The sequence below is a fragment of the Shewanella sp. SM20 genome (assembly GCF_025654545.1).
GTDB lineage: Bacteria > Pseudomonadota > Gammaproteobacteria > Enterobacterales > Shewanellaceae > Shewanella > Shewanella oncorhynchi.
Genome location: NZ_JAKKRK010000039.1, coordinates 1 through 50,394 on the forward strand (window position 1 = coordinate 1; position 50,394 = coordinate 50,394).

Here is a 50,394-nt window from a genome sequence, read left to right on the forward strand (position 1 = left end):
GTTCAATGCCTGTTGTGGCTAGTTGGTTTACACGCACAGCAACAGGGCTGGGATAAGCATTTTCAGGCCAATACCATTGGGCATCGAACGGTACTCTCAACGATTCGCTTGGGATTGGAGGTACTCAGGCGGCCTGATTATCAAATCACGGAGAAAGAATTGCTGGCGGCCTGGGTATTATTCGCCAATCAGTTGCTCAAATATGGCTATGCTATGGCTGATTTATGAGGGGATCCTTCAGCACTAAGCTCGAATGTTTAGACATGGGCGCCGATGATTATCTCGGTAAACCTTTTGATGTGCGTGAATTAGCCGCGCGTATTCGTGCTATCGTCAGACGTCAGTATGGGCTCGATCACAACATTTTGATTATTGGTGCTTTGTGTATCGATTTTAATACCCGTGAAGTGACCTTTCGCGATCAAAATGTGCTGCTTTCACGGCGTGAATTTCAATTACTGCTCGAGCTCGCTCAGTCGGCAGGGCGTGTATTGACCCGCAGTCAGTTAGAACAGTTAACCTATGGCTGGGATGAAGTCGGCAGTAATTCAATAGAAGTGCATATCCACCATCTGCGCAAAAAACTTGCCAATGAATTAATCAAAACCGTGCGTGGAATAGGCTATACCTTGATTGAAATAAATTAATTTGAAGAGTTAAATGACAAGCTCCACGTTTGTGGGTCCTGATAACGCAGTGATGACTTGAAGCATAGTCGTTAGGAAAAAGAAGTGATTCGATTAAAGGGGCTAGATGTGTATTCACTGCGTTTGGTACTGACATTATTAATTTTGTCAGGTATTTCAGTATCCGTCGCTGTGTCTAGCTGGTTGAGTACTCGGGATTCTAAGCATCAAATCGAAGAACTCTTCGATGCGCAAATGCTCCAAACCGCTAAAATGTTGGAGTTGTTCTATCATACTGAGCCCAATACAACAGCTCAGGATCTCGTCATACCCCAAGTGCTCCACGTTCCCGATAGCCAAATCAGTTCCTTTGCCGAAAAGGCCGATGCGCTGAAACTGGCCTATGAGCATAAATTGGCGTTTCAAATCTGGAGTGAGGCGGGTGAAGCCTTAGTTTTATCGGATAATATTGGTCATCAACCTATCAGTCGATTCGTACAGGGTTATCATAAGAAAGTGTTCGAAGGAGAACTCTGGCATGTGTTCAGTTTTTTTTCGGTTAAAAATCATGTTTGGATTGTCACTGCTCAACAGGATGAAGTACGCCAAGAGCTCGTATCGCAAATCATGCATAACGCCGTGATCGTGCCTTTAATGGTAGTGCCTTTAACATTAATTATTGTTAGCTTCTTGTTTTATCTCTTGTTTCGGCCATTAAAAACCTTTGAAAGAGAATTAATTGGACGTGCGCCCAACGATTTGACCCCGTTGACTATGTCATTGCCTAAAGAATTAGTCCCTGTTCGGCGCGCATTGAACTTATATATCAATAGTATCGCGCGATTTATCGCCCGTGAGCGTCGTTTTAGCGCCGATGCGGCCCATGAGCTTAAAACGCCATTATCTGTGATTAAATTACATCAACATGGCTTAGAAAGTCTGATTGATGATGATCCGCAGCAGAAATTCCATTTAGCTGCGATAGATGCTGGCGTAGTGCACATGAGTCATACCGTTGAACAATTACTCGTATTAGCAAGGGTGGACTCGATTAATGAGCTTAATGTGTCATCCCACGCCATTTTGCCTATGGTCGAAGATGCGCTTAATCAATTAATGCCACAAATCACAGATTATGAATGGAATATCGATATCGCATCCAATCTAACGGTGACCTGTGATCGTTTTTATTTGCTACTTGTACTGAAGAATATTATCGAAAATGCCTGTAAATACAGTCCACAGGAATCGGAGATTTCAGTGTTGGCCCATGCTTTGGATGATGAAATCTGTATTTGTGTCGCGGATCGAGGCCAAGGCATGACAGAGCCGCAGATTGCCAATGCGACAGAACGTTTTTATCGTGTGAATGAAAATGAAGGCATAGGCGCGGGATTAGGTTTGTCTATCTGTTATCACATCATAGAATTGCACCAAGGTCGTTTAGTGATTGCGCCTAGGGATCAAGGTGGATTATCTGTGACACTTTTTCTGCCAAAATAGTTCAGGCAATGAAATGTTAAAATAGATCCGCAGTTTCAGTGACATCAGCTCAGTTGTTTTGATACATTTAAGCGGGTAAAATTTTGAATTTTCCTGCTGTCTTAGTGTTAATCCTTAGGCTTACCAACAGATTGATTCGCTTATTGTGATATTTCATCTAAGATCATCAACACTTAGTTGAGGCGTAAAAAGACTCATTTTACTTTCAATAATGTAGCATTTGGATCACTTAATTTGTTTTTGTAACTTTGAAAACAGAAATAAGCATGATAATGTTATTTTAATATTCATTTTTGGTATAAGCTTATTCTCAAATAGTATTGTGTAGAAGGGGTTAACTGCATCTTTATTTATGAGTTTTTTTCTCCTTCTGATATCTTTCGCGATATGTAAGCAACTGTTTTTTTTCATCCCTAAATCAGAGTGAAAAAAATTCACTGTATACATAAAAAACATTGATTTCTTAGTTTATTTTTTAGGTTACCTATCTATGGTTAGCTTGTTGCGTTGCCCATCGTCCAAACCTTATTCGTCACTCATATGTTCACTGACGCTAGGCGCTGTAGTCGCCCTGTCTGGTGTCGCGTACGCTGAAGAGACAAAACCCGCCGAGGCAGTTCCTGTGGTTACTCCACCGAAAGTGATTTCTCAGCCCAGTACAAAAAATCAAATCAGATTCACTAAGACAGGCGCTTTTGATAGCGAAACTGTCGTGAAGATTGCAAAACGTTTGGCAGCGAAACCTTATGTGACCCTCAAAGATCCTTTGCCAGCTGGCCTTGCTAAACTGTCATACGATGAGTACAGAGATATTCGTTTTAACCCGACTGCGTCTATTTGGCGTGATCAGGGCGTGCCATTTCAAATGCAAATGTTCCACCGTGGTTTCTATTTTCAAGATCTGATCGAGATTGCGATTGTAGAAGGTCAGAATGCAACGCACTTAGCCTATGAGCCTAAATATTTCACTGCGGGTGAAGTGATTACTCAAGCGCTACCAAATGATGACATTGGCTACTCAGGATTCCGTATTCATAACCAACTGAATACGAACGGTGTATTTGACGAGCTTATGGTATTCCAAGGTGCGAGTTATTTCCGCGCTTTAGGTAAAGGTAACGCCTATGGCTTATCTTCCCGTGGTTTGGCGTTAAAAACGGCTGATGCTGAAGGGGAAGAATTCCCGATATTTCGCGCCTTCTGGGTTGAGCGTCCACACAATGACAGCAACTTGATTGTCGTGCATGCCTTGTTAGATAGCCCAAGCGTAGCAGGTGCCTATACTTTCTCTGTCCGTCCCGGTGATAACACCTTGATTGACGTTGAAGCGACACTGTTTCCTCGTGTTGAGCTGAGCAAAGTCGGTTTAGCACCCAGCACTAGCATGTTCTTACATTCACTCAATGGTCGTCACGACACCGATGATTTTAGACCTGAAGTACATGATTCTGATGGTTTATTGATGTTAAATGGTCGTGGTGAGCATTTATGGCGCCCATTAGCTAATCCACGTCAGTTACAAGTCAGTGCGTTTTCTGACAACTCGCCTCAGGGATTTGGTCTGATCCAACGTGAGCGTGACTATGCGTCATATCAAGATTTAGAAGCCCATTACGAACGTCGCCCAAGCCTATGGATTGAGCCTGTGGGTAATTGGGGGCAAGGTTCAGTGGTGTTGACTGAAATTCCGACAGAGTCTGAAATTCATGACAACATTGTTAGTTATTGGAAACCACGTCAGCCTATTCCTGCTGGCGGTGAATTTCATTTTGCCTATCGCATGAGTTGGGGTGAAGAACCTGCTGCGAAAGTCGGTGCTGTACATATTTCTCGCTCTGCCAGTGGTCGTGCCGATATTGCTAAGGCGACTCCAAGACGTTTATTTGTGGTCGACTATCAAGTTGAAGGTCCGATGACAGATGAAATGCCAGTCGCTAAAGTTGAAGCTTCTGGTGGTGTGGTCACGAACGTGGTGATTGCCCGTAATGCCGCTAAAAATGGCTATCGCTTAGCTTTTGAATTAGAGCCAGAAGATAAAGATCTTATCGAACTGCGCGCTGAACTTAAGTTCCCAACTCCTCGTCAGGTTGAAACCTGGCTCTATCGCTGGACGCTGTAAGGTTCATGACGGAGCAACATGATATGACTGTATCCGATAACTCGGTACTCGAGACGGAAGTCCTCGTGGGTGGTAGTGCTATGCCAAATGAACGGCCTGGCGCTATGGAACCCCAAAATTTAAGTAAGATGCCAGAGGGATTCCCTCGCCGTAGCACTGTGGCTGATGGGGTACGCTCGCGTACCTACCGTCGTGTGTTTGTAGTGGGTGGGGCTTTATTATTATCTTTGTTTGCTATCTATGAAATGGGGGCGGTATTTAGCATTGGCGGAATTACTCCTCTGGAATATTTAGTGCTAGTGCTGTTTGCGGTTAACTTCTGCTGGATTGCTTTGGCGTTTTGTAGCGGTATTGCAGGTTTTTTAATTTTACTGCGAAAACCGCGGGCAAAAGATTTGCAAGTGACTGAACTGCATACGCGAACCGCGATTTTGATGCCGACCTATAACGAATCTCCTGATAGGGTATTCTCGGCGGTTTCAGTGATGGCTGAAACCTTGTCGCAAACGGGTCATGGTCATGCTTTTGATTGGTTTATCTTAAGTGATACTACCGATCCCGATATTGCTTTGCTCGAAGAGCAGGCGTTTCTGGTGTTACGTCAAGAAACCCATAAGCATTCGCGGGTGTATTACCGTCGCCGTCGTAAAAACGTCGCCCGTAAAGCGGGTAACGTAGCCGATTTTTGCCGTCGTTGGGGGTCGCGTTATGATCACTTGTTAGTGCTTGATGCCGACAGTTTGATGGAGTCTTCAACCATCACTGGCTTAGCTCAGCGCATGCAGGCCGATCCTGATGCGGGCTTGATCCAAACGATTCCGTCGTTGATCAATGGCACCACTTTAATGGCCCGTTTACAGCAATTTGCGGCGCGTATTTATGGTCCCGTAATTGGTACCGGGTTAGGCTGGTGGGTACAAAAAGAAGGTAACTTCTGGGGCCACAACGCCATTATCCGCACCGAAGCATTTATGACCGCGGCGGGATTACCTAACCTTAAGGGTAAGCCACCTTTTGGTGGTCATATCATGAGCCATGACTTTGTTGAAGCTGCGCTGATCCGCCGTGCGGGCTGGAGTGTAGTCATTGCCTATGACTTACCGGGTTCATACGAAGAATGTCCACCGTCGATTATCGACTTAGCCGTGCGTGATCGTCGCTGGTGCCAAGGTAACTTGCAGCATTCGCGTATTTTGCCGACTAAAGGTTTGCACTGGGTAAGCCGTTTACATTTACTGACGGGTATCATGGCTTATTTGTCATCTCCTTTCTGGTTGATGTTGATTTTGACTGGTTTGATGTTAGCCCTGCAGGCACACTTTATTCGACCTGAATATTTCACCGATCAATTTTCACTGTTCCCGACTTGGCCCATCATGGACTCGGATAGGGCATTAAGATTGTTCTACATTACTATGGGGGTTTTGTTTGGCCCTAAAGTATTTGGTGTCTTGTTGCTGCTTAAAGACGGTGAGTTTGCTCGCAGTGTTGGTGGTCGAATTAAAGCGATATTCAGTGTGATCTTTGAGGTCATACTTTCAGCGCTGATTGCACCTATCATGATGTTTATCCATTGTGGTGCTGTGATGTCAATTCTGATGGGACGTGACAGTGGTTGGTCGCCGCAACGTCGTGATGACGGCAGTATGCCTTGGATGACGTTAATCTATCGTCACCGCTGGCATATGCTGGCAGGTGTGATGTTAGGTTATGCGGCTATTTTGGATTCTTTGACTTTGTTAGCTTGGATGAGTCCGGCGTTGATCGGTCTGTGGATTGCGGTGCCAATTTCGGCATGGACAGGTTCAGTCAAAATTGGCGAAGTGTTCAAGCGTGCCGGTATTCTTGCAACACCAGAAGAACGTAACCCTGCGCAAATTTGTCTGCAAGCGCAAGAAGCGCGCGCCGCTTACCAAAGACACATTGCTGAGCCTTGGACGTTAGCACAGGTACTTAAAGACCCTGCGTTGATGGAATTGCATTTAGCCATGGTGGATAAACAGCCTTTGCGTGCTGCGGGTACACCAATTGAAGCGATGGAAGCCATAGTGCATGTGAAGGTGCATGAAGCTCGTTGTCAACAGAGCGCATTAGCTTTACTCAATCGTCAAGAAATGGCGATGGTGTTGGCAAATCCTTTGATGTTACGTAGCCTACAGAAATTACCAGAGCAATTTGTCGAAGAAGATCTCGTGTCTTTTTGCTAACGAGCACTTGCTCAGCATATTTATGCGAGTTTGTTTGATATCAATGCCACTGACGACCTCAGTGGCATTTTTCTTTTCATTATCTGGAGTTAACCCCTAGTAATTAATTGATCTCCATGGAATAGTCATATAACAGTGTTGTTGGCTGATATAACCGCTGGCTCTCAGGTGACCTTAAAAATAGCTAAGGGAGTATTTATGATATTGAAAAAGATCATTCGCTATTTGCCCCCATCCATGTGTGTAACGCTAAACGTGAGAGAACTCAAATTGATAGAGCAGGAGTTCCACATTGCGAACTTGAAAGCATTGCAGATTAACCCGATGCCGACGAGGCGTAATCTAGCGCAACTATTACTCAGCCTTTTTTTCTGTATTCCAATAATTTTAGTGCCAAAGGTAGGTGCAGCTGATGGCGCTCAATCCTTAACATCAAATTCGAGTATTGCTGCGCAGCCAAATCTTGAGGGTAAAGCTGAAGATCTTACTGCTGTGCTGCCGCTTGCGGCCTTAGTGCCACAGGTGTTGCTATTAGATCTCGCGGGCGTTAATCCAGTATTTGGCCAGCATTATCGTGACTTAACACTTTCTCCTAATACCTTATCTACTGCTGATTTAGTACGAATCCAAGCTGATGTTACCGGTTACTGGCATTATGTGATGACATCCGCAGAATGTAACAATGCTGGATCCCCAGAGACGGTTTCATCCGTTATTCCAGAGGATCCCCAATATCAAAAGGTGCTTAAGCAAATCGCCCATTTAGTGCAATTGGACACAATTGAACCATGGGAAACTTTAGTGTTAGATGAAAAGCTAACCTTAGGAATGAGTCATCAGATCGTTGATACCATAGCAAATCGTGTGTGGATATTGGGAGACTTAGCCACTGAGCCTAGAGTGAATCAAGTTTATACCGAAGAACTTATGACTGGCATTAAGCGCTTTCAGCAAAAGCATGGGTTAAAACAGGACGGGGTGATAGGTAAGCAGACCTTATTTTGGGTGAACCAATCGCCAAGGGCGAGGGCGGTACTATTAGCTAAAAACACTATTCGACAAAGAGTGTTTGAACGTAAATTAGAGCCGAGTTATTTGCTGATTAATGTGCCCGCTTTTGAGATGACGTTGGTCGATAATGGTACGCCAGTGTTAAGTTCCAAGGTCATTGTGGGTAAATCTTCTCGGCAAACACCGATTTTGGACAGTCAGATTTCTAGCGTGGTGCTTAACCCTAGCTGGCGAGTGCCTAGCAGCATTTTACGGCGGGACATTCTGCCGCAAATTCAGCGAAATGGTCATTATCTTAATGAACGTCAATTTGATGTATACGATTATAACGGTCAACGGGTGCAACGAATGCCAGAGGAATGGCAGACCTTAGCCAGCGCTTCGTTTCCCTATCAGCTTGTACAACGCCCTGGGGCTAAGAATGCATTAGGTAAATATAAGTTTCACTTTGATAACAGTTTCAGTGTCTATTTACATGGAACTTCTGAGCCAAGTCTCTTTAAAAAGGACGATAGGGCACTATCATCTGGTTGTATTCGTATTGAAAAAGCCACTGAATTAGCCCAGTGGTTTAAAGAACATTTAGTGAAAGACAAACGTTTATGGGACAAGTTAGCCCCTGGTATTACTGAACCTCAGTGGTTTTCACTTTCCGAAAAGCTGCCCGTGCATCTGGTTTACTGGACTGCATGGTTAGACGATAGTGGGCAGGATCAATACCGTCGCGACATTTATGATTTGGAACCTGAGCTGACGAATGCTGTGCCTGCCACGGTTTTGGAACAACATTAACGTTTTTGTGCTGTAAAGTTGAACAAGATAAGCATCTGAACTCGCTTGGCATTTTGAAATCCTACTCAGAATGGGGTTGGCAAAACTTGATCTTAGGGCTTATTCAGTATAATTTGCCTTACTAGTGACCAAAAAGCATACAAAAGGTGATCATGTGACTTTAATATGTCCTGCCCGTAGGCAGTTATTGTTAGGCCTTAGTGGTGTGGCATTATGTTCCTTTATTCCCTCAAAAGCGGTTGCCAGCCGTTCAACCAAAGGGATCCGCGAGTTAAGTTTGTTTAATCGTCATACTGGCGAGCGCGATGACGGTAGTTACTGGGTAGATGGTCATTATCAGAGCAAGGTGTTAGACAATTTTAATCATTTGTTGCGGGATCATCGTCAGAATGTGGCAGCGCCTATGGATAAGCGCTTATTTGATTTACTCCACTCGCTCAAAACAACCTTGAATACCAACGATGAAATCCATGTAATTTCCGGTTACCGTTCACCAAAAACCAATGCCATGCTCGTGAGCCACAGTGGCGGAGTTGCTAAGAAGAGTTATCACATGCGCGGCATGGCGATGGACATAGCGATCCCTAGCGTTAAACTAAAAACCCTCAGAGAAGCGGCTTTATCCCTGAAACTCGGTGGTGTGGGTTATTATCCTAATTCTGGTTTTGTGCACGTCGATTGTGGTCCGGTAAGGCACTGGTAGCAATGATCTGTTGTTGGATCTGCTGATAAAAATCTTGTTCCAAAGCTTGCGATTCGATCAAGTAATGTCTGAGCAGCGGGATAAATTGTTGATTGAGTTTGTTCATTTCTCTATGTTGTTGCCAATCACAGATCAATAGGCTGAGACGTTGTGAAAATTGATATTGTCTTTGCCTCTGCGACTCAATATCGACGGACTCAATAATTTGCATAAGTAAGATCAAGCTGCGGTTTTTTTGTTGGGTGCAGGCAAGCAATTCTAAGAATTTTAATTCGAGGGTATTTTGCTGATAAGGAACGGTTTCGATAAGAGAGACGAGTTCACGGGCCAGTTGGCATGAAAGTCTATTTTCTTGTTGTAACTGGTATAGCGCATGACGCATTTTTTGACACAGCAGTTATCGAAATTTGCCCGAGCTTAACAGGCTTCTCAATTTCCCAGTGTGATCTAGATCTCGTGTTTTTTGTTTGAGATCAAAGCCTTTTCTCTGCGGTAACAGCCAAGATACAAGTTCCTCAATTTGATAAATAGCGGTCTGTTTTGCTAACGCTGACGCCGATAAATAGAGGGCTTGCGGTATTCTTGTGCGCCTTGGGTATCTATGTTAGTATTCGCGCGCTTTATATGAGCCGTCATTGGTCGAAAATGCCGGCAACTTTTTACTCTAAATTTAAGTGAGAAACACATGTCTTACACTATCCAAGCACAAACCCGCACTGAAATAGGGAAAGGTTCGAGCCGCCGCCTACGCCATGCTGGTAAAGTACCTGCTGTTATTTATGGCCAAGGCAAAGAGCCAGTTTCTATTGTTTTTGATCACAAAGATATCATTAACATTCAAGCTAATGCTGACTTCTACACTTCTACTCTGACTATCGTTGTTGATGGTAAAGAAGTGGGTGTTCGTGCACAAGCTATGCAACGCCACGTGTTCAAGCCAATCATTGAACATGTTGACTTCGTTTACGCTTAATTGTCGTAATTGAAGCAAAAAGCGCCTAAGGGCGCTTTTTTTGTGGCTGATTTTTAGTTGTTTGTATTTAATAGGTAGACACTTAGGCTTTACCCAAACAACCTCAACATACTGTAACGTGTATTGTGAGATTGTTTGGCTAGAGTGATTGAATGCTAATTTTTTAGTGTCAATATCTTGGTATTCATATGGTTACTTGATATTGAAGTTGTAATAGATATCAAGTGATTGGCCTAAAGTGCCTGACACGGTTTCTAGATAGAGTTGTGAGAGTAAGTAATACCTGACTGTCATTTCGTAACCAGGGTTAAATACACCTACTCCGTATTTCACCATTAAGTTATCGCCGATAAAGCCACTGATCGCCACACGCCCTTCATCATTAGTGTCGAGTTGCACGTTAGAGAAACCAAATTCTTCAATGAGTCCTGTCGCAGTATTCCCTAGGTTGTTAATTGCGCCACCGCCCACCTGTGAGCCTAAACCGAGTGCCGCGCCCATCATCAGCGAGTTATTTTGCTCATTGTTGGCGCTGTTAAAGCCACTGCCTTTGATAATGTAAGACAAGATTTCGGCCTGCTCTTTGGCGGGATTGGAAAATAAGGTCACCACTGGGCGTGATGGCGTGCCTGTGACGCGTACACCTGCCACTAAGTCCTCAGTCTTAATTTCCCGTATCGCTTCAATATTCAGGTTTGGTAATGACGTTGGCCCCACAAATTGCACTTCACCAGTGCGGATTTTTAGGGTTTGGCCCATAAACTTGTAGCTACCTTGATTGACTTTGATATTACCGAAGAGCAAAGGAGGACGGAAAGCTTGCTGCTGTAGCTTTAAGGTCCCTTGGAGTTTACCTTTGAGACCCATACCATCAATTCTGAGTTCGTTCCCCACACTGATATTCAGATCTGCAACGATGGCGTAGGGGCTAGTTTTAGGCTGAGTGGCGGCAATGGAGTCGTCAAATACCACGTCTTCGGAGGCTGCGACACCGCCTTCCGCTAATGGCACAATTTTAATGTTGCCAGAAGGCACCGCTATTTTTCCTTTTACTGCCAGTTGCTTACTGTTGAAGGTTAAGTTGATCTCGGGGGAGACATCGAGAATAGCCAGTGGCGGTTGGATCACGGCGAGCTTATCGCCTTCGAGGGCTAACTCGCCACTAAATTGACCTTGGGGCCATTGCAGTTGACCATTCACTCTGCCTAAACCATTGCCCATCATCCAACGTCCCTTAAGCTGCGCTTGTTGACCCGCAAATGACATCGACATGTCAATTTTGTCGATTAATGTTGGGTTTGCAGTTAGGGCTAAGGCGCCCTCAGTTAAGGCCATGCTCCCCGATACTTCGGGCGCATCTAGACTACCCGCAAAGTTAAGTTGACTCGTTAGCAAACCTTGCACTGTATTTAATTGAGGGAAAAACTCCCCAAGTGGCTGCAAGTTGATTTGCTTGATATTGGCATAACCTGACAGAGTGCGATCGGGTGTGACATTGACGTTAACCTCACTCTGCCAACTGGCCACGCCTTCTGATTCAAAATCTAAAACCGTCGCCAGCCGTTTTGCATCTAAGGTCGCTTTTAATGACAGGTTTTGGTAATTAATGGTGACTTCACGATTTTTATCCCGTTTGAGCATAATGCTGCCGGGAGCAAAATCAAAGTTTACATCGGCAGTAGGCTTACGGCCAGCAGCCCATGCAACATTGGCTAATAGCGATGCTGGGCCGTTCCAACGCATATTCGTTGGTAATATTGGGACAAGTAATTGCCCTGGATTACCTAAGTAGCTCACCTGTGCGCTGCCTTTTTTACCTATTGGTGTATTACTGTTTAGGCAGATATGGCTATTGGGATTCATGAGGCAAAAGGGCGTAATGCTGCCTTGATTCTTGATTTGGTCCCAAGCCAGATTAATGGTGTTATCGAGCTGCCATAGGCCTACGGGCGTGTTGAGATTTAAACGATCAACATCGAGCTGTAGTCGTGACTTCTTCACATCGTATTGGCTGCTCATCGTTGCATCGAGCCCAAGATCGCCCGTGGCGTTGAGAGTGAGTTTTTGAGCGTTAATGGTACCTTTCGCCCCGAGTGTCACTGTATCTAAATTTTGTTCTGCAATCTGTAAGGTTTTTGATTTTAGCGAGATAGCAAATTCATGTTGATCTAGCGGCTTGTAATAGGCCTTTAAATTAGATTCCTGCAGTTTAATGTTTTGATAGTAAAGTTCTGCCAGCTGCGCTGTAAGCTCGACCTGGGGGTGTTTCTCGTCACCAGTGACATTGATCTGCGCCTGTAGTTGGCCGCTGGCCTTAGGTAACCATAGGCCAAAGTCGGGCACTTGTAATTCACCTTGGAGATCCCAATTGGCATTGGCTTCGCCTTTGAGTGCCAGAGTTGAACCTAGTACTTTGGCGTTCAGCCCTTTAGTACTGACATACAGGGAGTCATTCACACTGATATCCCCTGTAATGTCGAAGGGATAACCTTGCAAAGTGCCAGTGAGCTCAGTATCGCTCAGGGATACTTGCCAACGGGGGTCTGCAAATGAGCCTTTAGTGCGTAATTTTCCTGAAATCAAACTGTCCGGTAAACCCGTTGTACTTTGCGCTGTATCCGTTTGTGGCAGCTGTATTTCTTGTAATTTGATGTCATTGATCCAGAGATTGGCGTTCCAGCTAATGGCTTTTTGATAATCGAGTTCGCCCGTGAGTTTGACCTTACCAATCGCGCCCATTACATCAAGATTATTGATGGTTAACTTAGCATCTTGATGTTGGATGTCAGTGTCTATGTCGAGCACTTTGTGAAATGGTGTGATCAGTTGGCCAGTAAGACTCGCCTCTTGCCGATTAAGGTCGCCTTGGCTATCGAGTGTGGCATCGCTTACCGAGTATTCAGGGTTCTTCAGTGGCCACTGAAGCCGTGTCTGTTCAAGTTTCACCTTGTAGGGCAGGTTAGGGTCTTGCAGTGTTATTTGGCCATCTAGTGTAAAGTCTGCATCGCCCTTGGCGACGGCATTCACCTGAAGTTGCCCTAAACTTTGGCTCAGCTTTAACGTTAATACTTGATGAGTGAGATCTGGCAATTCGACTAGTTGGTTAAGGGTGAGATTTGCCTCTAAATCGAGTGGATAATCTTTATCAAGTGTTAGGCTGCCTGTGATATCGGCGCTGCCATCGGTGTGGCTAATGGCGAGATGGTCTAAGGTCAATTGGTATTCACGGAAACTGCCTTGTAGTTCTGCATGGCTAAAAACATCTTTACGATTGCCGATTTGCAGTGTGGTGTTGTCTAGCGTTAAGGCATTGACCGTCACAGGGAAAGGCATAAATACTTGTGGCAATTGTGCTAAAGCCCATTCAGCCTCTTTTGTTAGCGACGGACTGGCCGATGGTGTAGGTGTAGTATTCGTAGCAGTGCTGGGATTTGCTGCATTCGTTACCGCTGCCGTGCTAGTTTGTGTTGCTACATCGGTTGATGCAGGGATCAGTATGAATAATCCTTCGCTGGATAGCTGTTTAACCGACAAACCTTCGGTAAACCATTGTGCTTCTGCGTTAAGACGATTAGCGGTAAATTGCATATCATCCACTTGGATATTAACGCCATTGAGTTCAGCAGAATCTAAAACAATATCAAAGGGTAATAGGAGCTCGCTGGGTTCTTCATCAAGTGGCGCGACTGGCGCTTCGTTTGAGTCTGCAGAAAGCGCTAGGGTATCAATAGTGACATTGACTTTAGCCGCAGATAAGCTATTCACGCATAAGCGTTTTTGCAGTAAACAGGCGGGCTGCCACAGTAAATGCAGATCCTCAAGTTGCACGTTCATTCCGGCCATAGACCAAGCCGCGTGTGATAGGGCTAAGTCTTTGTTAATGGAACCAGAGGTATAAGTCAGTTCAAGATCGGGTACAAATTGATCGGCTAAACCCACGGTAATGCGCGAGCCAAATTCAGTGCCGAGTAATAGGGCGATTAACACTAAAAGCCCTAATGGCACATAGATAATAATCCGAGTCCAGAGTTTGAACTGCCGCCACAGTCTTTGAATGAATGACACCGATGGGGTGACAGAGGTCACTATGGTTTCAGTGGCTTCGGCTTCATTGGCTTCAATGATGGGATTATCAACGATATCTTGTTCGCTTGGCTTATTATGCTCTGGGGGCTGGCTCATAGATCTGTCCCCATGGTTAGGTGAATTCGCCATGATCTTTCAATGGTCTCAGTTTCTTTCAATCCGACCCCTAAATCTAATTTGATTGGACCAATCGGGGAGATCCAATGGATACCGCCACCGACAGAGACGACAGGTTCAAATTGATTATTATCGAAGGCGTTACCCGCATCGATAAATGTGCCGACCCGCCAAGTGGGGGTCACATAATATTGATATTCCAAACTACCAACCATTAAATAGCGGCCACCGATAACCTCGCGATTGGTTTTTCCATCGTCAGCAACATAGTCTAAATAGGGGCCGAGTTCTTGATAACCATAACCTCGGACACTCTGATCGCCACCGGCAAAATAGCGTAGTGATGGTGGGATAGAGGCAAGATCATTCTCGTTAGCTAAGTTGGCAGCTAAATCAATACGAGCGACGATTCTGTGGTTATCGAAGAAGGTATCAATCCATTTAAATTTAGCTTGCAAGCGGGCTAGGCGGGTTTCTGATCCTAAATAGGGATCGGCATAGTCTAGGCTGTAAATTTGTCTAAACCCGGATTTAGGATCCAGTGAGTTATCTCCCCGGCTAGTCCGAGAAAAGTTAATTCCTGCCAGATAAAACGACGGCATATAATCGACGTCAGACTGGGTATATTCTTCGCGTATGGCCTCCAACGAATAACTCATTAGCCATTGATTTTCTAGTCTTTGCTGACGTAATAGTCCCAGAAGGTACTTAGTCGACTCGAGCTGGCCTGTGTTACTAAAATCACGATTCTCGGCATCATATACTTGAGTCACACCGTATTTGTCCCGCAGCAAACCGAGGCGGATCTTTAATTGATCGTCTAAGGGATGTGTGAGCGGAATCGTATAAGTGGTTAATAACTTTGGTCTATCGGGCGACCATTCGAGACTGGTTTCTTGGGAATGCCCGTATTTATTGATTTGTGGTGTACGCCAAGTCACGCGCACCCTCGGATCAAAGGCTTGATCTGTTTTGCCAATATCACCACCAAAACCGAGTTCAATTGCGTGACTTGCCTTAGGCGTTAATTCGACTCGCATTGGAATATGGTTATCTTCGACGTTATCGATTTGCGGGATCACTTTGATATTGGCGAAATAACCAGTATCTAATAACTGACGATTCAAGGCGCTTACACGGCGAGTTGAGTATGAAGCACCTTCTTTAAAGGGGATAAGATCCTCTAATATATCGGGTTCTAAGTTATGGCCATCGAAACTGACTTGGCCAAATCGGTAACGTTTGCCTGAATCAAAATGCAAACTTACCTGTGCGGTATTAATATCGCGGTTAACTTTAATTTGTGATTCAGTAAATTCGCCATCGAAGTAACCTCGTGCCAAGGCTAAGGTGACGAGTTGCGATTTTACGTCGCTGTAAACACCGTGATTTAACACATCGCCGGGTTTAATGTTGACCTTTGCGAGCCATTGATCGAAAGCTCGGTCATCAAGCATTTCACCACTAAAATTAATATCGACCCACTGAACAATGGTTGGCTCGCCGGGGCTGATTTCAAGTTTTAATTCCCACGGTCCCTTGTCATGCTCAATCAGCTTTTCTTCTACTTCACCGTGATAGTAGCCCATGGATTCTAAGGCGGTGCTGATATTGTCATCGACATTAAACAAAAAGGCACGGCGCTGCACCTCAGATTCAGGTAAAGCGCCTAAGTGAGCAACTATGTTGCTTCGAAGCGCTTCATTCACGCCTGTAACAGATAATTTGATAAAATCATCTGCTGCTGCGACTGATGTGACTGAAATCAGACTCAGAAACAAGCAAAGACGAATGTAATGTGAGGTGATTTGCAAAAATGGCTGCACTTTATAGTCCCTGTGATTTGGCATCATTGTCGCCAGAATAAAACCAACAGGCAAGGAGATGATTGAAATTACACGATGAAATGGTTACAAAGGACGCTACTTTTTAAGGGGATGTAAAGAATGAAAACAAAATTAGCCACCTTTAGTTTAATTATTTCGGGCCTACTTTTTATGTCACATAACACCTTTGCCAATGATAAACCGTTCGCCATTGCGATCCACGGCGGCGCGGGGACGATTTCTAAAGCTAATCTCACCCCTGAACAACGCCAAGCCTACAAAGATAAGTTAAAGGAAGCGGTCGATAAAGGCTCAAAAGTTTTAGAGGAGGGCGGTGACAGCTTAGTGGCAGTACAAACCGCAATTAATATCCTTGAAAATAGTGCTCTGTTTAATGCTGGTATAGGCGCGGTTTACACCTATGACGGCGGACATGAATTAGATGCCGCCATTATGGATGGCAAAACCATGAATGCTGGTGCTGTTGCTGGAGTGCGTCATATTGCCAATCCAATTGACTTAGCCTTGGCCGTGATGAATAAATCTGAGCACGTGATGCTCTCGGGCGCAGGAGCAGAAGAATTTGCACTGACTCAAGGTTTTACTTTAGTGCCAAATCATCATTTTGATACTGACGAGCGTTATCAGCAATTACTCGATGCACGGCAAAAACTGCAAGCTGCGGCTAAATCTGAACAAGTTGCTAATGTTGAGATGAAGGACCTCGATTACAAATTTGGTACCGTTGGTGCTGTCGCCTTAGATAAAAAGGGTAACTTAGCTGCAGGTACATCGACCGGTGGTATGACGGCAAAACGCTTTGGTCGTATCGGTGACTCTCCTGTCATCGGTGCTGGCACTTATGCTGAAAACGGTGTTTGTGCCGTATCGGCAACGGGTCATGGTGAATTCTTTATCCGTTACCTCGTAGCGGGGGATATTTGTGCCAAGGTGAAATATCAGCAAAAATCTATCATTCAGGCTGCAGATGAAGTTATTAATCAATGTCTTATCACTGCTGGCGGTTCAGGTGGTGTGATTGCAGTCGATCAGCGTGGCAATATTGCTACGCCATTTAATACCGAAGGTATGTACCGCGCCACCCGTAGTAATGGTGAGTCAGCCCAAGTGCTAATTTGGCATGATCAATAATGTCATTGGTAGAAGCATCTAGGTTTATAACTGACATGACTTAGAAACGTTAAAACTTCGAAACCTTAAAAAGCGAGTGCCGCAAAAGTGGACTCGCTTTTATTTTTATATCTTAATTGTACTAATATATTGAAAAATAACCAGATAAAGATCATTAAGCAGTATGGCTTATGATGTTTATCTGAGTGGTGCGGTTTGAGTTGGCCTAATAATTACCGCTGTTTTAACCTTTGAAATTCAAATCTAGCAGTATAGAAGCCTAGATGTCTATATATCTAAATGATCTATTATTACTGTTTAATATATCAAATAGTTATTAATTCATTATCCATCGACCCATAAAGGCATAGAATCCGGCTCAGACAATGCATTAAATGGGAGTCATTGATGGAACAATTACCGATATTGAATTTAAGTGATTGGCATGCGGGTGGACAACGTCGTAACGCTTTTATTACTAAGCTTGCCGATGCTGCCAGAAGAATAGGGTTTTTCTATCTCACCGGCCACGGCATTGAGCTTGCTAGACAGCAGCAAGTACTTCAGTTAGCGGCAGATTTCTTTGCGCTGCCCGTCGTAGATAAACTTGCGGTGAAAATGGCTAATACACCGCATTTTCGCGGTTATACCCGTTTGCAAGGTGAATTGACCTTAGGGAAACCGGACTTGCGGGAACAGTTTGATATCATGCAAGAAGAAGTGGCTAATCCTCAGCAGTCTGATGTGCCTATATGGTGGCAGCTACAGGGGCCTAATCAATGGCCGTCACAATTACCACAGATGAAATCGACTTTATTGGCATGGCAACAGGATTTAGCCGATACCAGTGTCACACTATTGAGGGCTTTAGCTGTTGCGCTAGAGCAGCCAGAAAGCGCCTTTGATGCCACGATCGAAGCGGGTCCTTATCAGCATATGAAGCTTATTCGCTATCCCAGCGCGGATGGACAGACTTCAGGCCAAGGTGTAGGGGCACACAAAGATCCTGGCTATTTGACCTTAGTGCTGCAAGATAAGCAATCCGGTTTAGAGGTTCAGACTGACAACGGTTGGTTAAGCATACCGCCATTAGAAGACGCCTTTGTGGTGAATATAGGTGAATTACTTGAGTTGGCTTCTAATGGGTATTTAAAGGCAACCAACCATAGGGTGACGAGCCCGCCTGCTGGGGTCGAGCGCTACTCGTGTGCCTTTTTTATGGCGGCGCAGTTGAATGCGACAGTTCCTTTGTTACCTTTGCCAAAGCATCTGGCGAACAAAGCTCAAGGACCGGCAAGCGATCCATTAAATCCTCTTTTCCACCAAGTGGGCCAGAACGTATTAAAAGGGCGTTTGCGCTCTCATCCCGACGTTGCTCAAGCACATTACGCCTCATTCGCTCATGCCATTTAATGGTTATTAGGATCTATTATGCAATTTAAAACTAAATTACTTCACACCCATTATGCCGCTGATAACTCGACGGGCGCTCTTACAACTCCTATCTATCAAAGTAGCACCTTCGCCTACGGTAGTGCCGAGGATGGTCGAGCCCGTTTTGCAGGTGAGCAACCGGGCTTTATCTACAGTCGCATGGCGAATCCGACAGTGCAGGCGCTTGAATATCAATTAGCACAACTGGAAGGGGCTGATGAAGCACTCGTTGTTGCGAGTGGGATGGCGGCAATCAGCAGTATTTTCTATGCCTTAGCGAGTCAAGGTGATGAAATCGCATTTATCGACCCCGTATACGGTGGCACTGCGGCATTTTTAATCCAAACGTTAACCCGCGCGGGTATTACTGTGCGCCGTTATCAAGATGATGATCATTTATTGGCAGAGATTACCGCCGAAACAAAAATTATTTTATTTGAGCCCATCACCAATCCGACCTTAAAAGTCAGTGACTACCGTAAGGTTAAGCTTGCCGCCGAAAAAGTGGGCGCTATAACCATTTGTGATAATACGTTTTTAACCCCGTATTTATTCAAACCGCTGGAACATGGCATTGATATCGTGATGCACAGTGCCACTAAGTATTTAAGTGGCCATGGCGATTTAATCGCAGGTGTTGTCGCTGGACCTAAGGCATTAATGCAACCTATTCGCACTATAGCGCTTAAACATATCGGCGCTGCGATTGGGCCACAGGAAGCCTATTTATTACAGCGAGGCTTACGTACCTTAGCACTTAGAATGGATGCTCATCTTGCGGGCGCGGCTAAGGTCGCCGCTTTTCTTGCAACCCATCCGAGCGTTGCAAAAGTTTATTACCCAGGGCTAGCAGAGGATCAAGGTCATCAAGTTCTGAGTGAAACCATCAACGCTTTTGGCGGTATGGTGAGTATTGAGCTCGAAGGGGGTTTTAATCGAGCGGCGCAGTTTTTAGATCATTTGAACTTGTTTACTCAAGCGGTCAGTTTAGGCGACTTAGAGAGCCTTGCCTGCCACCCCGCTAGTACCACCCATGCCGCTATGGATGCTGCGAGTCGGCTAGCTTCAGGGGTGAATGACAACCTGATTAGATTGAGCATTGGCGTCGAAGATCCTCAAGATTTGATTGCCGATCTTGAGCAAGCCTTAGCCATTTAAGCATATTGATACTAACCATCCCCAGTTAAATTGATTGGGGATTTCAAAAATATAATGTTATTCATTTTGTCTATCTAAAGTTAATTTCCGTATTTTTTTACGTTTTTTTTACGCGTCAGAATTGTTTTCGTCTGTTAAAGTGAAAATCTGTATGACATAACGACTTACATTTTGATGGACAAACTAAGTGTTTTTAAACTCTCTGTTAGGTTGAGCTTTATTTCTGAGTGCCTACTCGCTATTTGCTTGTATTTACCCTCTTGGAGGGTGTCATCTAAAGCATTATTATTGTACTCCAACTCGTTGTCGTTATGATTACACTTCAATGTTGTTTTCAATATACGTATATGGCTGTATTTGTTGAAGCTATTCGTGTTTATTTTTTATCTAATGTTCCTTGTTATTCTCTCCCAATGATAGATGTGGCTGTTTTTATCAATCTAATCACTTTTATTGTCATAGCCATTGTCGCGACAATAAGTCAACTTGCAATCCACCTTAGACGACAAAGAGTATTAGGGGGCGATCTATTTCCTAACCTAACTCTGTTATCGATTGCATATAATTTTAGAACAGGACGTGAGCGCTTGTATTTTATGATACCTAATAAATTATTCATTAAGTCTTTCACGATAAATATCTAAAGGTGAGTTGGAATGATTGCAGTCAGTGGAATACAGAAATCTAGCTCTCGATTTCATACCATAATTCATCTATGTAGCTTTTTGATTGTCATATATAGCTTCACCATGTTGATGCCTATCGCTGTTGCATTATTTTATAAAGATGGATATATCACTCCATTTTTAATCACATTCCTCCTCTCCCTTTTTATTGGTGTGGTCGGTTGGAAGATGACAAGTGAGGAAAATAAAAATCTGCAAAAACGTGATGGCTTCATGGTCGCTTGTTTATTTTGGCTGATATTTTCCTTAATGAGTGCATTACCTTTTCTTCTTGATAGACGATTGGACTTGAGTTTAACCGATGCCATGTTTGAAGGTGTGTCTGGCATTACGACGACTGGAGCCTCGATTTTTTCAGATATTGATGAACTACCCAAATCGATTTTATTTTATCGAGCACAGCTTAATTTCCTCGGTGGGTTAGGGATAATTGTTTTGGCCGTTGCAATTATGCCATTTCTTGGTATTGGTGGCGCAAAATTATATCAGTCTGAGATGCCAGGTCCCATGAAAGAGGAAAAGATGACGCCCCGCCTTGCGGATACGGCTCGAAATTTATGGGGGCTTTATAGCGTACTTGCCTTAGGTTGTGCAGTTGCTTATAAACTTGCAGGAATGAATTGGTTTAATGCCATATGTCATAGTCTATCTACCGTTTCATTGGGTGGATTTTCCACACATAGTGACAGCTTAGGATATTATAACAGTGCTGCAATTGAGCTTGTGGGTGGTGTGTTTTCAATACTTGCAGCAATCAATTTCGCCTTATACTACATAGTGTTAGTTCGGCGAAGCTTCAAGCCTATTTGGTATAATGCGGAGGTTCGATTTTTTATTCTCATATTATCTATCGTTGTTGGGATCGCTTGTTTAGAGCTGAATCGTACTCAAACTTTTGATATTAAAGATTCATTGGTACATGGATTTTTTCAAACAGTTTCAGTTATGACGGACAATGGATTAGGCTCTGCAGGTTATCCTAATTGGCCCAGTCATATTGTGCTTTTATTATTAGGCGCGAGCTTTTTTGGTGGATGCTTTGGTTCTACTTGTGGCGGTATTAAAGCTGTCAGATTTTTACTTTTGTACCGTCAAGGGATCCGAGAAATTCATCAATTGGTTCATCCTAATGCCATTTTAACGACAAAGATCAGTGGCCAAGTTGTTTCAGACAGAGTCATTCGTTCAGTATGGGGATTATTTTTCCTGTACATATTTTTTACTTGCGTTTTTGTATGGGGATTGGTCGCCATTGGACATGATTTTGCCACCGCCTTTGGAACCGTCGCCGCGTGCATTAATAATATGGGGATTGGTTATGGTGACACTGCATCTGGATTTGGCACGTTAAAAGATGCGGCTAAATGGCTGATGTGTGTCGCTATGCTTTTTGGGCGATTAGAAATATTTCCTGTACTCATTATTTTCTCACGGGCATTCTGGCGATTTTAATTTTAAATGTATTTTATGGTTGATTTGTTGAATTGACTGGGAGGGTCAGTAAATGAAATGGTTATTAACATGTATATTACTCATTATGCTAGTAGGGTGCCAGAAATCGCCAGTTTATACCAAGTTAGAAGGCCTTGCGCAGGGAACGAGTTGGCATGTGACATTTTGGAGTAAAGACAAGTTAAATAGTACAGAGATAAATCGCGAGATTGAACGGCAATTGGCAGAAATAGATCTTCATATGTCTACTTATCGTTCAGATTCGGTGATTTCTCGTTTTAACAGTATGCACTCCGCTATGGCGGTCGGGGATGATATTTTAGGGCTCATAGGGATAGCCAAGGAGGTCACTTCAAAAACGGAGGGTTGTTATGATTTGACCATTAAACCATTATTCGATTTGTGGGGATTTACCCATAATCAATTAACTATTCCTACAGAAAGTGCACTTCAACAGACATTAACCTATGTTGGCTTACATCATTTAAGTATTGATAATCAAATGTTAACTAAAGATTTGCCAGAGATACATCTTGATTTATCTTCGATTGGACAGGGATATAGCGTAGGCAAAGTTGCAGATGTGCTAAAGCGATACAATATCGATAATTATTTGGTAGAGATTGGCGGTGAAATGGTCGTACACGGCAGTAAGCTCGACGGTTCTGCTTGGAAAATCGCGATTGAAAAACCGCTGCCCGAACAGCGAATAATGCAAAAGGTTCTGCTTATTAATTTCCCTCAAGCGATCATGACATCGGGTACATATCGTCATTATTTTGATCATTTAGGGCAGCGCTATTCACATATTATTGATGCGCGAACCGGTAAACCCGTAACCCATAACACAGTATCTGTAACTGTATTGGCAACGGATCCGGCTAGAGCAGATGCTTGGTCTACAGCGCTATTATGTTTAGGAAGTCAAGAAGGATTAGTCGTCGCTAATCAGAATGATATAAAAGCATTATTTATTGATGACAATAAAGGTGTACTTAAAGAGATTAAGACTGATAGCTATAATAAAATGAAAAATATAGAGCTTAATTAATCTACAATATCATCGCTAGGTCATGTGTTAATGCCAGTTAGTATTTCTAGCTGGCATTTTTATTTTACTTTTATAGCTAATGCCATGGTTTATTGTGGCCTTATTTACCACTGATTATGATGACTTTTACGTATTCTTTACGGGATTAGTCATTTGGACTCTAGAGACTTTACGCGGTTAATTCATATATTTGTCCTGTTACTCACTTTCTTAAGGACAAATTATATGGACTGGATATTTCTAATACTTTCCATAGCACTTTTCATCTACTTAGCAGTGGCAATGTTTGCCCCTAATAAGTTTTAGGAGTCGTTATGTTTGAAATTACCCTTATTTTTACTACTGCGCTTGGGCTCGCATGGCTGTTGGGATCCTATATGACAGGGGTTTTCTCTGGTCAGTCCCATTTTTCAGATCGTTTATTTAATCCCATTGAAAAGTGGATTTATCGGGCTATAGGCGTAAATGCCCATTCGGGGATGACATGGAAATCCTATGGTGCAGCGTTTCTTATCAGCAACTTGGTACTTGGCATTTTGGCGTTTCTTATCCTTAAATTCCAACATGTGTTACCGCTTAACCCCGATGGCATAGGACCATTATCTTGGGATCTGGCTTTGCACACTGCGGTGTCATTCCTCACCAATACCAATCAACAGCACTATTCCGGGCAGGCTCAGCTCAGTTATCTATCCCAAGGATTTGTCATTGTCACACTGCAATTTGTCACTCCAGCCATGGCGCTGGCTGTTTGTGTGGCGATTTTGCGGGGAATGTTAGGCGGGTTGAATAATGACAGCGCCAAAGAGGGCGAGGCTCGAAATCTGGGTAACTATTATGTTGACCTAGTGCGCGGTGTACTCAGACTTATGCTGCCATTAGCGGCTATTGTAGCGCTGTTACTGACTTGGCAAGGCGTACCGAGTAGTTTTGACGGTGCGCAAAAAGTAAACACCTTAGATTCTGCATCACCTATCACTGAGCAGGTCGTTCCGATCGGCCCCGTTGCTTCTATGGTGGCCATCAAGCAGTTAGGCACTAATGGCGGGGGCTGGTATGGCCCCAACAGTAGTAACCCTCTTGAAAACCCAACGCCAGTCAGTAATGCAATCGAGACCATTGCCTTAGTGCTGATCCCTATGGCCGTCGTCTTTATGGCGGGCGGAATGCTAAGACGCAAAAAATTTACCTTGATGGCTTTGGTGGCTATGGGTCTATTGAGCGTCAGTTTTCTTGGGGCAACTGTGTACAGCGAGTTGCAACCCAACGCTGCCTTTGCGGGATTAAGCGCCCAAGGGCCGAATATGGAGGGTAAAGAAGTTCGCTTTGGACCTGAGCTTTCGGCGCTATGGGCTTCTTTTACCACACAAACCTCTAACGGTTCGGTCAATGCCATGCACGATTCATTCAATCCAATCGGGGGATTGATGACGCGATCAGGCATGTTACTTAATGCGATATGGGGCGGTATTGGCTGCGGTTTTGTTAACTTTATCGTTTATGTGTGGATTGCTGTTTTCTTATCGGGATTGATGATTGGCCGTACGCCAGAGATATTTGGTCGTAAGCTCGAAACCCGTGAAATCACCCTTTTGGGAAGTCTATTAGTTTTACCTACCTTGTGCGTCTTAGGTTTGACGGCGATCACTGTGGCTATCCCGAGTATTACGGGCAACAGCAACCCCGGCTTTCATGGAATTTCGCAAGTCTTTTACGAATATACCTCCGCTTTTGCTAATAACGGTTCGGGTTTTGAAGGTTTAGGTGATAACACGCCTTGGTGGAATATCAGCTGCGTTATCGCCTTACTGCTTGGTCGATACTTGCCACTGTTTTTACCGCTGGCGATTGCGGGGATGATGTCGAGTAAAAGAGTGAGCCCCGACAGTAACGCGAGCTTGAAGCTCGAGAGTCCCACCTTTTGTTTCACCCTTATTGCTGTGATTTTAATCATTAACTTCCTGTCTTTCTTACCTGCGGCGGTATTAGGGCCTATTGGCGAAGCTTTAGAACTTGCCACTATGAGTCTGGAGAAATAGTCATGCATAAACCTGCTCAAATATTAGATAGCGCCGGCGTGAAGCAAGCTGCCTTCGGTGCTGTAAAGAAAATGTCCTTAGTGAGTATGGCTGGCAACCCTGTGATGTTCGTGGTGATGGTGGGCGCTTTACTCGCCGCTTTGATCACAGGACAAAAGTTCTTCAATGGCGAGACTGTTGGTTTTGAGCTAGCCACGACCCTTATTCTTTTGCTTACCGTGTGGTTTTCTAACTTTGCGGAATCCGTGGCAGAGGCAAGGGGGCGCGGACAAGCGGCTAGCTTAAAGTCAGCGAAAGAGGCCTTGCAGGCTCGGCGCATACGCCACGGTGAGTTGGAATCCGTATCCGCAACTTTGCTTGTCAAAGGCGATAAGGTGAAGGTTTTACAGGGTGATTATATTCCTGCCGATGGTGAAATCATCGAAGGGATAGCCACTATTAATGAATCGGCGATTACCGGTGAATCTGCGGCAGTGCTGCGTGAAGCGGGTACCGATCATTCCGGTGTGATTGGCGGCACTAAGGTACTTACGGGTGAAATTACCGTGCTGGTTGCCAACGATCCTGGGAATAGCTTTTTAGATCGTATGATAGGGCTGGTCGAAGGGGCGAAGCGTCAGAAAACACCGAACGAAACGGCGTTGACTGTGCTACTTGCATCATTGACTGCGGTTTTCCTCATCGTGGTGGTGACTTTGCCACCCATGGCGGGTTTCGTCGGTGCAAGCCTTGATTACACAATGTTAATTGCGCTGTTAGTGTGTTTGATCCCAACGACGATTGGTGGCTTGTTACCCGCTATTGGCATTGCAGGCATGAACCGCGCCTTAGCCGCCAATGTGGTCGCTAAATCGGGTAAAGCCGTGGAAGTTGCGGGGGATATCGATACGTTACTGCTAGATAAAACTGGCACTATCACTTTCGGTGATCGTCAAGCGACCGCATTTTTACCGGTGAAAGGCATTGCTGCTGAGATGTTGCGTGATGCGGCGGTGCTGTCTTCCCTCGATGACCCCACCCCTGAAGGGAAATCTGTACTCAAATTGGCCATAGATTTGGGCGCGGTGTTGCCCGTCAAACCTACGGATGCGACTTTTATCCCATTTACGCCGGAGACTCGGGTTTCTGGGGTGATTTTAACCGATGGTATTCAAGGCATTAAAGGCGCTGGCGATGCGATGCAGTTTTGGGCGCAGCAGCATCAAATTCACTGGCCTGAATCAGTTAACGCGCTTATCCGCAAAGTGGCTTTGCAGGGGGGGACTCCTTTAGTCGTCGCCTGTGGCACGCACATTTTAGGGGTTATAGCCTTAAGTGACGTGATTAAGCCAGGCGTTGCGGAGCGGTTTGCCCGTTTAAGAGCACTCGGTGTGCGGACCATCATGGTGACAGGGGATAATCCGTTAACGGCTGGCGTGATTGCCGCCGAAGCTGGGGTCGATGATTTTGTCGCTGAAGCTAAACCTGAGGATAAACTTGCCCTTATTCGCGCAGAGCAGGCCAAAGGTCGATTAGTGGCTATGGTGGGGGATGGCACTAACGATGCGCCGGCATTAGCGCAGGCCGATGTAGGTCTTGCGATGAACTCGGGTACGCAAGCTGCTAAAGAAGCTGGCAATATGGTGGACTTGGATTCTGATCCCACTAAATTACTGGCTATCGTTGAAGTCGGGAAACAATTGCTGATCACCCGCGGCGCCTTGACTACATTTTCTCTCTCTAATGATGTGGCTAAGTATTTTGCCATTATTCCAGCGGTATTTGCGGGGGCTTTGCCTGCGATTGGTGCACTGGATCTGATGCAGCTTCACAGCCCAACCTCAGCCGTACTCGCAGCGCTCGTATTTAACGCTCTTATCATTCCGGCCTTAATTCCATTGGCATTAAAAGGCATCAAGCTCAGACCTATAAGTGCCGAAAAATTACTGCGAAATAACATGCTGATTTATGGCTTAGGCGGGGTGATTTTACCCTTTGTCGGCATTAAAGCACTCGACTCAATCATTGCACTTATGCTCTAGGAGACAGTAATGAATTCAATCGTATATACCACTAAAACCCAGCATGCCGTTATGGGATTGAGAGCCAGTCTCGCCCTGTTATTTGTGTGTGGCGTTGTCTATACCGGCACTGTGACTCAGCTCGGTGGCGCTTTATTTCCCGTACAAGCTAAGGGCAGTGTGATCCACAGGGATAATGTCGCTATGGGGTCTGAGTTCATCGCTCAGCCCTTTGTTAATCCGGCCTATTTTTTTAGTCGGCCGAGCGCTGTCGGTTACGATCCTATGGCGACAGGTGGTAGTAATCTTGCGCCGAGTAACCCGGCGTTACGTGAACGTGTGATGGCAACAAGCCAAGAAATCCAAGCCAGAGAATCTGTTCAGGCCGCTGATATTCCAGTGGATTTACTCGCCACATCGGGGGCGGGACTGGATCCTCATATTTCACCCGCAGCAGCCAAACTGCAAGTCGCGCGCGTGGCTCAGGCTCGACAGTTAGCCGAACCACAAGTGTTGACCTTAGTGGCGCAATTTATCGAACCACCACAGTGGGGCATTTTTGGGCAAGCGCGCGTCAATGTGCTCAAGCTCAACCTCGCTCTCGACCAGATTGCTAAACACGCTCAATAAAACAATATTCTACTGAATTTAAGGATAAATTTTTATGTTACCGATTAAGTCTGCTCCTTGTTCACGCCTCTGTGCGGGTGTGATGATGGCATTATCTTCACTCTCTATGGGTGCGCTTGCCAGCACTGAGACTCATGGGGGCAATGCCTCTTGGCAGAGCCAAGGGAGTGTGATGCTCATCAGTGATTATGCGTTTCGCGGTATTTCTCAAACTGATGAAGGACCTGCAGTTCAAGCAGGGTATACCCTAAGCCATGATTCTGGCTGGTATGGCTCGCTTTGGGGCAGTAACATCGAATTTGGGGATGGAAGTTTAGAACTCGACTTGTCCGCTGGCTGGGCTAAAGATTGGGATAATGGCTTAACAACGGACCTAGGCGTGATACGTTACCAATACTCTCAGGACGATACCGACCTGAGTTATAACGAAATTTATGCTGTGGTAAGCTACGCCGATGCTAAGTTAGGGCTGGTTTATTCTCCTGATTATTTTGGCGAGAATGTGGACGATTTTCAGTATGTTTATGCCAGTTATGAGCCGCAACTGTTCTCTAATGTAAGTCTAGTACTGCATCTTGGGAGCAATTTTTTTGCTTCTCAGCAAGATATGGCACTGTTTTTAGGTTCTATGGCCGCAAGCAATAGCCACTATTTAGATTGGCGAGTTGGGCTGAACCTCAATATGACTGAGCAGGATGTGTTGAGTGTCGGTTATGTCGATACGGATTTATCGCAGAGTCAGTGCCAGTCCCTGTGTGATGCGCGCTGGATAGTGAGTCTTTCAAGGAGTTTCTAATCGTGGTACCAATCAGTCAAACACAGCAAGCCAATGCGCTCTTAAGTCAGATACAGCAAAATGATAAAGGTAAACTGACGGTTTTTCTTGGGGCGGCACCTGGCGTGGGCAAGACCTATGCAATGCTCAGTGCGGCAAGGGAAATGGCCCAGCAAGGTGTCGATTTGCTGGTTGGACTGGTGGAAACCCATGGGCGTGCCGATACCGAGGCCATGGTAGCGGGCTTTGAGGTATTGGCACGTAAACCCATTGATTATCATCATAATCGTTTAACGGAATTCGATTTGGATGCGGCGCTGCTTCGTCGGCCTAAGCTTATCTTAGTCGATGAATTGGCCCACACGAATGTCCCCGGTAGTCGTCATAAACGGCGCTATCAAGACGTCGCAGAATTATTGGCTGCGGGCATTGATGTCTATACCACAGTCAATATCCAACATTTGGTCAGTTTGAATGATCTGGTTTTGCAAATTACTCAAGTGCGGGTACGGGAAACTGTACCTGATCGCTTCCTTGATGAAGCCCATGAAATTATATTTGTCGATTTACCGCCATCAACACTCATCGAACGCTTACAGCAAGGCAAAGTTTATCTGCCAGAGTATGCTCGTTCGGCTTTAGATGCTTTTTTTTCGGTCTCGAACTTGACGGCACTGCGCGAATTGGCAATGAAAAAAGTCATAGAGCGAGTCGATGCAAAACTGATTTGTGAACTGGATGCCAAAGCACAGGGAACGGATTTTGTTCTCAAAGACAGATTGTTGGTTTTAGTGAGTAACAGCAGTGATCATCAGTATTTGATCCGCATAGGTCGGCAGATTGCCGAGCGGCGGCAAATTCCTTGGTTAGTGCTTTGGGTCGATACCGGCAAAGCGCTGGGCCTTTATCAGCGGAAAAGGTTAAATGAGGCCTTTGCCTTAGCGAAGGAACTTGGCGCGCAGACCGAAGTATTACGCGACACGAGCAGTTATCAGGCCATTTTACCTTACATAGCCTTGCATCGAATTAACACAGTATTAGTCGGCGCGGGTGTGAAACGCACCTATCCTTGGTGGCGTAAAAGGCTGTATCAACGCTTGATTGAGTCTGGTTTACCTGTTGAGGTGAGTGTCTATCACGCACCCGAAAACCAAATGCAAGTACGAGATCCTATTACGCCTAAAGCCAGTTTTGGTGATCTTCGAGGCCATATTCTTGGGCTGATTGGCGTGGTGGTTATTTTTCCGCTGGTGGCATTTTTAGATACTTGGCTCAGTAATGGCAATCTGGTGTTGTTATATGTTTTCTTGATTGTCAGCATTGGCTTAACCTATGGCGCTAGGCCTGCCATGGCAACTGCGGTGTGGTCTTTTTTCAGCTTTAATTTCTTTCTTACTGATCCCAAATTTACTATGAATGTAAATAGTCAGGATGATATTGCCACTTTAATCTTTTTGATGTGTATAGGGCTTATCAGTGGCCCTGCGGCATCTCGGATCCGAAATCAGTTTATTTTACTGCGTGAGTCAAATCGTTATGCTGAAACCTTAAAAGATGTTGCCCAAGAATTATCGGTCGCCGATGATGAAAAAGCCCTTTGGCAAACGATAGGGCGCAAGATTGCTGGTTCAGTGAATGCCGATTGTTATATTGTTTTGCAGCGTAAAGACGGTCAGCGATCCTATTTACCGCTGCTGAATACGCCATTTAACGACCTTGATTTAGCCGCAATCGATTGGACCTTGCGCCATGGGCAAGCGGCGGGGCGTTTGAGCGATACCTTGAGCGCATCGGGTGTGAGTGTATTCCCCATTGAACTTGAAGGTACGACGATTGGCGCGGCGATTTTAGATTGGCAACCCACGGTCAACGAACTCAGTCCGTTTGATAGAGAGCTTATTTTAGCCATGTTACAGCAAGGCGCTAATACATGGCGGCGTATTCAGTTAGTGTCAGATCTTGAATCGGCACGGGTGAAAACAGAAATTGAGCAGTTACGTTCCGCATTATTATCGTCAGTGTCTCACGATCTAAAATCACCACTCTCAGCCATGATGGGGGCGGCGGAGAGCTTAAAATTATTGAATAAACAATTGCTAGAGGCTGACCGCAACGAGCTACTTGATACTATTTTGCAAGAAAGCCGTCGCTTGGACAGCTATATCCAAAATCTACTCGATATGACACGCCTGGGTCATGGCACTTTGAGCATAGAGCGTGATTGGGTTTCGGCAGATGACATTATTGGCAGCGTACTTGGCAGGCTTAAACGCTATTTCCCTAATGCAATCGTTGAATATCACAGAGAGAAAGAACCCCCACTCCTCTTTGTGCATGCGGCGCTGATTGAACAAGGATTATTTAACATTCTAGAGAATGCCGTTCGATTTTCACCACCAGAAGAGCCTATTTGTATTGAATTGACCATTTCTAATCACCGTTGCTGTATTGCCATTGAAGACAGAGGGCCGGGGATTCCCGCCAGCCATAGGGATCAAATTTTCGATATGTTTTATGTGGTTGCCGATGGCGATCAGAAAAAACAGAATACAGGTATGGGGCTGGCTATTTGTAAAGGCATGATAGCTGCACACGGCGGTAGTGTTCGCGTTACCGATTGCCTACAGGGGCAAGGCACTCGTTTTGAAGTTGAATTGCCGTTAGACTATCCCGTTCCTGGCTAATCATTTTCAGCCAAAATATCCTTAATAAACCACAGAATGGACTAGAGACGTGGCAATAAAAATCGTGGTTATCGATGATGAGACCCAAATACGCCGCATGCTGCGGATTGCACTCACCAGTGAGGGCTATGACGTTACCGAAGCTGAAAATGGTCAGCAAGGGCTCGCAGCTGTCGCTCGACAGCAACCTGAATTAGTCATTTTGGATTTAGGCTTGCCGGATATGGAAGGCCATCAAGTGCTACAGGAGTTACGGGGATGGTCCGATGTTGCTGTGATTGTATTGTCGGTTCGCAATCAAGATAAAGAAAAAGTCGCAGCATTAGATGCAGGCGCGCAGGATTATGTGACCAAACCCTTTAGTGTGGAAGAGTTACTGGCAAGGGTGCGAGCGATTTTAAGGGACCATATCAAACCTGAAAAATTACCCATATTAGATGACGGCAAGTTGCAGATTGATTTAAGTCGCAGGCTGGTTAAAGTTGATCATCAAATTGTCGAACTCACACCCAAGGAATACGCGGTATTGTCTAAATTGGCGTCGTCACCTAACTGCGTTGTCACTCAGACTCAGTTGCTCAAAGAAATTTGGGGGCCCGCTCATACAGAAGACACACATTATCTACGAATTGTGGTCAGTCACTTAAGGCAAAAATTAGGCGACTCCCCGAGTGAACCTCAGTATGTGCGGACTGAGCCCGGTGTAGGCTATCGCTTTTATATCGACTTATAGCTTGTATCAATAGCGAATTAAAACGCGTTGGAATGACAAGTAAAATGATCACCGAAGACTGATGGCATTACCTGCCTCAATCAGATACTTACCTGATTTCAGTTTGTAGTGTTCGCTTCAGTTAACTCTAAGTCGCTATTTCTGGCAGCCTTTGTTGACGCTATTTTTGTCCTGTTAGCTCTTGTTGACATTGGGTTTATGCACTAGATAAGCCCAATCGATATAAATCGCACATTCTTGTCGATATTTTGACTAGACTACAAACGTAGGGTTAATTCGAGGGAAAGACTATGGACTTAATTAAAATCCGCGACCATATGGATCGTCAGCCCGTGTTGCTGCGCGCTAATATGTCGCTCGCGACTGCGGTCGAAAAGTTGTTAGATAATAATAAAATGGGCGCAGCAGTGGTTGATGATACGGGCGATTTGGTGGGCTTTTTATCCCAGCAGGATTGTTTGGCTGTGATGATTAAAAGTAGCTATCACTGTGATATGACCTCAGTGGTGAAGGATTGCATGCGAACTGAAGTGCTGTTCGTTGGGCCAGATGACAGTATTTTGCAGCTCGCCGAACAAATGCTAGGGCCTAAACCTAAAGTGTATCCAGTGGTTGAACATGGCAAAGTAATTGGCACGATTAATCGCACCAATGTGCTCAAAGCCATGAATATCTATATGCAACAATGTTATCTGTCACCGGTTTAATTTAAGTCGAGCCAGTGCGAAACTGACACGCCATATACTGAGTGCAGAGTAAATTAGCAATACCATTACGCCACTTTCCTTGCTAGGATCGCCGTTTTTGATGCTAGCAATGGAATTTGGATTTGAACTCAGACAAACATCCGCTATCGAACGCCTTTCTTAATCTTTGTTATCAGAGCGACGCGTCGCGGATCCGTCGTCGTTTATTTAAGCTCAATAAAGAAGCCGACTCAGATAAAAAGACCCAAGTCTTAGCTCAGCTGAGCGAGCAAGCGCAGGCGGCGTTTGAGAAGGTTGAGCAGCGCCGTAACGCTCGGCCTAAAATCCACTATCCTGAAAACCTGCCTGTTTCCTTGATGCGCGATGATATTGCACGCGCGATAGCGGGCAATCAAGTGGTGATCATCGCCGGTGAAACGGGCTCGGGCAAAACGACCCAGTTACCTAAAATCTGTTTGGAACTGGGCTTAGGTTGCCGTGGCATGATAGGCCACACCCAGCCACGACGTTTGGCTGCCCGCAGCGTGGCGAGTCGAGTCGCAGAAGAATTACAAAGTCCGCTCGGTGAAGTGGTTGGTTTTAAAGTGCGTTTTGCCGATGCGCTTAAGAGTGACTCTTATATCAAGTTGATGACCGACGGTATTTTACTGGCGGAATTAACCTCCGATCGCAATCTCGATCAATACGATACCATCATCATAGATGAGGCCCACGAGCGCAGCCTCAACATCGATTTTATTCTGGGCTACCTCAAACAAATTCTCAAAAGACGCCCTGATCTCAAGGTTATTATCACGTCGGCGACCATAGATGTTGAGCGTTTTTCTAAGCATTTCAACAATGCACCTATTATCGAAGTGTCGGGCCGTACCTTTCCGGTCGAAACCCGTTACCGACCCTTAGTGCAAGATAGCGATGCCGATTTAGATCAAATCGAAGGCATTTTTGCCGCCGTCGATGAACTGGTGGCCGAAGGGCTGGGCGACATTCTGATCTTTATGAACGGCGAGCGGGAAATTCGCGATACGGCCGAGCAATTGAGTCGGCGTAATTACCGCGATACCGAAATTTTGCCGTTGTACGCGCGTTTATCCTATGGCGAGCAGTCTAAAGTTTTCAGTAGTCACAGAGGTCGGCGGATTGTATTAGCGACGAACGTGGCGGAAACCTCGTTGACAGTGCCAGGCATTCGCTACGTTATCGACCCAGGTACGGCGCGTATCAGCCGTTATAGCTATCGCACTAAGGTGCAACGTTTACCGATTGAACCTATCTCGCAGGCGAGTGCCAATCAGCGCCAAGGCCGTTGTGGCCGTGTAGGGCCGGGTATTTGTATCCGTTTGTACGATGAGGCGGATTTTAATAATCGTCCGGCGTTTACCGATCCCGAAATTTTGCGCACTAACTTGGCTTCGGTCATTTTGCAGATGCTCGCCATCGGTTTGGGTGATATCGCCGGTTTCCCCTTTATCGAGCCACCCGATCCACGCCATATCCGCGATGGTTTCCTGTTGCTCGAAGAATTACAAGCGGTTGAGAGCAAACACGGCAAGCTAGTGCTGACACCACTTGGGCGCAACTTGGCGCAAATTCCTGTGGATCCGCGTTTGGCGCGTATGGTGGTCGAGAGTCAGCAGTTAGGTTGTTTGAACGAAGTGTTAGTGATTGCCGCGGGCTTATCGATTCAAGATCCCCGCGAACGTCCGATGGAGAAGAAGCAAGCCAGTGATGAAGCCCATCGCCGTTTTGCCGATCCCAGTTCCGATTTCGTCAGTTGGATAAACCTGTGGCAGCACTTAAAAGATCAACAAAAAGAGTTATCTGCTAGTCAGTTCCGTAAAAAGTGCCGCGATGAATATTTGGCCTATTTGCGCGTTCGCGAGTGGCAGGATTTATATGCCCAGCTTAAACAAGCCGTGCACGATTTAAAGTGGCGCTTAAACGATACGCCAGCTAATTATGACAGCTTGCACCGCGCGCTCTTATCGGGCTTATTGAGTCATGTTGGTTTTAAAGATAACAATAACGAGTACTTAGGTGCCCGTAATCGTAAATTCTTTGTGTTTCCCGGTTCGCCACTGGCCAAAAAAGGCCCTAAGTGGATCATGGCGGCTGAGCTTACCGAAACCTCACGCCTATTCGCTCGCTGCTGCGCCAAAATCGAACCTGAATGGCTAGAGCCCTTAGCTGCTCATTTGATCAAGAAAAGCTATGTTGAGCCCCATTTTGAGGCAAAACCTGGCAGCGTTATCGCCCTTGAGAATCAAGTGCTCTACGGCTTGACGGTTGTGCACCGCCGCAAAGTGCAATACGGCCCCATCGATCCCGTTGAAGCGCGTGAGATTTTTATCCGCAGCGCTTTGGCAGAAGGGCAGTTACAGACCCAAGAAGCATTTTTTGTCGCTAACCAAAAGCTGCTCGAAGACATTGAATCCCTCGAGCATAAATCCCGTCGCCGCGATATTTTGGTGGACGAGCAAGTCTTGGTGGACTTTTACGAGCCGCGGATCCCGGAAGGGATTTACAACGCCCAGCTGTTTTTTGGCTGGTGGAAAAAAGCCAAGCGCGAGCAACCGGATTTACTCGATTTCAGCAAAGCACTGTTAATGCAGCGCAATGCCGACCATATTTCGACCTTAGATTTTCCCGATATGTGGCATAAGGGTAATTTGCGCTTGCAGCTGAGTTATCACTTTGAACCTGCGGCGGCGGATGACGGCGTGTCGGTGCACATTCCGGTGGCGCTGCTTAATCAAATTGACGATAGCGATTTTGATTGGCTAGTGGCAGGGCTAAGGGAAGAAAAGTGCATCGCGCTGATTAAATCTTTGCCTAAGAGTTTACGACGTAACTTTGTGCCAGCACCTGACTATGCCCGCGCTTGTGTGCAGGCCATGGTACCTTTTAGTGCCAGTTTGCTTGAAGCCATGTGCAAGCAATTGCTGCGCATGAGTGGCACGCGTATATCGCCGGAGGATTTTGATTTAACGCAACTGCCCGCGCATTTGCAGATGAATTTTAAAATCGAAGACGATAAACACAACTTAGTGGCCGAAGGTCGGGTGCTCGATACCTTAAAAGCCGAGTTGCAGGGCGTGGTGGCGAAGGCCATTCGTCAGGTGGCGGATAAAGGTATAGAGCAAGAAGCGTTAACTGAGTGGTCCTTTGGCGATTTGCCGCAGCAGTATCAGCAGCAAAAAGGCAATTACCAAGTGCGTGCGTTTCCGGCGCTGATCGATAAAAAAGACAGTGTTGCGATCAAATTATTTGATGATGAATTTGAGGCCTTAGATGCCCATCGCCAAGGTCTGCGACGCTTATTGCTGCTAAACATTCCATCACCAGTGAAACACTTACAGCAAGCTTTGCCGAATAAGGCAAAATTGGCGATGTATTTCAATCCCTTCGGTCAAGTACAAATCTTAATTGATGACATTATTGCCGCCGCTGTGCAGCAATTGTTGGATGAAAAAGCCCTCGATGTGCGTAATCAAGCCCAATTTGAGCAGGCAAAGGATTGGGTTCGCCAAGAACTCAACCCGACCGCCGAGCAAATTGCCTTGAAGGTTGAGCAGATTTTGACCTTGTATCAGAGCATTAAAAAGCGTCTTAAGGGCAAAATTAGCTTAGATATAGCCTTTGCTATGAGTGATATTCAAAGCCAATTAGACAAGTTAGTGTTTAAAGGGTTTGTCGAATCCTGTGGTTGGGATCGGTTAGCCGATGTGGCGCGTTACTTAAAAGCGATTGAAATCCGTGTCGAGAAGTTGCCCGTTGATCCGACTCGTGACCGTTTGCATATGCAGAGCATTAACAAGGTACAGGAAGCATTGAACGCACAACTGGCGAAAGTGCCACGTGCTATGCCGACACCACCTGCGTTAATCGAGGCGCGCTGGATGATTGAAGAGTACCGTGTCTCTTGTTTTGCACAGGTGTTAGGCACGGCATATCCGATATCTGAAAAGCGCATTTTGAATCATATTCAACAGGTTTAATAGACTGATTTAAAGGTCGAGCTGAGCGCCTTTGTCCGATTGATGTAACAATAACGCGATCAAGAAATGACTAAACAAACCGAGAAAACTAACCATTTTCTCGGTTTTTTATTTTCCCTATGCTTACGCTTCTCACGCGATATACCTCCAGTGGTGCGCCATGAAACGGGCCTTCTTTAACGTTATATCTACTCATGTCATTCATGTCCTAGTTATTTACTAGTACCAAAGTTATTTACTCACACCAAAGTTATCTACTTATTCTAGAGTTATCATTCTTCAATGGCTGAAAGTGATCACCTCAGATAAAACCAAGTGATCAACTATGAGAGATACTGCTCGGCACATAAAATGAGCGCTTTTTCTGGGTGGCAGCGATGCTTTTATGCCGAATATCTTTCTTTTGGGATCAAGTCGTTATCTCGCATGTTTTTACACCTTTCTACTGCCTACTCCTTTATGAATACTCAGGTTTTTTTTGCGGGTTTTCTGTTGTTTTCTCGTAGTGATTTATCCATTTCAGTCGCTTATTAATCATAAAATAAATTCAATAATCTAATTTGTAATAGCAAAAAACGTTTAAAAACTGAGATCTGACGAATACTCACATCAAATTGATGATCTGGATCAAGCATCATCCGCTTTACCAATTTGGAGGTATACATTTTGTTAACAACTAAAAGGTATGATCGCTTCGTAATCCAAAGATGCAATAGATATACATAAAACCTGCCGCTGGCGATTTTTTGCAGCGCATTCAAAGTGGCAGGAACACACCTCTTGGAGGATGCATGAGTGCTAGCACCGCAGAAGAAAAATCCTTAGAACTGAAAATCTTTATCTTTTTAACCGTGTTTCTCGCACCGTTATTGTCCGTACTACTGGTCAGTGGTCTGGGCTTTGCTATTTGGTTCAGCCAAATTTTGACGGGTCCACCGGGCGCTGGTTAAACGTAACATCATCAAATAGTTAAAAATAAGAGTGGAATGTCGGATGAGCAAAGAACTCCATATCACCAGTTTAGTGGTGCAGGTCTTACCGCAGAAAATGGCAGATGTTAGACAACAGATAATGACCATTGAAAATGCCGAACTTTCCGTCAACAACGAAGTGAAATTGGTCGTCGTGATCGAAGGCGAGACGCAACGCGCCTTGATGGACAGTATCGAAGCGATCAATGCCATTCCGGGCGTGTTATCAGCCACTATGGTTTACCACCAGAGTGAAGTGCTCGAAGAGGGTGAAGAATGAATATGAACAGACGTGACTTTATCAAGGCCAATGCGGTGATTGCCGCTGCAGGCGCCGCTGGTTTAGCCTTGCCCGCAGGCGCAAGCAACTTAATTACCAGCTCAGAACAAACCAAATTAGAGTGGAATAAAGCCCCTTGCCGTTTTTGCGGCACAGGTTGCTCCGTGATTGTCGCAACTCGCGATGGCAAAGTGGTTGCCACCCATGGCGATGCCAACAGTGAAGTGAACCGTGGGCTCAACTGTATCAAGGGCTATTTCCTGTCGAAAATCATGTATGGCAGTGATCGCTTAACCACGCCTATGCTGCGGATGACGGATGGCAAATACGACAAGCACGGTGAGTTTTCGCCCATCAGTTGGGACAGTGCCTTCGACATCATGGCGCAAAAATGGAAAGAAACCATTAAAGCTAAAGGGCCAACCGCCGTGGGCATGTTTGGCTCTGGCCAATGGACTGTGTGGGAAGGTTATGCTGCCGTTAAGTTGATGAAAGCGGGTTTTGGCTCGAATAATATCGATCCGAATGCGCGTCACTGCATGGCGTCAGCCGTGGTCGGGTTTATGCGCACCTTCGGTATCGACGAACCTATGGGTTGCTATGACGATATGGAAGCCGCCGATGCCTTCGTCCTTTGGGGCTCGAATATGGCGGAGATGCACCCGATCCTCTGGAGTCGAGTGACTGACAGACGTCTCAGTGCCAGCCATGTAAAAGTGGCCGTGTTGTCGACGTTTGAACACAGATCCTTCGATTTGGCCGACTTGCCGATCGTGTTCACCCCACAAACCGATTTAGCCATTTTGAACTACATAGCTAACTACATCATTCAGAATGATAAAGTGAACTGGGACTTCGTGAAGAAACACGTTAACTTCCGTCAGGGCACAACAGATATTGGTTATGGTTTACGCCCGACACATCCCCTTGAGAAAAAAGCGAAAAATGTTAAAACGGCGGGGGATTCAACCCCAATTGATTTTGAGACATTTAAAGCCTTCGTGGCGGATTATAGCGTCGAAAAAGTCAGTAAGTTGTCGGGCGTACCCGAGGATAAACTGATTGCGCTGGCCAAGCTGTATGCCGATCCCGACATCAAAGTGACCTCATTTTGGACCATGGGTTTTAACCAACATACCCGAGGTGTGTGGTGTAACAACCTGATTTATAACATTCATCTCTTGATGGGTAAAATTTCAACCCCAGGTAATAGTCCATTCTCTTTGACGGGTCAACCATCAGCCTGTGGCACGGCCCGTGAAGTGGGGACGTTCTCCCATCGCTTACCCGCCGATATGGTCGTGACCAATCCTGAACACAGAAAGCATGCCGAAGACATTTGGAAGATCCCAAGCGGCATTATTCCACCTAAACCCGGTTATCACGCTGTCGAGCAAAACCGTCGTCTAAAAGATGGCGACTTAAATTGTTACTGGGTGCAAGTGAACAACAATATGCAGGCGGGCCCAAACATCAATGAAGAAGGTTTACCGGGTTACCGTAACCCTGCCAACTTTATCGTGGTGTCCGATGCCTATCCGACGGTTACGACTCAAGCGGCCGATTTGATTTTGCCCACCGCTATGTGGGTGGAAAAAGAGGGCGCCTACGGTAACGCCGAGCGCCGCACTCAGTTTTGGCATCAAATGGTACAGGCACCGGGTGAGTCCCATTCGGATCTGTGGCAATTGATGGAGTTTGCCAAACGTTTCACCACAGACGAAGTCTGGCCTAAGGATGTATTAGCGGCGAACCCTGAGTTCAAAGGGAAAACCCTATTCGAAGTCCTGTATCAGAACGGTAATGTTGATAAGTTCCCACTTGCGGATGCCGATCCTAAGTATTTGAACGATGAGGCTAAACACTTTGGCTTCTATGTCCAAAAAGGCTTATTCGAGGAATATGCGACCTTTGGCCGCGGCCATGGCCACGATCTCGCCCCATTTGATGTTTACCATGAGGCTCATGGTCTGCGTTGGCCTGTGGTCGATGGTAAAGAAACCAAGTGGCGCTTCCGTGAAGGCACAGATCCTTATGTTAAAGCAGGTAAGGGCTTTGAGTTCTACGGTCATCCCGATGGTCGTGCGGTGATTTTCGCTTTGCCCTATGAACCTGCCGCAGAAGCGCCTGATGAAGAATATGATATCTGGTTGTCGACGGGGCGAGTGCTGGAACACTGGCATTCGGGTTCTATGACCCAACGTGTGCCTGAGTTATATCGTGCCTTCCCCGATGCCGTATGTTTTATGCACCCTGAAGATGCGAAAAAACGCGGTCTGCGCCGCGGCGATGAAATTCGCGTGGTGTCCCGTCGCGGTGAAATTAAGACCCGAGTCGAAACCCGTGGCCGCAATAAACCGCCCGTGGGTTTAGTGTTCGTGCCTTGGTTTGATGCTAGCCAGCTCATTAATAAAGTCACTTTAGATGCGACAGATCCCTTGTCAAAACAAACTGACTTTAAAAAGTGTGCGGTGAAGATCGTCAAGGTTTAAGGAGAACACGATGAAAACCCTAAAATTAGTCTCAGCGATCGGTTTATTGGTATTTGGCTCATTCATCATGACAAGTGTGTCTGCCGCCAGTATTCCCGAAGATAAAATTGATACCCTGCGCCAAGCGCCTATCAATGTCGAGCCTACGCCACCTGCGATGCAAAGTGTGCGTAATACCGATGTGAAGGAAGTGCGCAGCTATCCCATGCAACCACCTGTGATCCCACACAAGATCGACGGCTATCAGCTTGATCTTAAAGTGAACAAGTGTATGGCTTGCCATGCTCGTAACCGCATTGGGGATTCGCAAGCGCCTATGGTCAGCGTCACGCATTTTATGGACAGGGACAATAACTTCTTAGCCGAGTTATCGCCGCGCCGCTATTTCTGCACTCAGTGTCATGTGCCGCAGTTAGATGCCAAGTTGCTGGTCGAAAACGACTTTGTGGATATGGAACATCTGATCAAAGCCAACACTGAGCAGAAAAAACACTAGGAGTTAGCATGTTAGATAAACTGAAAAAAATCTGGCAGGTACTCAATCGTCCGAGTGTGCATTACAGTTTAGGTTTTTTGACCTTAGGTGGTTTTGTGGCTGGCGTGATTTTCTGGGGTGGATTTAACACTGCCCTAGAAGTGACCAACCAAGAAGCTTTCTGTATTGGTTGCCATGAGATGGAAAATAACGTCTATCAAGAGTTACAGACGACGATTCATTTCACTAACCGCAGTGGCGTGCGGGCGACGTGTCCCGATTGCCACGTACCGCATAACTGGACCGATAAAATTGCCCGTAAGATGCAGGCATCTAAGGAAGTGTGGGGTAAGGTTTTTGGGACGATTAATACCCGTGAGAAGTTTGAAGATAAGCGTCGTGAACTGGCAGAACATGAGTGGGCAAGGTTAAAGGCCAATGATTCGCTCGAGTGTCGTAACTGCCATAACTTCACTTACATGGACTTTACTCGCCAATCACCCAGAGCGGCGCAGATGCACTCAACGTCACTGGCAAGCGGCGAAAAGACCTGTATCGACTGCCACAAGGGGATTGCTCATCATCTCCCTGATATGGCCGGTGTGAAGGGGTTTTAATCTAGGGCGCAGTGTTTATCCGTGTGACTTAGCCTTGCTAAGTTGGACAACTCCAGCAAAAGGCCAAGCGTTCTCCACGCTTGGCCTTTTTATTTGCACGTCACTATTTTTTAGGGATGCTTCAATAGGGTGTTATTCAGTCCGATTAGCGCGCTACAATCGGGCTGGGATAGTCTTGCTTGTATGAGAGGTAAAGAGATCATGATGGAAGATCAACCGCAACTTGAAAAACTGTTAGAAGATATTTTATGTACCAGCCCGAGTCTGTTTGAAATAGTGCAGGGGGTGAGGCAGGAGGTCAAAACCGCCGCTACCACATCGTCGCGGGCCATTACTGAAGCCGTTAAGTACGGCGGTATACTCTTTAGCACCAAAGCCAGTTTTGGTGGTGTGTTTGCCTATAAACAGCATGTTTCATTGGAGTTTAGCTTAGGCGCGAATCTTAGCGATCCACATAAGGTACTTGAAGGCAGTGGCAAGTTTCGTCGCCATATTAAGTTGGTGTCAATCGATGATATTGCTGCCAAGCGAGTCGCGGAATATATTGCGCAGGCGTTGAGTCTGGCGGATTAATGGTTGTTTAGCCGCATGATGTGACTAAAACGGACAAACAAAAAAGGAGCTGAATATTCAGCTCCTTTCGTTTTGCTAAGGCTTAATAGAGATGTCTTAGCTATGCAGTCCCAAGTTAAGGGAGATTAGAAGTTCGCAGTGCGCGGTGCACGTGGGAACGGGATAACATCACGAATGTTGTTAACGCCCGTCACGTAAGACACTAAACGCTCAAACCCTAGACCAAAACCTGCGTGTGGCACTGTGCCATAACGGCGCATATCACGGTACCACCAGTAATCTTCTTGGTTCAGATCCATTTCGGCTAAACGCATATCCAGCACGTCTAAACGCTCTTCACGTTGAGAGCCACCGATGATTTCACCGATACCTGGGGCTAACACGTCCATCGCGGCAACGGTTTTACCGTCATCGTTTAAGCGCATGTAGAAGGCTTTGATATCTTTCGGATAGTTCTTCACTACCACAGGGGCTTTGAAGTGCTCTTCGGCTAAGTAACGCTCGTGCTCAGAAGATAAGTCGATACCCCAAGACACTGGGAACTCGAAGGTTCTGCCACAGTTTTGCAGAATTTCAACCGCATCCGTGTAATCTACTTGAGCAAAATCGCTTGAAACGAAAGATTGCAGACGGTCGATCACAGTCTTATCAACGTGCTGGGCGAAGAAAGTTAAATCGTCCATACGCTCAGTCAAGACTGCATTGAATGCGTATTTCAACATAGCTTCGGCAAGGCCTGCGATGTCGTTTAAGTTAGCGAAGGCGACTTCAGGCTCAACCATCCAGAATTCCGCTAAGTGGCGGCTAGTGTTTGAGTTTTCAGCACGGAAAGTCGGGCCAAAGGTATATACTTTTGACAGTGCACAGGCGTAGGTTTCAGCATTCAACTGGCCTGATACGGTCAGGAAAGCTTCTTTACCGAAGAAATCTTTATCGTAATCGACTTTACCTGCTTCAGTACGCGGTAGGTTTTCCATATCTAAGGTCGATACGCGGAACATTTCACCGGCACCTTCGCAATCTGATGCTGTGATAAGTGGGGTCGATACCCAAATAAAGCCTTCTTCGTGGTAGAAGCGATGAATCGCTTGGGATAGACAGTTACGCACGCGGGCAACGGCACCAATAATGTTAGTGCGTGGGCGTAAGTGCGCTAATTCGCGTAAATGCTCAATTGAATGACGCTTAGCGGCCATTGGGTAAGTGTCTGGATCATCAACCCAGCCAGCGACTTCAAGTTCAGTCACTTGCAGCTCAAATGCTTGGCCTGCACCAGGAGATTCCACCACGTCGCCTGTCATCACAACAGAACAACCCGCAGTCAGCTTTAACACTTCGTTGTCGTAATTATCTAAGCTATTGGGCACGACACCTTGGATAGGATTAAAGCAAGAGCCGTCGTAAACAGCTAAAAAAGAGATGCCAGCTTTAGAGTCACGACGGGTTCTGACCCAGCCACGCACTGTGACTTTAGAACCGACGGCGTGCTCACCTTTAAATACAGATGCGACAGATGCAATGCTCATTGTTGCTTAATTCTCCAACGAAACGTTTTATATGAAAATTTTGGAGGTTTATATTACCTTGCTGGTGGCTTTTCTCAAGCTGAAAAAGGTATCCTGAGGTTAATAATATCGATATTGAGCGATATAGTGAGTTAAACGGCGGGAGGCGGTATGAGCAAGACTAGAATATTTCAAATTATCCTTGCGACCTTATCCATTTTAGGCTGGGCAATAGCCGTCTATGCGCTTTTAGTGTTTAGTGATGCAAGGCCAGACCGTGAAGTTGGGGCCTATTTGACCCGTGGCGCGACATTTCGAGTCCATTGGGATCCACATGAAACCCAATTATTGCAGTATTTGATTTGGGTTTGTGGCGGTATTAGTTTGGTCAGTTTAGCGTTTAACTATTATGTCGCCCACCACAGTCGTATGGGTTATTGGTTTAATATTCCCATGTTGCTGTTAACCTCTATTGTCGCCGGTTTGTATATCCACTTGGTGGTTTAAGCTAGTCATCATTGTTTGGCTAATTTAACAGTTTGGCTTTTTAACGGTTTAGCAATGGCAAGTGAAGTCAGAGGATATTGGCAGGAATGCTTAACTGGCGGCACAGATGGTCGATAATCGCGGCAGTCGCACCCCAGATAAAGCGTTGTTGATAGGGAATAAAATGCACGCTGTAATAGCGCCCTTGGCGTAAAAAGCGTTTTTGGTGGCGATTATTCGGTTCAATAAAAAAGCTTAATGGCACAGTAAAGCAATCGGCGACCTCACCGGGATCGAGTTTTAAATCAAATGCCTGCTTGATAATCCCAATCACAGGGGTGATTTCAAACCCTGTGAAGGTATTATGGGCTGGAAACGTGCCCACTACCTCGACGTTATGCCTTGAGAGTCCAATTTCCTCTTCTGCTTCCCTTAACGCGGCCGCAATCGCATCAATATCATAGGGCTCAATTTTACCGCCGGGGAAACTGATCTGCCCCGGATGGGCGCGAAGGTGCATCGGTCTTTGGGTTAAAATTAGATTCAGCTCACCGTTAATCTCCAGCAGTGGGATCAACACCGCGGCTTTGCGCAGTCCAAGGTGTGGGAAGGCCGCCGGATCTTGTAGCGCTAAAGGGTGCAGATTAAATCTGAGTCTAAATTCCGCTTGATCCATCGACGTTCTCGTTACTGTTTAGTTTTAAAGTTTACGGCTTTTGCGGCTCTGCGCCAAGCAAAGGCAAAATCCGGCTGATCTTATCAAAGGTTTCTTGGTATTCAGCATTCACTTCTGAATCCGCCACTATGCCGCCGCCCGCCCAGCAATAGAGTTTCCCCTGCTCAGCCACAATAGTGCGAATGGTGATACTGGTATCCATTTGGCCGTCTTGGCTGATATAACCCATAGATCCACAATAAAGGCTGCGCCGTGAAGGTTCGAGCTCTTCGATAATTTCCATGGCACGAATTTTCGGTGCGCCTGTAATTGAGCCGCCGGGAAACGCCGCGCGCAGCAAATCACTCGCCGTGAATCGGCTATCAAGCTTGGCAGTCACCGTACTGACTAAGTGATGCACCGCAGGAAAGCTTTCAATCTCAAATAGATGCGGTACACGTACTGAGCCTGCTGCCGCCACTTTGCCGATATCATTACGCAGTAAATCGACAATCATGACATTTTCGGCGCGATCCTTTGGTGAGTTTGCCAGTGTATTGGCGGCTTTCACATCCAATGCGGGATCGGTATGACGCGGTAGTGTGCCTTTGATAGGTTTGGTTTGAATATCGTCACCGCGAAGCTGAATAAAGCGCTCGGGTGAAATCGATAAAATCGTGTTTTGCGGCAGACGCATAAAGGCCGAGAAGGGTGCTTTATTGGCATGGCGCAGTTGGCTATAGGCCGACCACTCATCGCCTTGATAATGGGCTTCGAATCTTTGGGTTAAATTTATTTGATAGCAATCACCGCTGTGCAAATAGGCTTGAACTGCTGCAAATTTGGCCGTGTATTGGGCTTTATCGATTTGTGCTGCCCATGGGCTAGTGAGCATGAATGCGGCGGAATTTGGCTTTTTGGCGATTTTATCTTGAATTTTATTCAATTCAATATCGAGTGCTACTTCACCTAAATAATGCAGCAAATGCCAACATTGGTCTTGGTAATCAAAAACTAACGCCCAGTCGTAAAAGCCGATGTTCATCTCTGGCAGTTGAATATCTTGCTTGGCCGTTATCGGCAGGGATTCAATTCTGCGGCCTAAATCGTAGCTAAAACTGCCCATTGCGCCACCACTAAAGGGCAAGTCGCAATCAAAAGATTTTGAATACCAATGGGTTAATAAAGTGTTGAGTAACTCGAAGGGATCACGGTTTGGGTCTATTGCCTCGGGTAAGCTCAAGCTCGTATCGATGAGCTTTATATCGCTACGCTCGCCCTGAGTCACTAACGTTGCGATAGGATTGGCGCAAATGATGTCGAATCTTGCGTCTTGATGCGGCGCGTTCGCCGAATCTAACAGAATTGCCCAAGTGTCATTTGCAAAGTGTTCGAACAGTGCTGCGGTACTTAATGTCCAGTCAAGTTGGCGTGATGCAAGCTGTTTTGACGCCCTAATTGCCATCGATTACCCTATTCAAAATGTGATGTAGCCCAAAAAGATGTGAAAGAGTATCATATTGGCCCAGAAAGAATTAAACAAAAACAAGTTAGGCCGCAAAGGCTGCTGGAGCGCTCCTACTATGTCATCTCACCATAAAATGTCTGAAACTTCTGTGATTAAACAAGCCGACTTTATTGAAAGTGTGGCGGATGCTTTGCAATACATTTCTTATTACCACCCGAAGGATTTTGTTGATGCCATGAGCCAAGCTTATGAGCGTGAACAAAGTGCGGCGGCGAAGGATGCGATTGCCCAGATCTTAATTAACTCGCGTATGTCGGCCGAAGGTAAGCGTCCTCTGTGTCAAGACACTGGGATTGTGACCACTTTCGTGAAAGTGGGTATGGGTGTCCAATGGGACAAAACCGATATGACGATTCAGGAAATGGTCGACGAAGGTGTTCGTCGTGCCTATACCAATCCTGATAACCCACTGCGCGCATCAATAGTGTCAGATCCTGCTGGTAGCCGTAAAAATACCAAAGATAACACCCCATCTGTGGTGCATATCGACATGGTGCCAGGCAACCATATCGAAGTGGCGATTGCAGCCAAAGGCGGCGGCAGTGAAAACAAAGCTAAGATGGTGATGTTAAACCCATCAGATGATATCGCTGCATGGGTAGAAAAAACGCTACCGACTATGGGGGCTGGCTGGTGTCCACCGGGTATGCTGGGTATAGGCATCGGCGGCACGGCGGAAAAAGCGGCCGTATTAGCCAAAGAAGCGCTGATGGAAAGCGTAGATATCCATGAGTTGATGGCCCGTGGCGCGCAAACGACCGAAGAAAAGCTGCGTTTAGACATTTTTGAGCGCGCGAATAACTTAGGCATAGGTGCGCAAGGTCTTGGCGGTTTAACCACAGTGTTAGACGTTAAAATCAAATCGGCACCAACCCACGCGGCGTCAAAGCCAGTGGTGATGATCCCAAATTGCGCTGCTACTCGCCACGTACATTTCCATTTAGATGGCTCAGGTCCAGCTGAATTAACGCCGCCATCATTGGCCGATTGGCCAGAAATTACCCGTGAAGTGGGTGATGATGTGCGCCGCGTTAACTTAGATACTGTGACTCAAGCGGATATCGAGCAGTGGCAGAGTGGTGAAACCATTCTGCTGAGCGGTAAAATGTTGACTGGTCGTGATGCTGCCCATAAGCGCATTCAAAGCCTGATTGAAAGCGGTGAAGGTCTGCCAGAAGGCGTGGACTTTACGGGTAAATTTATTTACTACGTTGGCCCAGTTGATCCAGTCGGTGCTGAAGTTGTCGGTCCTGCGGGCCCAACCACAGCAACCCGTATGGATAAATTCACTGACTTAATGTTAGAGAAAACTGGTCTTATGGGCATGATAGGTAAAGCTGAGCGCGGCCCTGCGACAGTTGAATCAATCAAAAAACACAAAGCGGTATATCTGATGGCCGTTGGCGGCGCTGCGTATTTAGTGTCTAAAGCGATTAAACATTCTCGCGTCGTGGCCTTTGCTGATTTGGGCATGGAAGCGATTTACGAGTTTGATGTGCAAGATATGCCAGTGACTGTGGCTGTGGATTCGCATGGTGTGAACGCCCATGAAACTGGCCCAGCAATTTGGAAAGTGAATATCGCCAACGCGAAAGCGTAAAGGTGAGGATGCAGCGGATTGAACTTGATGGCTTTTTAAGCAAAATAGCTTAAGTTTGAGTTCTGATATCTGTTCTTTAGGTAAAACGCTGCGCCACTGACATTTTGTCACAAAAAAATACGCTCAGGTTCGCCATTTGGCTTGCCTGAGCGTTTTTGTTTCGATAGTGTGGCAAGCTTATCTTCGAAAGATACGATCTCAGATCGTTTTTTAACATTCGTGCGGTTGCAACTCAGTAGAACTATTGCAATTTCAATAGAACCCTTGCAATGATTGGCGCAACTATCGAACCAGTTTAACCAAAGACGGACATAACAATGAAAATAGCTCCTCTCCTAGTGGCGCTCGGCGCTGTGGGACTGGCGTTATCAGCCCAAGCGGCCGATCCAACGCCTTTTACTGTGCAACAACTCATTAAACTCAATAAGATGCACTCTGCGACTGTGTCCCACGATGGCACTAAATTAGTTTATGGTCTTAAAACGGTAAACGATAAAGGAGAGGCCAGCTCGGATCTGTATCTATTAGATTTGATAGACACGAAGGCGAAACCACTTCAATTGACCTCTGCCACGGGCACTGAGCACGATGTGAGCTTCGCCAATGACGACAAGTCGATTTATTTCCTTGCTAGTCGCAGTGGTTCAAGCCAGTTATTTCAACTGCCATTAACGGGCGGTGAAGCGGTACAAGTTTCTGATTTACCTTTGGATATTGATGGCTATAAATTATCAAACGACGGTAAACAAGTTGTACTCAGCATGCGGGTATTCCCCGAGTGTAAGGACTTAGCCTGCTCAAAGGATAAATTTACCGCCGAAGCTGAGCGTAAATCGACTGGCCGTGAATACAAGCAGTTAATGGTTCGCCATTGGGATACGTGGGAAGACCACGCCCGTAACCATTTATTTGTGGGTGCGGTAAACGGTGAGAAACTCACTAAAGTGGTGGATGTGACTCAAGGTTTAGATACTGAAACGCCGCCAAAACCTTTCTCGGGTATGGAAGAAGTGACCTTCACCCCAGACGGTAAGTTTGTGGTTTATAGCGCGAAAGCCCCCAGCAAAGATCAAGCTTGGACCACTAACTATGATTTGTGGCAAGTGCCAGTGACAGGCGGCGCCGCAACGAACTTAACCCAAGACAATCTCGCATGGGATGCACAGCCAACGTTTTCGAGCGATGGCCGTTACATGGCCTATTTAGCGATGAAGAAGCCGGGTTTTGAAGCGGATCGCTACGGCATCATGCTGCGCGATACGACCACAGGCCAAACCAAAGAAGTGGCGCCATTGTGGGATCGTAGCCCAAGCTCACTGATGTTTGCCCCTGACAATCGTACCTTGTATGTCACGGCGCAAGACATAGGCCAAGTATCTATTTTCCAAGTGAATACTCAATTTGGCGATGTGCGTTCTATCTACAGCGATGGCACAAACAGCTTAATTGCGGTCACGAACGATGAACTGATTTTCGACAGCAAAACCTTAGTTGAGCCGGGCGATCTCTATAGCATCACCACAGATGGTCAAGGCCTTAAGCGTCTGACTGAAGTGAACAAAGACAAGCTAGCCGAGATCAAGTTCGGTAAATTTGAACAGTTCAGCTTCAAAGGTTGGAATAACGAAGACGTTTACGGTTACTGGATCAAACCGGCGAACTTCCAAGAAGGGAAAAAATACCCAATTGCCTATCTCGTTCACGGTGGGCCGCAAGGTTCATTTGGTAATGCCTTCAGTGGTCGTTGGAATGCCCAATTATGGGCGGGTGCGGGTTATGGCGTCGTTATGGTGGATTTCCACGGCTCTACTGGTTACGGCCAAGCCTTTACTGATTCAATCAGCCAAGATTGGGGTGGTAAGCCATTAGAAGATCTGCAAAAAGGCCTAGCAGCGGTGAGCCAGCAACAAAAATGGCTCGATCCGCAAAACACCTGTGCGCTCGGAGGTTCTTACGGCGGCTACATGATGAACTGGATCCAAGGTAACTGGAACGACGGTTTCAAGTGCTTAGTTAACCACGCGGGTCTGTTCGATATGCGTTCTATGTATTACGTGACCGAAGAAGTGTGGTTCGCAGAGCATGAGTTTGGCGGCACTTATTCAGATAACAAAGCGTTATATGAGAAGTTTAACCCAGTGAATTATGTTGAAAACTGGAAAACACCCATGCTGGTTATCCACGGTGAGAAGGACTTCCGCGTCCCTTATGGTCAAGGTTTAGCGGCATTCAGTTTTATGCAGCGCAAAGGGATCCCATCAGAGTTATTGATTTTCCCTGATGAAAACCATTGGATTTTAAAACCTGAAAACTTAGAGCAATGGTATGCTAATGTCTTCGGTTGGATGGACCGCTGGACTAAGCAATAACGACCCGTGCGTTTATGGGCTTTGCACCGACGAAAGCCCATAGAAGCAAGGCTCGCCCTGATAGGATTATCATCGGCAAGTCATTTAATGCTCAACTGACAATCAAAGTATTTTTAGTCTGTATTTAAACTAAGCGTTTTCTGACCAAGTGTATTTTGATTGTCATCCCCAAACCACCGCCTCTGGCGGTGGTGATTGTTCCTTGAGGCTATAGCCTGAATTACGCCCATGCTAAAAGAGACTTCTTATTCACCACAAGTAAGAGGAAACGAAAAGCATGGGCGATTATAGAAGTTCATCACATGTTTATTGGCGTTGCAAATATCATATTGTTTGGACTCCGAAGTACCGTTTTAAAATATTAAAAGGAAACCTTGGTAAGGAGTTATACAGGTCAATTTA

The 50,394-nt window shown here is 45.8% G+C and carries 36 protein-coding genes and 2 pseudogenes; 32 read left to right on the plus strand and 6 right to left on the minus strand.

Annotated features, from left to right (window positions below):
- From L5M18_RS15850 to L5M18_RS15880, 7 genes and pseudogenes are all read left to right on the plus strand, one after another.
- Positions 1-228, plus strand: a pseudogene (locus tag L5M18_RS15850) (IS4 family transposase); the annotation flags it as partial.
- An 8-nt stretch (positions 229-236) separates the two neighbouring features.
- A pseudogene (locus L5M18_RS15855) lies at positions 237-647 on the plus strand (response regulator transcription factor); the annotation flags it as partial.
- An 84-nt stretch (positions 648-731) separates the two neighbouring features.
- Positions 732-2,129: an ATP-binding protein gene (locus L5M18_RS15860; RefSeq protein ID WP_263197702.1), complete on the plus strand. Its 1,398-nt coding sequence runs from the start codon at positions 732-734 to the stop codon at positions 2,127-2,129.
- 490 nt (positions 2,130-2,619) lie between these two features.
- Complete coding sequence (locus L5M18_RS15865; RefSeq protein ID WP_049821716.1) at positions 2,620-4,248, plus strand: glucan biosynthesis protein G; 1,629 nt, start codon at positions 2,620-2,622, stop codon at positions 4,246-4,248.
- A gap of 23 nt (positions 4,249-4,271) precedes the next feature.
- Positions 4,272-6,455 carry a glucans biosynthesis glucosyltransferase MdoH gene (gene mdoH, locus L5M18_RS15870; protein WP_105252289.1) on the plus strand — a complete coding sequence of 728 codons (2,184 nt, stop codon included), beginning with the start codon at positions 4,272-4,274 and terminating at the stop codon, positions 6,453-6,455.
- Positions 6,456-6,779: 324 nt separating this feature from the next.
- Complete coding sequence (locus tag L5M18_RS15875; RefSeq protein ID WP_411569276.1) at positions 6,780-8,258, plus strand: L,D-transpeptidase family protein; 1,479 nt, start codon at positions 6,780-6,782, stop codon at positions 8,256-8,258.
- Between the two features lie 154 nt (positions 8,259-8,412).
- A complete protein-coding gene (locus tag L5M18_RS15880; protein WP_028760165.1) occupies positions 8,413-8,961 on the plus strand; it encodes a DUF882 domain-containing protein in 549 nt (182 codons plus the stop codon).
- Here L5M18_RS15880 and L5M18_RS15885 read toward each other — a convergent pair.
- The gene (locus tag L5M18_RS15885) at positions 8,912-9,343 is read right to left on the minus strand and encodes a hypothetical protein (RefSeq protein ID WP_028760164.1); all 432 of its coding nucleotides are present in this window, start codon (positions 9,341-9,343) and stop codon (positions 8,912-8,914) included. The genes L5M18_RS15880 and L5M18_RS15885 overlap by 50 nt on opposite strands.
- A 303-nt stretch (positions 9,344-9,646) precedes the next feature.
- On the opposite strand from L5M18_RS15885, the gene rplY reads away from it, so the two are divergent.
- Positions 9,647-9,934: a 50S ribosomal protein L25 gene (gene rplY, locus L5M18_RS15890; protein WP_028760163.1), complete on the plus strand. Its 288-nt coding sequence runs from the start codon at positions 9,647-9,649 to the stop codon at positions 9,932-9,934.
- Between the two features lie 192 nt (positions 9,935-10,126).
- Here the strand turns inward: rplY and L5M18_RS15895 are convergent, their stop codons facing one another.
- The gene (locus L5M18_RS15895) at positions 10,127-14,116 is read right to left on the minus strand and encodes a translocation/assembly module TamB domain-containing protein (protein ID WP_263197706.1); all 3,990 of its coding nucleotides are present in this window, start codon (positions 14,114-14,116) and stop codon (positions 10,127-10,129) included.
- Positions 14,113-15,963, minus strand: a complete 1,851-nt coding sequence (locus tag L5M18_RS15900; protein WP_028760161.1) for an autotransporter assembly complex protein TamA — start codon at positions 15,961-15,963, stop codon at positions 14,113-14,115. The genes L5M18_RS15895 and L5M18_RS15900 overlap by 4 nt, the downstream gene beginning before the upstream one ends.
- 120 nt (positions 15,964-16,083) lie before the next feature.
- Between L5M18_RS15900 and L5M18_RS15905 the strand changes: the two genes are divergently transcribed.
- The 20 genes from L5M18_RS15905 (at position 16,084) to L5M18_RS15995 (ending at position 41,849) form a co-directional block, all read left to right on the plus strand.
- Complete coding sequence (locus tag L5M18_RS15905; RefSeq protein ID WP_263197708.1) at positions 16,084-17,115, plus strand: isoaspartyl peptidase/L-asparaginase family protein; 1,032 nt, start codon at positions 16,084-16,086, stop codon at positions 17,113-17,115.
- 387 nt (positions 17,116-17,502) lie between these two features.
- Positions 17,503-18,507: an isopenicillin N synthase family dioxygenase gene (locus L5M18_RS15910; protein ID WP_219233702.1), complete on the plus strand. Its 1,005-nt coding sequence runs from the start codon at positions 17,503-17,505 to the stop codon at positions 18,505-18,507.
- Between the two features lie 18 nt (positions 18,508-18,525).
- Positions 18,526-19,686, plus strand: a complete 1,161-nt coding sequence (locus L5M18_RS15915; protein WP_219233701.1) for a trans-sulfuration enzyme family protein — start codon at positions 18,526-18,528, stop codon at positions 19,684-19,686.
- A 656-nt stretch (positions 19,687-20,342) separates the two neighbouring features.
- Positions 20,343-21,824 (plus strand): TrkH family potassium uptake protein, encoded by a 1,482-nt coding sequence (locus tag L5M18_RS15920; RefSeq protein ID WP_049821715.1) that lies wholly within the window; start codon positions 20,343-20,345, stop codon positions 21,822-21,824.
- A 52-nt stretch (positions 21,825-21,876) separates the two neighbouring features.
- On the plus strand, positions 21,877-22,875 hold the full coding sequence (locus tag L5M18_RS15925) for an FAD:protein FMN transferase (RefSeq protein ID WP_263197712.1): 999 nt from the start codon (positions 21,877-21,879) through the stop codon (positions 22,873-22,875).
- Between the two features lie 225 nt (positions 22,876-23,100).
- The gene (locus L5M18_RS23505) at positions 23,101-23,181 is read left to right on the plus strand and encodes a potassium-transporting ATPase subunit F (RefSeq protein WP_105252297.1); all 81 of its coding nucleotides are present in this window, start codon (positions 23,101-23,103) and stop codon (positions 23,179-23,181) included.
- An 8-nt stretch (positions 23,182-23,189) separates the two neighbouring features.
- The gene (gene kdpA / locus L5M18_RS15930; RefSeq protein WP_131525162.1) at positions 23,190-24,914 is read left to right on the plus strand and encodes a potassium-transporting ATPase subunit KdpA; all 1,725 of its coding nucleotides are present in this window, start codon (positions 23,190-23,192) and stop codon (positions 24,912-24,914) included.
- 2 nt (positions 24,915-24,916) lie between these two features.
- The gene (gene kdpB, locus L5M18_RS15935; RefSeq protein WP_263197714.1) at positions 24,917-26,935 is read left to right on the plus strand and encodes a potassium-transporting ATPase subunit KdpB; all 2,019 of its coding nucleotides are present in this window, start codon (positions 24,917-24,919) and stop codon (positions 26,933-26,935) included.
- A 9-nt stretch (positions 26,936-26,944) separates the two neighbouring features.
- Complete coding sequence (gene kdpC / locus L5M18_RS15940; RefSeq protein WP_168824074.1) at positions 26,945-27,544, plus strand: potassium-transporting ATPase subunit KdpC; 600 nt, start codon at positions 26,945-26,947, stop codon at positions 27,542-27,544.
- 34 nt (positions 27,545-27,578) lie between these two features.
- Entirely contained in the window at positions 27,579-28,340 is a 762-nt protein-coding gene (locus L5M18_RS15945) for a TorF family putative porin (RefSeq protein WP_263166409.1), read from the plus strand.
- Positions 28,341-28,342: 2 nt separating this feature from the next.
- Positions 28,343-31,003, plus strand: a complete 2,661-nt coding sequence (locus L5M18_RS15950; protein ID WP_113939544.1) for a sensor histidine kinase — start codon at positions 28,343-28,345, stop codon at positions 31,001-31,003.
- Between the two features lie 49 nt (positions 31,004-31,052).
- Positions 31,053-31,736 carry a response regulator gene (locus L5M18_RS15955; protein WP_028760150.1) on the plus strand — a complete coding sequence of 228 codons (684 nt, stop codon included), beginning with the start codon at positions 31,053-31,055 and terminating at the stop codon, positions 31,734-31,736.
- Positions 31,737-32,026: 290 nt separating this feature from the next.
- Positions 32,027-32,443 (plus strand): CBS domain-containing protein, encoded by a 417-nt coding sequence (locus tag L5M18_RS15960; RefSeq protein ID WP_028760149.1) that lies wholly within the window; start codon positions 32,027-32,029, stop codon positions 32,441-32,443.
- A gap of 122 nt (positions 32,444-32,565) precedes the next feature.
- Positions 32,566-36,441, plus strand: coding sequence for an ATP-dependent RNA helicase HrpA (hrpA, locus tag L5M18_RS15965; RefSeq protein ID WP_411569275.1), 3,876 nt, complete (start codon positions 32,566-32,568; stop codon positions 36,439-36,441).
- A 791-nt stretch (positions 36,442-37,232) separates the two neighbouring features.
- Complete coding sequence (locus L5M18_RS15970; protein WP_028760147.1) at positions 37,233-37,391, plus strand: nitrate reductase; 159 nt, start codon at positions 37,233-37,235, stop codon at positions 37,389-37,391.
- A gap of 43 nt (positions 37,392-37,434) precedes the next feature.
- Positions 37,435-37,692, plus strand: coding sequence for a chaperone NapD (locus tag L5M18_RS15975; protein ID WP_028760146.1), 258 nt, complete (start codon positions 37,435-37,437; stop codon positions 37,690-37,692).
- 2 nt (positions 37,693-37,694) lie between these two features.
- The gene (gene napA, locus L5M18_RS15980) at positions 37,695-40,184 is read left to right on the plus strand and encodes a nitrate reductase catalytic subunit NapA (protein ID WP_028760145.1); all 2,490 of its coding nucleotides are present in this window, start codon (positions 37,695-37,697) and stop codon (positions 40,182-40,184) included.
- Positions 40,185-40,194: 10 nt separating this feature from the next.
- Entirely contained in the window at positions 40,195-40,680 is a 486-nt protein-coding gene (locus L5M18_RS15985) for a nitrate reductase cytochrome c-type subunit (RefSeq protein WP_105252303.1), read from the plus strand.
- An 8-nt stretch (positions 40,681-40,688) separates the two neighbouring features.
- A complete protein-coding gene (locus L5M18_RS15990; protein ID WP_028760143.1) occupies positions 40,689-41,276 on the plus strand; it encodes a cytochrome c3 family protein in 588 nt (195 codons plus the stop codon).
- A 183-nt stretch (positions 41,277-41,459) separates the two neighbouring features.
- Positions 41,460-41,849, plus strand: a complete 390-nt coding sequence (locus L5M18_RS15995; protein WP_263197719.1) for a DUF1801 domain-containing protein — start codon at positions 41,460-41,462, stop codon at positions 41,847-41,849.
- Positions 41,850-41,974: 125 nt separating this feature from the next.
- Here the strand turns inward: L5M18_RS15995 and asnS are convergent, their stop codons facing one another.
- Positions 41,975-43,375: an asparagine--tRNA ligase gene (gene asnS, locus L5M18_RS16000; protein ID WP_105252305.1), complete on the minus strand. Its 1,401-nt coding sequence runs from the start codon at positions 43,373-43,375 to the stop codon at positions 41,975-41,977.
- A gap of 150 nt (positions 43,376-43,525) precedes the next feature.
- Here asnS and L5M18_RS16005 point away from each other — a divergent pair, with 150 nt between their 5' ends.
- The gene (locus L5M18_RS16005) at positions 43,526-43,861 is read left to right on the plus strand and encodes a hypothetical protein (protein ID WP_113939548.1); all 336 of its coding nucleotides are present in this window, start codon (positions 43,526-43,528) and stop codon (positions 43,859-43,861) included.
- Between the two features lie 67 nt (positions 43,862-43,928).
- Here the strand turns inward: L5M18_RS16005 and L5M18_RS16010 are convergent, their stop codons facing one another.
- A complete protein-coding gene (locus tag L5M18_RS16010; protein WP_263197721.1) occupies positions 43,929-44,516 on the minus strand; it encodes a CoA pyrophosphatase in 588 nt (195 codons plus the stop codon).
- 31 nt (positions 44,517-44,547) lie between these two features.
- The gene (gene pabB, locus L5M18_RS16015; RefSeq protein WP_263197722.1) at positions 44,548-45,960 is read right to left on the minus strand and encodes an aminodeoxychorismate synthase component I; all 1,413 of its coding nucleotides are present in this window, start codon (positions 45,958-45,960) and stop codon (positions 44,548-44,550) included.
- 118 nt (positions 45,961-46,078) lie between these two features.
- Here pabB and L5M18_RS16020 point away from each other — a divergent pair, with 118 nt between their 5' ends.
- The 3 genes from L5M18_RS16020 to L5M18_RS16030 form a co-directional block, all read left to right on the plus strand.
- Positions 46,079-47,623 (plus strand): fumarate hydratase, encoded by a 1,545-nt coding sequence (locus tag L5M18_RS16020; protein WP_131525178.1) that lies wholly within the window; start codon positions 46,079-46,081, stop codon positions 47,621-47,623.
- A gap of 317 nt (positions 47,624-47,940) precedes the next feature.
- Positions 47,941-49,992 carry an alpha/beta hydrolase family protein gene (locus L5M18_RS16025; RefSeq protein WP_263197723.1) on the plus strand — a complete coding sequence of 684 codons (2,052 nt, stop codon included), beginning with the start codon at positions 47,941-47,943 and terminating at the stop codon, positions 49,990-49,992.
- Between the two features lie 277 nt (positions 49,993-50,269).
- Positions 50,270-50,394, plus strand: a 125-nt coding sequence (locus L5M18_RS16030) for a transposase (protein ID WP_263197725.1), incomplete at its 3' end; no start/stop codon positions are given.

What these genes read in the sequence shown, in the direction of transcription:
- L5M18_RS15990 (WP_028760143.1), top strand. Translation starts at nt 40,689, where the DNA reads ATGTTAGATAAACTGAAAAAAATCTGGCAGGTACTCAATCGTCCGAGT.
- kdpC (WP_168824074.1), top strand. Translation starts at nt 26,945, where the DNA reads ATGAATTCAATCGTATATACCACTAAAACCCAGCATGCCGTTATGGGA.
- L5M18_RS15945 (WP_263166409.1), top strand. Translation starts at nt 27,579, where the DNA reads ATGTTACCGATTAAGTCTGCTCCTTGTTCACGCCTCTGTGCGGGTGTG.
- L5M18_RS15960 (WP_028760149.1), top strand. Translation starts at nt 32,027, where the DNA reads ATGGACTTAATTAAAATCCGCGACCATATGGATCGTCAGCCCGTGTTG.
- L5M18_RS15865 (WP_049821716.1), top strand. Translation starts at nt 2,620, where the DNA reads ATGGTTAGCTTGTTGCGTTGCCCATCGTCCAAACCTTATTCGTCACTC.
- L5M18_RS15910 (WP_219233702.1), top strand. Translation starts at nt 17,503, where the DNA reads ATGGAACAATTACCGATATTGAATTTAAGTGATTGGCATGCGGGTGGA.
- L5M18_RS15920 (WP_049821715.1), top strand. Translation starts at nt 20,343, where the DNA reads ATGATTGCAGTCAGTGGAATACAGAAATCTAGCTCTCGATTTCATACC.
- L5M18_RS15995 (WP_263197719.1), top strand. Translation starts at nt 41,460, where the DNA reads ATGAGAGGTAAAGAGATCATGATGGAAGATCAACCGCAACTTGAAAAA.
- L5M18_RS15915 (WP_219233701.1), top strand. Translation starts at nt 18,526, where the DNA reads ATGCAATTTAAAACTAAATTACTTCACACCCATTATGCCGCTGATAAC.
- rplY (WP_028760163.1), top strand. Translation starts at nt 9,647, where the DNA reads ATGTCTTACACTATCCAAGCACAAACCCGCACTGAAATAGGGAAAGGT.
- L5M18_RS15985 (WP_105252303.1), top strand. Translation starts at nt 40,195, where the DNA reads ATGAAAACCCTAAAATTAGTCTCAGCGATCGGTTTATTGGTATTTGGC.
- L5M18_RS15875 (WP_411569276.1), top strand. Translation starts at nt 6,780, where the DNA reads ATGCCGACGAGGCGTAATCTAGCGCAACTATTACTCAGCCTTTTTTTC.
- asnS (WP_105252305.1), bottom strand. Translation starts at nt 43,375, where the DNA reads ATGAGCATTGCATCTGTCGCATCTGTATTTAAAGGTGAGCACGCCGTC.
- mdoH (WP_105252289.1), top strand. Translation starts at nt 4,272, where the DNA reads ATGACTGTATCCGATAACTCGGTACTCGAGACGGAAGTCCTCGTGGGT.
- L5M18_RS15895 (WP_263197706.1), bottom strand. Translation starts at nt 14,116, where the DNA reads ATGAGCCAGCCCCCAGAGCATAATAAGCCAAGCGAACAAGATATCGTT.
- L5M18_RS23505 (WP_105252297.1), top strand. Translation starts at nt 23,101, where the DNA reads ATGGACTGGATATTTCTAATACTTTCCATAGCACTTTTCATCTACTTA.
- kdpB (WP_263197714.1), top strand. Translation starts at nt 24,917, where the DNA reads ATGCATAAACCTGCTCAAATATTAGATAGCGCCGGCGTGAAGCAAGCT.
- L5M18_RS15970 (WP_028760147.1), top strand. Translation starts at nt 37,233, where the DNA reads ATGAGTGCTAGCACCGCAGAAGAAAAATCCTTAGAACTGAAAATCTTT.
- kdpA (WP_131525162.1), top strand. Translation starts at nt 23,190, where the DNA reads ATGTTTGAAATTACCCTTATTTTTACTACTGCGCTTGGGCTCGCATGG.
- L5M18_RS15975 (WP_028760146.1), top strand. Translation starts at nt 37,435, where the DNA reads ATGAGCAAAGAACTCCATATCACCAGTTTAGTGGTGCAGGTCTTACCG.
- napA (WP_028760145.1), top strand. Translation starts at nt 37,695, where the DNA reads ATGAACAGACGTGACTTTATCAAGGCCAATGCGGTGATTGCCGCTGCA.
- L5M18_RS15905 (WP_263197708.1), top strand. Translation starts at nt 16,084, where the DNA reads ATGAAAACAAAATTAGCCACCTTTAGTTTAATTATTTCGGGCCTACTT.
- L5M18_RS16020 (WP_131525178.1), top strand. Translation starts at nt 46,079, where the DNA reads ATGTCATCTCACCATAAAATGTCTGAAACTTCTGTGATTAAACAAGCC.
- pabB (WP_263197722.1), bottom strand. Translation starts at nt 45,960, where the DNA reads ATGGCAATTAGGGCGTCAAAACAGCTTGCATCACGCCAACTTGACTGG.
- L5M18_RS16010 (WP_263197721.1), bottom strand. Translation starts at nt 44,516, where the DNA reads ATGGATCAAGCGGAATTTAGACTCAGATTTAATCTGCACCCTTTAGCG.
- L5M18_RS16005 (WP_113939548.1), top strand. Translation starts at nt 43,526, where the DNA reads ATGAGCAAGACTAGAATATTTCAAATTATCCTTGCGACCTTATCCATT.
- L5M18_RS15885 (WP_028760164.1), bottom strand. Translation starts at nt 9,343, where the DNA reads ATGCGTCATGCGCTATACCAGTTACAACAAGAAAATAGACTTTCATGC.
- L5M18_RS16025 (WP_263197723.1), top strand. Translation starts at nt 47,941, where the DNA reads ATGAAAATAGCTCCTCTCCTAGTGGCGCTCGGCGCTGTGGGACTGGCG.
- L5M18_RS15925 (WP_263197712.1), top strand. Translation starts at nt 21,877, where the DNA reads ATGAAATGGTTATTAACATGTATATTACTCATTATGCTAGTAGGGTGC.